Below are 54,877 nucleotides of genomic sequence, written 5' to 3'. Positions count from 1 at the left end.
ATCAAGGGCCGAGGCGCGGCCACGCGGCTCGTGCACCGGTTCTCCAAAGACGAACGCGACGCCTTCGACGACGGCTGGGGCACGCTGGAAGACGGCGAAGCCGAGGCCGCCGGGTTGCTGCCGCTGGCCACCGAGGTGCGCTTCGAGGACGTGAAGTCGGTGCTCAGCAGCAACGAGTCGCCCGACATCCCCTTCGACCGCTCGCTCAACCCGTACCGCGGCTGCGAGCACGGCTGCATCTACTGCTTTGCGCGGCCCACGCACAGCTACCTCAACCTCTCGCCCGGCCTCGACTTCGAGACCAAGCTCATCGCCAAGCGCAACCTCGTCGAGGTGCTGCGCGCCGAGCTCGGACGCAAGGGCTACCGCCCCAGCAACCTCGCCATCGGCACCGCCACCGACTGCTACCAGCCCATCGAGCGCGAGCTGCGGCTCACGCGCGGCGTGATCGAGCTGCTGAGCGAAGTGCGGCATCCGTTCGCGCTGGTCACCAAGTCGAGCGCGGTCGAGCGCGACCTCGACCTGATCGCGCCCATGGCCGCCGACCGGCTCGCGGCCGTGTACGTGACCGTGACCACGCTCGACGGCGAACTGGCGCGCAAGCTCGAGCCGCGCGCCGCCGCGCCGCACCGGCGGCTGCGCACCATCCGCACCCTGGCCGAGGCCGGCGTGCCGGTGGGCGTGAGCGTGGCGCCGCAGATTCCTTTCATCACCGAAGACATGGAGCAGGTGCTCGAAGCTGCCTGGGAGGCCGGCGCGCGCAGTGCCTTCTACACCGTGGTGCGGCTGCCGTGGGAGGTGGCGCCGCTCTTCAAGGAATGGCTCGAGCTGCATTACCCGCAGCGCGCCGAGCGCGTGATGGCGCGCATCCACGAGATGCGCGGCGGCAAGGACTACGACGCCGACTTCGCCACGCGCATGAAGGGCAGCGGCCTGTGGGCCGATCTGATCCACCAGCGCTTCCAGAAAGCGACACACCGGCTGGGCTTCAACCGCGAGCGGATCGCGCTGGACACCGGGGCATTCCGCCCGCCCGGCGCCGTGGGGCAGGGGAGCCTGTTCTGAACACCGCGCCGACGCGGTAGATTCGTGGCCGTGCCGGCTTCGGCACGCATTCGGCATCGGCTGCTTCAAACAAGGTCAAAGGCGCGCATGAACAGGGTCTGGCTCGTGGTGATGGGGGTTTCGGGCTGCGGCAAGTCCAGCATGGGCGCGGCGCTGGCCACGGCGTTCGGGCTGCCGCTGATCGAGGGCGACGACCACCATCCGCCCGCCAACGTCGACAAGATGAGCCGCGGCATCGCGCTCACCGACGCCGACCGCGCCGGCTGGCTGGCCACGCTGGGCCGCGCCCTGGCCGATGCGCCGCAGGGCGCCGTCATGACCTGCTCCGCGCTCAAGCGCAGCTACCGCGACCAGTTGCGCGCCGCCGCGCCGGGCCTGCGCTTCGTGTTCATGCAGATCGACCGCGCCGAAGCCGAGCGCCGCGTGGCCGCGCGCGCGGGTGCTGGCTTGCACATGTTCCCGGCCAGCCTCGTGGCCAACCAGTTCGCCACGCTCGAATCGCCGGTGGGTGAGGCCGGCGTGCTGGCGGTGGATGCGACGGCGCCGCTGGCGCAGTCGGTCGGCGTGGTGCGCGACTGGCTGGCCGACGCCGGCTGAAGGGCGAGCGCCTTCCTTATTCGATGACTTCCGGCCAGTCCGTGTGGAAGAACTGGCCCTCCGGCTTGTCGACACGCTCGTACGTGTGCGCCCCGAAGAAATCGCGCTGCGCCTGCAGCAGGTTCGCGCTCAGACGCGCCGTGCGGTAGCTGTCGTAGTAGGCCAGCGACGCGCTGAAGGCCGGCACCGGGATGCCGTTACTGACCGCCAGCGCCACCACCTCGCGCCAGTTCTGCTGCGTGCGGTTCAGCAGGTCTTGAAAGAACGGGTCGAGCATCAGGTTGCCCAGCGCCGGGTCGCGGCGGAAGGCGTCGGTGATGCGGTTCAGGAAGCGCGCGCGGATGATGCAGCCGCCGCGCCAGATCGAGGCGATGCCGCCCAGGTCGAGCTGCCAGCCCTTCTTCTCGCCCATGGTCTGGATCAGGTCGAAGCCCTGCGTGTAGCTGATGACCTTCGAGGCATAGAGCGCGTCGTGCACCTTGGCCACCAGCGCCTTTTTCTCCAGCGACAGTGCGATCTTCGGCCCCTGCAGCAGCTGGCTGGCCGCCACGCGCTGCTTCTTCTGCGACGACAGCACGCGCGCCTCGACCGCGGCATTGATGGTGCTGATGACCACCGCGTTCTCGGCAGCGTTCAGCAGCGTCCACTGGCCCGTGCCTTTCTGGCCGGCCTTGTCCAGGATGAGGTCGACCACCGGCTGGCCGGTTTCCGGGTCTTTCTGCTCGAGCGCCTTGGCGGTGATCTGGATCAGGTAGCTCTGCAGCTCGCCCTCGTTCCATTCGTTGAAGATCGCGGCCATCTCGTCGGTCGTGAAGCCGGCCGCCTTGAACAGGCTGTAGGCCTCGCAGATCAGCTGCATGTCGCCGTACTCGATGCCGTTGTGCACCATCTTCACGTAGTGGCCCGCGCCGCCCGGGCCGATGTGAATGACGCAGGGCTCGCCGTCCACCTTGGCCGCGATGCTCTCGAAGATCGGCTTCATCACCTCCCAGGTCGACGCCGGGCCGCCCGGCATGATCGACGGCCCCTTGCGCGCGCCTTCCTCGCCGCCCGACACGCCCGCGCCGATGAAGCGCAGGCCCTTGGCTGCAAGGTAGGCGTCGCGCCGTTCCGTGTCGGTGTACAGGCTGTTGCCGCCGTCGATGACGATGTCGTCCTTGTCGAGCAGGGGAATGAGCTGCTCGATCACCTGGTCGACCGGCGCGCCGGCCTTGACCATGATCTGGATCTTGCGGGGCTTGGCCAGGCTCTGGACGAACTCTTCGAGCGTCTTCGCGCCCACCAGCTGCTTGCCGGGGTGGGCGGCAATGAAGGCCTCGGTGGTGGCCTCGGTGCGGTTGTAGACGCTGACCTGGAAGCCGCGGCTTTCCACGTTCAGCACCAGGTTCTGCCCCATCACGGCCAGGCCGATCAATCCGAAATCGCTTTGCTTGCTCATGTGTGCCGGGCCCTTCGTGCGTGTGCGGTGGATGAAGCGGGCCATTGTGCCGGGCACCCGCGCGCCGCGGCGTCGGAGGGCGTCTATACCCGCTTGGCAAACGGGCCCGGGCTGGCTATGTTGGCGGGATGACTTCCGCCGCCATGCCCGCAGCCCCTGCTGCGATCCACACCTGGTCGACCGACACCGTGCCGCCGCCGCAGCGGCTGGACTACTGGATCGGCGCGGTCTGCGAAGGCTTTCTCGAGATGGACGTGACCAGCCCGCTGGCCGGCCGCTTCGGTGCCTCGCTCGAATCCGCGCCGCTCGGGCCGCTGCACGTGAACCGGGTGCGCGGCAGCGCGCAGGACGTGTACCGCACGCGCCGCGCCATCGCCCACAGCCGCCACAACTTCTACTACCTGCTGTGCAAGGCCGACTCGCCCTGGGTCGCGGTGCAGGAAGAGCGCTCGGCGCGCCTGCTGCCCGGCGACGCGGTGCTGGTCGATTCACGGCGCTGCTACGCCTTCCACCTGCAGCAGTCGGCCGACACGGTGTCGATCGAGCTGCCGACCGCGTGGGTCGAGTCGTGGCTGCCCGACGCCGGCGACCACGTGGCGCGCCGCATCGATGGCCACAGCGGCTGGGGCGCGGCACTCAGCGGCTTCGCGCAGGCGCTGTCGCCCGAGGTGGCCCTGCGGCCGCCGCTGCCGGCGGCGCTGCTGGCCGACCAGCTCGGCGGCCTGCTGGCCCTGGCGCTTGGCCCGGGAGGCGGTGGGGCGATGCCCGACCCGTGCGGCCGCGCCGCCTTGCGCCAGCGCGTGCTCGACGCCACCCGCGAGCGCCATGCCGAGCCGGGCCTCACGGCCGCGGCCGTGGCGCAGGGGCTCGGCATCTCGGAGCGCAGCCTGCACCGCTGCCTGGCCGAAGGCGGTGGGGCAGGGCACAGCGCCACCACCTTCGCCAATGCACTGGCCGCCTGCCGCATGCAGGTGGCGCAGCGCATGCTGGCCGATGCGCGCTTCGACCGCCTGAGCGTGGCGCAGATCGGCCTGCGCGTCGGGCTGGCCGACGCCTCGCACTTCGTGCGCCTGTGCCGCCGGCACCTGGGCGGCACGCCGGGCGCGCTGCGGCAGTCGCGCGACTGAGCGGCGGCTAGGCCCCGAACCAGTCGCGCGCCGAGCGACCCTGGTCCGGCCCCAGCATCGAGAAGCCGCCGTCGACCGGGATGTCCGCACCGGTGACGAAGCGCGCCGCGTCCGAGCACAGGAACAGCACCACCTGCGCCACGTCGTCGCCGTCGCCCACGCGGCCCAGCGGGTGCATCGGCGCGCCGACGCGGTCGGCGCGTGCGCGGTCGCCGTTCGTCATGCGCGACAGCGCGTCCGACCAGGTCCAGCCCGGCGATACCGAGTTCACCCGCACGCCCCGGGGCGCCAGCGTGGCGGCCTGGTTGCGCGTGAGCTGCAGGATGGCGGCCTTGGCCGCGGGGTACAGCGCGCGGCCCGCCGCGCCGAACTTGCCGCCGACGCTGCCCATGTTCACGATGGCGCCGCCGTGCGCGGCCAGCGCGTCGGCGGTCTTCTGCACCAGCATCGCGCCGGAGACGAGGTTGACGTTCAGCGCGCCCAGCCAGTCGGCGCGCGCGGCATCCAGGCCAGCGTCGCCGTAGACCACGGCGTTGTTGATGAGAAAGTCGATGCGGCCTTCGGTGCGAAGCGTGCCGGCCACGAGCGCATCGAGCGCGTCGTCCGAGGCGATGTCGCAGGCGACGAAGCGGCAGCCCGCGCCCACATCGGCCGCCAAGGCGGCGCCACGCGCCGTGTCGATGTCGACCGCCACCACGCGCGCGCCGGCCTGCACGAAGGCACGCACGATGGCGCTCCCCAGCAACGCGGCGGCGCCGGTCACGATCGCGACCTTGCCTTGCAGCGTCGTCATGGCCGGCCTCCCATCTGCGCGACGGCGTCGTCCACGCGCACCACGTCCGCGAGCATCGCCAGGGTTTCCAGGCTTGCCGCCTGCAGGTGCGCCTGCGCAGTGCTGCAGGCGTCGGCCACCACGGCCACGTCGTAGCCCAGGTCGCTCGCGTGGCGCGCGCCGTGTTCGACGACGTGGTTGGTCGCGATGCCGGCCACGTACAGGCGACTGGCACCGGTGGCACGCACGGCGTCTTCGAGCCCGCTGGCCCAGAAGGGGTTGTTGCGCTTGTGGGTGACGACGGCCTCGCCTGGCCGCGGCGCGAGCTCGTCGTAGAAGCCCGCGCCCCAGCTGCCTTCCTGCACCGCGCCGCTCTCGGCCACGCGGCGGAACAGCGTGCAGTTGCGCAGGCAGTCCGCGTAGTCGGGCGCGAAGGCGATGCGCACGAAGATCACCGGCACGCCGTTCGCGCGCGCCCCGGCGATGAGCCGCGCGGCCGAGGCGATGAGGCGCGGGCGCGCCGGGTCGTCGGCGGCCACGCCCACGCGCACCTTGCCGTCGATGTGCAGCACGTCGTTCTGGTAGTGCATCGCCAGCAACGCGGCCTTCACAGGAACACCTGCAGGGCTTCGTGCGGCGCGTCGCAGTTGACGAGGTCGACGCGCTTGGTCTGGATGCGCCAGCCGTCGTCGGCGCGGCGCAGCGTGTGCAGCACGCTGCCGCCGAAGGTGCGCTGCTCGGTCTTGCGCCACTCCAGCAGCAGGAAGGTCGAGCGCACGGTGCAGCCCGCGTCGTCGCGTGATTCGAGCGCGATGTTGCCCAGCACGTGCACGGTGCGCGTGGGCGGCTGCTGCGAATAGGCGCGGGCCTGCTCGAGCCGCCGCGCGCGCATCGAGCGCAGCAGGGCGTCCTCGCAGAACAGCGAGGCGTGGTTCAGGTGGTCGGCCTGGCCGTGCACCAGCGGCACCCAGTACAGGCCGTCGGGCGTGAAGAGCTTCTGCCATTCGTCCCAGCGGTGCTCGTCGAGCAGGCGCGCCTCGTGGTGCAGGAACTGCGTGAGGTCCTGCTGTTCGTTCCAGTCGCGGAAGTTCATTCGGCGCTCCCGGTCTGTTCGTTCGTCTTGACACCCGTGTCGACGCCCATGTAGCCGGCCCACGCCGCGAACATGTTGCGCGAGGGCATCTCGCTGTTGCCGTTGGACGCGCGTCCGCCCGGCAGCGGCTGGTCGCGCCCGGCGGCGCGGTGCATGCTCACCCAGTCGCCGCCGTCGGAGCCCAGGCCTTCCTGCACGCGGTTGTAGGCCTCCAGGTCGTCGGGCATCACGTTCGACGAGGGCGAGTTGACGATGTTGGTGTACTTGAGCGTGCGCTGGAAGGTGGCTTCGGGTGCGCCCTTGAGCCGGAAGCTGAAGATCTCGACCAGCGTGCGGTCCACCGACAGCGGGCGGATCACGCGGATCTGCTGGAACGAGGTGTGCGGCGAGCAGCTCGGGTAGACGATGGTGTTGTGCCGGTTCACGCGCAGGATCGCGTCGGCCTCTTCGGCGCCCTTCGCGGCTTCAAGCGAGGCCACGTAGGCCAGGCTCACCGGGTCGGTCGGCGGCACGAAGATGCCTTCCATGAAGCCGTGGCCGTGGTCGTAGCCCTTGAGCTCCAGCTTCTCCCAGAACTCCAGCGGCTCGCCGTTGCCGTCGACGATCACCACTTCGAAGGGCTTGGGCGTGCCGGCCGGCATGGCCTCGTGCTCTTCCTTGGCCGCGCGCCACGACGACTCGTGCGTGGCCACGGCGTGGATGGTGTCGTGCAGGTTCTCGAAGAAGATCTTCCAGTTGTTGCGCTGGATCACGCGCTGAACGCCGCCGGCCACTTCCACTTCGCCCTCCGGGGCGCGGTCGCAGAAGTTGTCGAGCGACGTGGCCACGCCGCCCAGGAACTCCTTCAGCTCGGGTCCGTCTTCCGACAGGCTGGCGAACACGAAGCCGCGGTGCGAAGCTACGCGCGCCACCTTGCGCACGCCGTACTGCGGGTCCTTCAGGTCGAGCGCAGTGCATTCGTAGCCGCTGCGCAGCGGCACCGACAGCAGGCTGCCGTCGCACTTGAAGGTCCAGCCGTGGTACAGGCAGCGCAGGAACTTGCCGGCGCTGCCGCTGCCGTCGGGCACGAGCTTGGCGCCCTTGTGCGGGCAGCGGTTGAACATCACGTGCACCTGGCCGTCGGTGTGCCGCACCATCACCACGGGCTCGCGGCCCAGGCGGGTGGTGAAGTAGTCGCCGGGCTTGGGCACCTGGCTTTCGTGGCCGATGTAGATCCAGGCTTGGCCGAACACGCGGTCCATCTCCAGCTCGAAGATGGCGGGGTCGGTGTAGACGCGCTTGTGCACGCGGTCGGGCTGCACGAGCGACTGGATGTCGATCGGGCTTGTCGCCGCGATGGGGATGATGGGGATCACGGAATTCATCGGGTGGGTCTCCTGAAACGTCATCAGATGTCGAGCACCAGGTGCGGCGTCTTGGCGCGCGACACGCAGGTGCACAGGGTCTTGCCGTCCGCCTTCTCGCGCGGACTGAGGTTGTGGTCGCGGTGGTCGGGCACGCCCTCGACCACGTCCACCACGCACACGCCGCAGTCGCCCTGGCGGCAGTCGTACAGCGGGTCCAGGCCGGCGGCGATGAGCACGTCGAGCAGGCTCTGGTCGGGCGCCACGGTCAGCGTCTTGCCCGAGCGCAGCGTGCGCACCTCGAAGGGCGCGTCGCCCGCCTGCTCGATGGCGCCGGCGAAGAGTTCGAAGTGCACGTGGTCGTCGGGCCAGCCGAGCGCGCGGGCGGTGTCGACCACGGCCTGCACCATGCCGCGCGGGCCGCACACATGCAGGTGGCGACCGGGCACGGGCGCGGCCAGCAGCGCGCGCAGGTCGAGGCCGCGTGCGGGGACACCGCCGTCGTGCACCACCGTGCCGCCGAGCGCGCGCACCTCGTGCAGGTAGGCCGTGGCTTCTTCGCTGCGCGTGGCATAGACGAAGTCGAAGGGGCGCGCTTCGGCCGCGAGCGATCGCGCCATGCACAGCAGCGGCGTGATGCCGATGCCGCCCGCGATGAGCAGCGGCGACGCGCTGCCCGCGTGCAGGGCGAAGTCGTTGCGCGGTGCGTGCGCGGCCAGCGCGGTGCCGGGTTGCAACGCGTGCATCCAGGTCGAGCCGCCCGCGCCCTGCGGCTCGCACAGCACGGCGATCTCGCAGCGGTCCGAGCCGTCGTGCGGCTTGGCGAGCGAGTAGGCGCGCTGACCCGGGTGGCCGTTGGCCTGCACCACCTGCACGCCCAGGTGCGCGCCGGGTGCGAACGGCGGCAGCGGCTCGCCATTCGCCGAGCGCAGCACGAAGGCCTTGATGGCCGGCGTGAGCGGCGTGACCGAATCCACGACCAGCGCCAGCATGTCGGCGGCGTGGCTCATCCCAGGGGCAGCGCCGGGTCGGCGATGGTGAGGCCGGTCGATTTTTCCCAGCGCGGCATCAGCGTGTTCGACGGTTGCGTCTCGTCGACCAGCTTGCGCGCCGTCTCCGCGCCGGCCACGGGCAGGCCCTTCGGATCGAGCAGGCCGATCTGCACCAGCACGCTGGCCTGGTCCCAGTAGATGTGCTCGTGGTACAGCTTGTCGCCGCGGAACTTCACGATGGCCACGAGCGGAATCTCCACCGGCTTGCCGGTGGGCGCGATGCCCGGGAGCAGCCAGTCGATCTCGACCGTGTGGGTGAAGCTGAACAGCATCTCGTCCACGATCTGCGTGGCGCCCACGGTGCGCGAGATGGGCGTGAGCCGCGTGTCGGGCGGTGTGCTCGGAATGAAGTGGTGCTTGTAGAAGCGCGACAGCTCCTTGGCGCCCACGCCGCCGGTCATGGTCGGGATGTGGTTCACGTAGGGCTCGCTCACCATCGTGGCCATGGTGGCGACCACGTCGCGCGTGGCGAACTCGTACTCGCAGTGCTTGTCCCACAGCGCCGAGAGGTCGTACACCGGGCCGATCGCGTCCTTGAACAGCGCCATCGAACGCTGGTGCGCCATGAGCGTGGAGGGCTTGTCGAAATGGTCGCCGCCGGTGCGTGCAAAGGCGTGGTCGACGCCGGGGTAGACGTACATCTGCGCATCGGGCTGGCCGGCGAAGGCTTCGAGCACCTGGGCGCGGGCCTCGGGCGGGCAGAACTGATCGAGCTCGGCGAAGTGCAGGGCGATCGGGCATTTGATTTGCGGCACGAGGTCGAGCGCGCCTTCGATGCCCACGCCGTAATAGCCCACGGCCGCGTCCACGCCCGAGTGCGCGGCGGCCAGGTAGGCCAGCTTGCCGCCGAGGCAGAAGCCCAGTGCGCCGACCTTGCCGGTGCAGGCCGGGTGCGCGCGCAGCGCCTTCACGCTCGCCGTGACGTCGGCCACGCCGGCCTCGATGTCGAACTTCTGGAAGAAGCCGAAGGCGCGCTGCCAGTCTTCGGGCGAGTAGCCCAGATCGACACCGGGCTCCATGCGCCAGAACAGGTCGGGCGCGAGCACCACGTAGCCTTCCTGCGCATAGAGGTCGGCCACCTCGCGCACGTAGGCATTGACGCCGAAGATCTCCTGGCACAGCACGATGCCGGGGCCGCGCCCCGAGGCCGGCAGGGCCAGGTAGCCGCGAAAGGTCTGGGTGCCGTCGCCGGCCGGGATGTCGATGGTGTCGCTCATCGGTTCGTCTCTCGAAGTGGTGGGGTCGGCGGCGATTCTGGGGAGCGCGCCGGCCTGTTGTCTGTCCATTTCGTGCAGCGGTTTCGGTCGCACGAAACGGATAGCGGGGCGCCGCCGCCGCACAGAGACTGCGCCCTGCATTTGCTGCCCCCACGTTCAACGAACTCACCCCGAGGAGACCTTTCATGTCGCAGGCCACGCCCCGATCCGTCTTGTGCGCGCTCACCGTCCTGGTGGGCGCGCTGGCTTTACCCGCGCAGGCACAGACCGCGCAGACCGTGAAAGTCGGTCTGGCGATGGACCTGTCCGGCCCGTTCGCCGTCGGCGGCGCCGAGGCCAAGGCCGGCTTCGCCGTGGCGATGAAGCAGCTGGGCGGCAAGCTCGGCGGCGTGCCGGTGGAGTTCGTCGAGGCCGACACGGCAGGCAACCCCGAGATGGCGCGCCAGGTGGTCGAGCGCATGCTGCTGCGCGACAAGATCGATTTGTTCACCGGGCCCGTCGGCTCGTCGGTCGCGCTGGCTGTCGGCCCGCCGCTCTTCGCCGCCAAGGTGCCCTACCTGTCGAGCAACACCGGCCCGAGCGACTATTCGGGCGCGCGCTGCAACCCGTACTTCTTCGGCGCCTCGTACCCGAACGACGCGTACTACGAATCGGCCGGCAAGTTCGCGAGCGACAAGGGCTTCAAGAAGGTCGCGATGATTGCGCCCAGCTACCCCGGCGGCAAGGACGCCATCAACGGCTTCAAGCACACCTTCAAGGGCGCCGTGGGCGACGAGCTGTACACCAAGCTCGGGCAGCTCGACTACTCGGCGGAGCTGGCGCAGATCCGTGCCTCGAAGCCCGATGCGCTGTACTTCTTTTTACCCGGCGCGATGGGCGTGAGCTTCATCAAGCAGTTCGTCGGCGCGGGGCTGTCGAAGGACGTGGCGCTGATCTCCACCGCCTTCTCGGCCGACGAGGACATGATCCCCGCCGTCGGCGAGCCGATGCTGGGCCTGTTCAACACCGCGCACTGGTCGTTCGACCTCGACAACCCGGCCAACCAGCGCTTCGTGACGGCGTTCCGCCAGCAGAACAACGGGCGCAACCCGTCGTTCTATGCCGGCCAGGCCTACGACGTGCTCATGGCGATGGATGCGGCCGTGCGCGACGTCGGCGGCAAGGTGGCCGACAAGCCCGCGCTGCTCAAGGCGATCAAGGCGGCCAACTACAAGTCGGTGCGCGGCGATTTCCGCTACGGCCCCAACAACTTCCCGATCCAGAACTACTACCTGCGCGTGGTCGCCAAGGACGGCAGCGGGCGCATCGCCAACAAGGTGATCGGCACCGTGCTGGAGCGCTACCAGGACCGCACCGCCGCGCAGTGCGCGATGAAGTCCTGAGGAGGTGTGTTCAGTGCCGCGCGGCAGGCAGCCGCGCGGGGTCGCGCGAGGTGTCGCGCGGCAGCTGCCCGAAGCGCTCGCGGTAGCAGGCGGCAAAGCGGCTCAGGTGCGAGAAGCCGCAGTTCAGCGCCACCTCGGTGACGCTGGCGCCGTCGTGTCGCGCCAGCAGTGCGTGCGCGGCATCGAGCCGCATGTTGCGCAGGACCTCGCCGGGCGACAGGTCGCGGTGGCGCCTGAAGAGCAGGGCGAGGCCGCGGCGCGTGACGCCCGCGGCCTGCGCCACCTCTTCGAGCGACAGCAGCGAGTCGAGCCGCTCGCGCATGAATTCTTCGGCCCGCCGCAGCTGCCGCAGGCTGGTTTCTTCGGTGCCGCGCTGTGCGTCGGCGTGCCGCTGCAGCACCGAGTTCGGCCGGTGGCACAGCAGGTAGAGCATGAGGTTGTCTTCGCAGTGCGCGAGCCAGCGCGGGTCGTGACGCTCGAACTCCGTGGGCGGCAGCAGCGAAGCCAGGCTCGCCACCATGCGGCACCACTGCGTGCCCGCCGCGTCGTCCAGGCGCAGGGGCATGTCGAAATCGATCTCGCCGACGGTGTCGCCGCCGCGCAGCGCGAAGGCATGGCGCGCGACCTCCTGCAGGCGGCTGAGCTCGATCTTCAGCATCAGCTGTTCGCAGTCGGCATGCCAGCGCAGGCGCACCGGCTTGTGGGCCGAAATGATGGCGCCCTGGCCGGGGTGGATCTGCAGCGTCTGTCCGCCGGTGTGGATGTCGGCGCGGCCGCGCAGCGGCATCTGCACCAGAACGAAGTTGCCGAGCGCGTCGGGCTCGATGTCGACGTCGCAGCCGTAGCGCAGGATGCACAGCGACAGTGCGCTCATCTCGGCGCGGCAGAAGATCGCGTCGACATCGCCCGAGCGCCACACGCTGCGGTGCGGCTTCAGCTCATGGGCCACGCGCGCGTGCGTCTCTTCGGCCTCGCGCGAGCGGAAGACCTCGCGCCTGTACAGCGGGGACAGTTGCTGACTCGACCATGCGTCCATGGACACTCCTGCGGGGCCAAAGTGGGGAAAGCGACGGAAACGGACGCTTTTTTCTACGCTGGAATCTACGTGGGTGCGCCGCGCGCCGCCATGGGAGTTGCCCGGGCAACGGGCGTCCCCGTTGCAAGAAGCCTGCCTGGCTTGTGTCTAGATGCTGCGGAGATTCACTCGCTTCGACAGCGCTTCGGCACTCTCGCGCCGCTCGCTGTAGCGATCGACCAGGTGGTCCGCGCAGTCGCGCGTGAGCAGCGTGAACTTCACCAGCTCTTCCATCACGTCGACCACGCGTTCGTAGTAGGGCGAGGGCTTCATGCGGCCTGCATCGTCGAATTCGAGGAAGGCCTTGGCCACCGACGACTGGTTGGGGATGGTGATCATGCGCATCCAGCGGCCCAGCACCCGCAGCTGGTTCACCGCGTTGAACGACTGCGAGCCGCCCGACACTTCCATCACCGCGAGCGTCTTGCCCTGCGTGGGCCGCACCGAGCCGACGGCCAGCGGAATCCAGTCGATCTGCGCCTTCATGATCCCGGTCATCGCACCGTGGCGTTCCGGCGAGGTCCACACCATGCCCTCGGCCCATTGCGCGAGATCGCGCAGCTCTTGCACCTTCGGATGGTCTTCGGGCTCGCCGTCGGGCAGCGGCAGGCCGCGCGGGTCGTAGATGCGGGGATCGGCGCCCATCGCGCGCAGCAGGCGCGCGGCCTCTTCGGTCAGCAGGCGGCTGTAGGAGCGCTCGCGCAGCGAGCCGTACAGCAGCAGGATGCGCGGGGCGTGCGTGGCGCGTGCGGTGGGAAGCAGCGCCTGCAGGCGGGGGACACGGAACGCATCGGCGTCGAGCTGCGGGAGATCAGGGCTTGGCGACACGCTGGCCTTTCGTGTCGATCACCGCTTCGCCGTCTTCCTTGGCGAACGCGCCTTGCTGCGGCTTGGGCAGGATGTCGAGCACGGCCTCCGAAGGCCGGCACAGGCGCGTGCCCAGCGGCGTGACGACGATGGGGCGGTTGATGAGGATCGGGTGCTGCAGCATGAAGTCGATGAGCTGTTCGTCGCACCACTTCGGATCGTCCAGGCCCAGTTCGTCGTACGGCGTGCCCTTCTGGCGCAGCACCTCGCGCACGGGCACGCCCATCGCCGCGATCAGCTGCGTGAGCGTGGCGCGGTCGGGCGGGGTCTTCAGGTACTCGATGACGGTGGGCTCGTCGCCCGTGTTGCGGATCAGCGCGAGCACGTTGCGCGAGGTGCCGCAGGCGGGGTTGTGATAGATCGTGATGTCGCTCATGACAGGCTCGTTGAGAGAAGAAAAAATGGATCAGCCCAGGTTGAGGCGCAGCGCCAGCGCGGCGAGCGTCGCGGCCAGCACGGGCAGGGTCAGCACGATGCCGATGCGGAAGTAGTGGCCCCAGGTGATGGTCATGCCCTTCTTCGCGAGCACGTGCAGCCACAGAAGCGTGGCGAGGCTGCCGATGGGCGTGATCTTCGGGCCGAGGTCGCAGCCGATCACGTTGGCATAGACCATCGCCTCCTTCACGAGGCCGACCGCGCCCGAGGCCTCGATCGACAGCGCGCCGACCAGCACGGTCGGCATGTTGTTCATGACCGAGGAGAGCACCGCCGCGAGAAAGCCGGTGCCCATGGCCGCGCCCCAGACCCCGCCTTGCGCGAACAGGTTCAGCAGCGTGGCGATCTGGCCGGTGAGCCCGGCGTTGCGCAGCCCGTAGACCACGAGGTACATGCCCAGCGAGAAGACGACGATCTGCCAGGGCGCGCCGCGCAACACCTGGCGCGTGCCGATCACCGGGCCGCGTGCCGCCACCGCGAGCAGGATCACCGCGCCAAAGGCGGCCACGGCGCTCACCGGCACGCCCAGCGGCTCCAGGCCGAAGAAGCCCACGAGCAGCAGTGCGAGCACGACCCAGCCGGCGCGGAAGGTGTCGCGGTCGCGGATCGCATCGGCGGGTTGCTTGAGGCGGGCCATGTCGTAGTGCGCGGGAATGTCGCGCCGGAAGCACCACAGCAGCACGCCCAGGCTCGCGAGCACGGCTGCGACGTTGACCGGCACCATCACCGAGGCGTACGCGTTGAAGCCGATGCCGAAGAAGTCGGCCGACACGATGTTCACGAGGTTCGACACGATGAGCGGCAGGCTGGCCGTGTCGGCAATGAAGCCCGCGGCCATGACGAACGCCAGGGTGGTGGCCGGCGTGAAGCCGAGTGCCACGAGCATCGCCATCACGATGGGCGTGAGGATCAGTGCTGCGCCGTCGTTGGCAAAGAGGGCCGAGACCGCGGCGCCCAGCAGCACGATGAAGGCGAACAGCCGCCGGCCGTTGCCGCGCCCCCAGCGGGCCACGTGCAGGGCGGCCCACTCGAAGAAGCCGGCCTCGTCGAGCAGCAGGCTGATGAGGATGACGGCGATGAAGGTCGCGGTGGCGTTCCAGACGATGGCCCAGACGACGGGGATGTCGGTGAGCTGCACCACGCCGAAGAGCAGGGCGATGACGGCGCCCAGCGAGGCGCTCCAGCCTATGCCCAAACCGCGTGGTTGCCAGATGACGAGCACGAGCGTGAAGATGAAGATGAGGAGGGCGGGGATCATGTTCTTCTGTTCAGGGCGTGTGCACAGGCCACCGGGTACTTCCCTCCGCGAATGTCCCCCGGCCTGCGGCCTCCTCCTTGATTTCGCTGCGGGAAGCACCCAGTGCCCTGTGCACGGGGGCACGCTGCTGGTAGTGCTCGCCGATCAACGACTGCACTGCCCAACGCTCACGTCGATGGGGCGCCTTGCGCAGCGAAATCAAGGAGGAGCCCGAAGGGCGGGGGACATTCGCGGAGCAAGGTGCCCCATCGGCGTGAGCACGCCAGAGCACACGCACTCCGCGTGCAACAGCACAAGCTTTCATGGTCAGCAGTCGCAGGTGCTCGCCGGAAGACAGGCTTCCCCCTGGCAGCAGTTCTCGGTGAGATAGCCGAGCAGGCCGTTCATCCGGTCGAACGACGCGCGGTAGATGAGGTTGCGTCCCTGGCGCTCCTGCGAAACGAGGCTCGCGTTCACCAGCTCCTTGAGGTGAAAGGACAGCCCCGTGGCTGACACCTCTAGCGATTCGGTCAGCGCACCCGGCGTCAGCCCGTCGGGCCCCGCCACCACCAAGGCGCGGAACACCCGCAGGCGCACGGGTTGCGCGAGTGCGCCCAAGGCGCGGACCACATCGTTTTCTTCCATTATTCAATTATCTTTGAATTATTGAATCGAGGCAACCCTCGGCAAAAAGACCGGTGGCACGAATCGGCCATCGCCCTGGCAGGCAACGGCCATCTGCGACGTACCGCTTTTTCTACAGTCGCCTTCGGCTCATCCCCCAACGAAGCATCCAACGAAGGAGACACCCATGTCCGACACCTATGTTCTGGTTCACGGCGCCTGGCACACCGGCGCCGAAATGGAGGCCGTGGCCGACGGCCTGCGCGCGGCCGGCCACACCGTGCATTGCCCCACCGTGGCAGGCAACAACCCTGGCGACGACCGCGCGGGCACCGGCCTGGCCGATGCCATCGCCTCGGTGGTCCGCTTCATCGAGGCCAAGGACCTCACGCAGGTGCGGCTCGTGGGCCACAGCTACGGCGGCATGGTGATCTCGGGCGTGGCCGACCGCATCGCGGCGCGGCTGCGGCGGCTGGTCTACATCAACGCCTTCGTGCCGCTCGATGGCGAAGCGCTCAACGACATGGTGCCGCCGCATTACGTGACCATGTTCGACGCGGTGGCGGCCGCCAACAAGAACGCCGTGATGCTGCCCTTCGAGATCTGGCGCGAGGCCTTCATCAACGACGCCGACCTGGCGCTGGCGCAGTCCGCCTACGACAAGCTCAACCCGCATCCGTACCGCACCTTCACCGACAAGATCCAGCTGAAGCAGCCGCTGGCGGCGCTGGCGCTGGGCAAGTCGTACGTCAATTGCCAGCAGGACACGGCGCTGCCGCACAGCCTGCCGTGGCATCCGCGGCTGTCGGAGCGGCTGGGGTTGTTCCGGCTTGTGGAGTGCCCGGGCAGCCACGAGATGTTCTTCTCGAACCCGCAGCGGCTGGCGCAGGCGATCCTCGAAGCGGGGCGCGACTGACGGAAGGCGCCCAGTCAGCCGTTCGGAAAGAGCGCGTCGAACACGCGCAGCGACGCATAGGCGTCGTTGGCCGCGTAGCGGATCTGCGATTCGGTGAGCTGCTTGTGCGCCCAGTTCGAGGTGGTCGCCTTGCGCGACTTGGCGAAGCGGCGGTTGAACATCAGCGCCACCGCCGTCTTCACGCCCACCGAGCGGCGGTAGCCACGCCGGCGGAATTCGTCGTCGATGTCGAACACGGCCTGCGGTGCAATCGCCAGCCGCAGGCGGATCAGCGACAGGTCGCTCGAAAGGCCGAAGCCGACCTTGTGCAGTTCGGTGGAGGCGAGCAGGCCCGCGACCACGGGGTTGCATTCGTCGCGGTGCAGCTGGAACAGCCAGGCCGTGTCGCGCGTGGCGAACTGCACCACGTGCGGGCCGGTCGACACTTCGTTCTTCGCGAAGGTGGGGCGCGACTCGGTGTCGAAGCCCGCCACGCCGGCGTCGAGCAATTCATCGGCGGCGCGCTCGGCCTCGGCCAGCGAGCTGACGACCACGATGTCTTTCAGGTCGAGGCTGTCGAAGGGGTCGAGCAGCGCGATCTGTTCACGTTCGGGAAGGGGCGGAAGCCGGTGGCTGTTGGTGTGAGGAGCGTTCACCGGGTCTTCGCTTTCGCGGCCTTGGGGGTTGTCTTGGGTTTAGGTTTGGGCTTCTTCTGCTTCGGCGGCTGGCCCGAACGCAGCGCGGCTTCGTAGGCGAGGCGGCCCCAGCGCGCCGCTTCCTCGCGGTCTTCGAACAGGTCGGCCGGCGCCAGCCGGTACGACATCGGCATCTCCTTGCCTTCGCGCACGTAGGTGAAGGGCGGCAGGTTCAGCGCGTCGAAGTGCGCGGCGTTGCCGGCATCGGCCTTGAGGTACAGCGTGTCCTTGGCGACGAGCGCGATCATGCGGCCTTCGTGCCACACGCCGTGGCCGCCGAACATGCGGCGGGTCTCGATGCGGCCGAGGCGTTCGAAGGTCTCGTGCAGGCTTTGAACAAAGACGCTCATGACGTGATCTCGATGCGGTTGCCGTCCGGGTCGAGCACCACGCTCTCGTAGTAGCCGTCGCCGGTGCGGCGCGGGCCGTCGAGCAGCGGATAGCCGTCGGCCTTCAGCCGCTGCGTGAGCGCATCGACTTCGGCGTCGGAGCCGACCGAGATCGCCAGGTGCGTCCAGCCCATGCGCTGCGCGCCGGCCTCGGCGACCACGGGCGACAGGGTGCTCGTGGTCATGGCCTCGATGCGCGCGCCGTCGCCCAGGCTCAGGAAGCACGAGGCGAAGCCCTTGGCCGGGTTGACGTAGCCGGCACCGGCGGTGGCGCCGAAGTAGTCGACGTAGAAGCGCTTGCAGCGTTCGAGGTCGGTGGTCCAGAGGGCGATGTGGTCGATGCGGATGCGCATGGGGCAGGAAGGAAGTGCGGAGGGTGTCAGCCCGTGCGCCAGGGCGCGCGGGTGGGCGACCAATGGTAGGCGATGCGTTCGCGTCCGCTGCCGGGGTGGCGGTCGACCACGCCGCGCACGAGGCCGTAGCGTTCGTAGAAGCGCTGCGCCTCGGTGTTGGTGACGGCCACATGCAGCCGCCAGCCGTGCGGCATGCGCACGCAGGCCTCGTCGAGCAGCGCCTTGCCCAGGCCCTGGCTGCGCAGGTGCGGTTCGACGAACAGCTGGGCCACGTACTCGCGCGCCGTGAGCAGCACCATGAAGGCCAGCACCTGGCCGTCGCGCTCGGCCAGCACCACGTCGGCGGGCGGGATGAATTCGGTCTGCACGCGCCGCAGCCAGTGGCCGATGGGCTCGACGTGGACGGCGCTGCGGTTGGCCGACACCCAGGCGCGGCGCCAGATGCCCGCGAGCACCATGTTCTCTTCGGCGCCGCCATCGCGCGAGCGCAGCTGGAAGGCAGGAATCTGGGCAGCGGACATGCGGACCATGATAGCCACGCCGGGTGCGGACCGCACCCCTTTGTGCTCAGCCGTTCAGCGTCTGCGCATGGTGCGCGATGTGGTCCGCCATGAAGCTCTGGATGAAGTAGTAGCCGTGGTCGTAGCCCGCGTGGCGGCGCAGCGTGAGCGGCTGGCCGGCGGCGAAGCAGGCGGCCTCGAAGGCCTCGGGGTGCAGCTGCTCGGCGAGGAATTTGTCGGCCAGGCCCTGGTCGATGAGGATGCCCTGCGGATAGGGCGCCACGGTCTGCGATTGCATCAGCGCGCTGGCGTCGTGCGCGAGCCACTGCGCGCGATCGTCGCCGGGCTCGCCCAGGTAGCCGGCGAAGGCCTTCTGGCCCCACGGGCACTGGGTGGGCGCGCAGATCGGCGCGAAGGCCGAGAGCGACTTGAAGCGCCCCGGGTGCCGCAGCGCCAGCGTGAGCGCGCCGTGGCCGCCCATCGAGTGGCCGAAGATGCCGATGCGCTCGCCGTCGATGGGAAAGTGGCGGGCCACCAGCGGCAGCAGCTCGTGCACGATCCAGCTTTCCATGCGCCAGTGCGTGGCCCAGGGCTCGGCGGTGGCGTCGAGGTAGAAGCCGGCGCCGATGCCGAAGTCCCAGCTGTCTTTTGCGCCCGGCAGGCTCTCGGGTTCGGCGCCGCGCGGGCTGGTGTCGGGCGCGATGAGCGCAACGCCCAGGCTGGCGGCCATGCGCTGCGCGCCGGCCTTCACCGCGAAGGTCTCTTCGTTGCAGGTCAGGCCCGCAAGGTAGAGCAGGGCAGGCACGCGCGTGTGTGCGGCCTGCGGCGGCAGGTAGACCGAGAAGCGCATCGGCAGGCCGATCTCGTGCGAGCGGTGCTCGACGAAGCGCTGCACGCCGCCGAAGGCGTGGTGTTCGGAAAGAAGTGTCGGGGTGGTGTCGGTCATGAAGAAGAGGTCGTCTGGCTGCGCAGCGCGGGCACGAGTTCAAGCACGGCGTCGGCGAAGGTGCGCGGTGCTTCCTGCGGCAGGTTGTGGCCTGCGCCGGGCACGAGGCGGTGCGAACGCGGTCCGCTGAAGCGGTGCGCGTGGGCCGAGGCATCGGCGGGCGGTCGCACGCCGTCGTCGATGCCGTCGAAGGTGATGGCGGGCACGGTGATCGTCGGCTGCGCGGCAAGGCGGCGTTCGATGTCGGCATAGGCCGGGTCGCCGGGCACGAGGCCGAAGCGGTGGCGGTACGAATGGATCACCACGTCCACGAAGTCGGGGTGCTCGAAGGCGGCGGCGCTGCGTTCGAAGGTGGCGTCGTCGAAGCGCCACGTCGGCGACCACAGCTGCCACAGCAGCTTCGTGAGGGCCTGGCGATCCTTCGCGAGGCCGGCGCGGCCGCGTTCACTGTGGAAGTAGTACTGGTACCAGAGGCTGTGCTCGTTCTCTGCGGTGTCCGGCTCCATCGCCTTGGCGATGTTCTGGATGTTGTAGCTGTTGAGCGAGACCAGCCCCGCGCAGCGTTCGGGCCACAGCGCCGCCACCACGCAGGCGGCGCGGCCGCCCCAGTCGTAGCCGGCGAGCACGGCGCGCTCGATCTTCAGGGCGTCGAGCAGCGCGAGCAGGTCGGCGCCGAAGGCCGCCTGTTCGCCCGAGCGCGGCGTGGCGTCGGCGAGGAAGCGCGTGGCGCCGTAGCCGCGCATGTACGGCACGATCACGCGGCAGCCTTGCGCGGCCAGCATCGGCGCGACTTCGGCGTAAGTGTGAATGTCGTATGGAAAGCCGTGCATCAGCAGCACGGGCGGGCCGTCGGCGGGGCCGGCTTCGTAGTAGGCGACTTCGAGGACGCCCGCTTCGATTCTGCGCAGGGGTTCCATGCGGTTCATGGCGGGCGCCTCCTCGGGCTCAGTACAGGACCACGCCGCGGATCGATTCGCCGCGCTTCATGAGGTCGAAGCCCTTGTTGATGTCTTCCAGCGGCATGGTGTGCGTGATCAGGTCGTCGATGTTGATCTTGCCTTCCATGTACCAGTCGACGATCTTCGGCACGTCGGTGCGCCCGCGCGCGCCGCCGAAGGCCGAGCCTTCCCACTTGCGGCCGGTGACCAGCTGGAACGGGCGCGTGCTGATCTCGGCACCGGCCTCGGCCACGCCGATGATGATGCTGCGGCCCCAGCCCTTGTGCGTGCACTCGAGCGCCTGGCGCATCACCTGCGTGTTGCCGATGCACTCGAAGCTGTAGTCGGCGCCGCCGTCGGTCAGCTGCACGATGGCGTCGACCACGTTCTCGGTGGTCTTGGGGTTGATGAAGTGCGTCATGCCGAACTGGCGGGCCATGGCTTCGCGCTCGGGGTTCAGGTCGACGCCGATGATCTTGTCGGCGCCCACCATCTTGGCGCCCTGGATCACGTTCAGGCCGATGCCGCCCAGGCCGAACACCACGACGTTGGCGCCGGCTTCGACCTTGGCCGTGAAGATCACCGCGCCGATGCCGGTGGTGACGCCGCAGCCGATGTAGCAGACCTTGTCGAAGGGCGCGTCTTCGCGGATCTTGGCCAGCGAAATCTCGGGCGCGACCGTGTAGTTGCTGAAGGTGCTCGTGCCCATGTAGTGGAAGATGGGCTTGCCGTCGAGGCTGAAGCGGCTGGTGGCGTCGGGCATGAGGCCCTTGCCCTGCGTGCCGCGGATCAGCTGGCACAGGTTGGTCTTGCGGCTCAGGCAGAACTTGCACTGGCGGCATTCGGGCGTGTACAGCGGAATGACGTGGTCGCCCTTTTTCAGGGTGGTGACGCCGGGGCCGACGTCGACCACGATGCCCGCGCCTTCATGGCCCAGGATCGCGGGGAAGATGCCTTCGGGGTCGGCGCCCGAGAGCGTGTAGTAGTCGGTGTGGCAGATGCCGGTGGCCTTGATCTCGACCAGCACTTCACCGAACTTGGGGCCTTGGAGGTCCACGGTTTCGATGGTCAGGGGTTGGCCTGCTTGCCAGGCGACGGCGGCTTTGGTTTTCATGGGATTCGGTTCTTCAGAGAGCGGAAGGGGACAAGGATACTCAGGCGAGCCTTCAGGCGGGGCCAGCCGGGAAGATACCCGACATGCCCACAAAGCCCGGCAGGTGACGAAAGTCCCAGACCCAGCGGCGCAGTGCGGGAAACTCGTCGAGCGAGACGCCGCCTTCGCCCGCCAGCGCCACATACGGGAAGCAGGCGAGGTCGGCAATGGTCGGCTCGGTCGCGGCCACGAGCCAGCGCAGGCCGGTGGCGGCGTGTTGCTCGGCCAGGTGGTCGTCGAGCACGCGGAAGGCCGCGCGCGCACCGCGCCGGCAGGCGTCGATGTCCAGGTGCGTGTAGCCCAGCGCGTCGTGCAGCCGGGCAGCCGAGGCGGTGCGCGTGATCTCGTCGGCCATGGCGAGCCACATCGCGACCTGGCCGCGCAGCTTCGGGTCGGCGGGGTACCAGTGCTGCCGTGCGTCGTCGTAGCGGCTCGCGAGGTAGACCAGGATGGCCTGCGCGTCGCGCAGCACGAAGCCTTCGTCGTCGATCACCGGGAGCTGGCCGAGCGGGTTGACTTGTTCGAGGAATCTTGCGGACTTGTGTTCGCGGCCCGGGTGGAAATCGACCGGCACGCTCGCATGGTCCACGCCGAGCCACAGCAGCATCTGCCGCACCTTGAAGCAGTTGCCCGAGAGCGGGTAGTCGTAGAGCTGGACGGTCATGCGGTGGCCCTCGCGGTGCCGAAACGCATGCCGCGCTCGCGCAGCCAGCGGCGGTAGGTGACGGAGGTGGTGTCGCCGCGCGTGGGCGTCTCGGCGCGGCCTTCGAGCGGCATGCGCTTGAAGGCGTGGTTCTCCAGGATCGGCTTGTCCTGTCCGAAGATCGTGTGCTGGAAGGCGATGAGCTCGGCGTCGCTCGACACGTCGTCGAAGTAGGCCAGCAGCGTGTGGGCGATGACGTGCTCGTCGTCCACCGGCTGCAGGAACAGGCCGATGGCGTCGAGCTTGTCGGGCCGGTGGCTCGATTTGTAGAGCATGGCCGAGAAGGGCTGCATCACGCGGTACTTGTAGAACACCTCGCTGCCCGTGTCGTGGGCGGCCGAGGCGCGCGGCTGCCAGAAGCGGCAGTCGGTGGCCCAGATCTCGTCGGTGGCGGCGTCGACCTCGACGTTGTACTTGGCCACTTCGGTGTGCGGCACCTTGCCGAGGTAGTCGGGGTGCACGAAGGGGAAGTGCGCCATGTCCAGGAAGTTCTCGATCACGCGCAGGCCCGACACGGCCACGCCGAGCCCGCCGCAATCGACGATGCGGCGGCCAGGCTCTTCGTGCTCGGGGAAGGCGAACAGCGGGCGCGCGGGGCGGCCGCTGGGGCAGACCCAGAGGAAGCCGTAGCGCGACTGCACGGTCAGCGCGTCGGTGCCGAGCAGGGCGTGCGGCGTGCCGTCGGCGTCGGTGTGCAGCTGCAGGGTTTCGCCGAGCAGCCGCGCCGTGCGCGGCAAGCCGCTGGCGGGGCCGACGACGAGCCAGTCGTCGAGCATGTTGGGATCGTCGGTGACGAAGGGCATGTTTTTTCTTTCTTCTTTTAGTGCGATGCAGCGGCTTCGATGTCGCTGCGCAGCTGGCGCGCCGCGCGGTGCACCCGGGCCATCGCGTCGGAGCCGGGGGCTGCGTCGGTCCACAGGTGCAGGAAGCTCAGCTGCGGTTGGGCATCTAGCAGCAGGGCGGCGACGGGCGAATCGTCCAGCGTGCCTTGCCATGCATCGGGCGTTCCTGTCGGTGCGAAGCCATGCGGTGCGAGCGCCGCACGCACCTCGGAGGCGGCCACACGCAGCGTCAGCGTGCGGGCGAGGTGCCAGCCGGCGGGCACTGTGTCGCCCAGTTCGGACGGCGCATCTGCGCCGTCGGCCGCGAGGCGCACCCACAGCATGCCCGCGGCATCCGCCGTGGCGAACACCTTGGCGCAGACATTGCGCGGCGCCGGCATGGCCGGGTGCGCCGGGATGCGCACGCACGCGCCGCTGCCGGCCTCGTACTGCCAGCCGTGGTACGCGCAGGCCAGGCGGTCGCCGCCGGTCACCTGGCCGAGCGTGAAGCGCACGCTGCGGTGCGGGCAGCGGTTCTCCCAGGCCTGCGGGGAGCCATCGGCCGCGCGCCACAGCGCGAGCTCCTGGCCTTGCGCAAAGCCGGCGACGATGTTGGCGCCGGCGCGCACCTCGGCAGAGGGCGTGACGGGATGCCAGGTGACGGAGGAATTCATGGGTCTTGATCGTGGGGGCAGCGGGAAAGGGCGCCACAAATCGGCATAGCATCGGCCATGCCCTTGTCGGCGGTGCCGCCTACCGTAGCGTGTCCGCCGCACCGATGAAAGCCCCATGCCAAGACGCTCCTTTTCATTCCTGCAACGACGACTTCCACAGCGGGGGCATTCATGAGCGCAGGGCGCATCGATCTCGCGCTGGTCGAGGCCTTCGTGCTCGTGATGAAGAGCGGCAGCCTCACCAAGGCCGAGAGCCTGTCGGGCGTGTCGAAGGCCACGCTGAGCCGGCAGCTCACCCGGCTGGAGGAACTGCTGGGCGCCCAGCTGCTGCTGCGCAGCTCGCGCCGCATCGCGCCCACGGAGGCCGGGCGTGCGTTCTTCGCGCGCTGCGAGGGGCTGCTCGGCGAGGTGAGCGGCCGGCTGGAAACGGCGCGCACCGAGGTGCAGGAGCTCACGGGCGGGGTGTCGGGGCGGCTCACGCTGCTGTCGGACACGCAGTTCAGCACCTCTTTCGTCTGCCATGTGGTGCGGATCTTTCTCGAATCGCACCCGAACGTGCGCTGTCAGCTCGACGTGGCGAACGGCGCGCAGGCCCCGCAGATCGGCGAGGTCGATTGCTATGTGGGCTCGGCGCCGCCCGACCTGCCGGACCTGGTCGCCAAGCTGCTGGGCCGGCTGGCCTACGGCCTGTACGCCAGCCCGCAGTACCTGGCGCGGCACGGCACGCCGCACACGCCCGAGGCGCTGGCGCAGCACCGGATGATCGCGATGCGCGAGCCCTCGGGCCCGCCGTCGCCGCTGCGGCTGGTGTCGCAGCAGGCCTCGGGGCGCCATGTGGTGCGCTCGGAGCCGGCCTTCGAAACCAACGACCACTGGGTGATGAAGACCTTCTGCATCGACGGCCTGGGCATTGCGCCGCTGCCGGTGTTCTTCGCCGGGCCCGAGGTGGCGCAGGGCGTGCTGGTGCCGGTGCTGCCGCAGTGGCCGCCGGAGGCGCGGCGGCTTTACTGCGCCTACCAGCGGCAGCGTTACATGGGGCAGAAGCTGCGGGCCTTCGTCGACCTGATGGCGCGCTGCGTGGCGGACATCGGCTCGTACAACCACTACGTGGGGTCGACCGCGGCGGTGTCACCTGCACGGCGGGTGCGGTCGGCGGCGCGACCATAATCGGCTTTCTTCTTCCTGCATCCGCCAGCTTCCTTCACCGATCCATCATGAAGAAAATCCTCGTCCTCAACGGCCCCAACCTCAACCTGCTCGGCACGCGCGAGCCCGAACAGTACGGCCGCGACACGCTCGCCGACGTCGAACGCCTGTGCAAGGAGACGGGCGCGAAACTCGGTGTGGAGATCGAGTGCCGCCAGTCGAACCACGAAGGCGTGCTGATCGACTGGGTCCAGGAGGCGGGCCGCGAAGTGGCGGCCGGCAACATGCTGGGCGTGGTGATGAACCCGGGCGCCTACACCCACACGTCGATCGCGCTGCACGACGCCATCAAGGGCGCGAGCGTGCCGCTGATCGAGCTGCACATCTCGAACGTGCATGCGCGGGAAGAGTTTCGCCACCACTCGTACATCTCGCCTGCGGCGCGCGGGATCATCGTGGGGCTGGGGGTGAAGGGGTACACGCTGGCGATTGCGGCGCTGGTTCCCTGAGCTTGTCTTCGGGGGGCGTGCGCAGGACACCGGGTACTTCCCTCCGCGAATGTCCCCCGGCCTGCGGCCTCCTCCTTAATTTCGCTGCGGGAAGCACCCAGTGCCCTGCGCACGAGGGCACGCTCTGCTGGGGTGAACGGCTGATAGACAGCCGCTCTCTTTGTATCGCAGCGTCTCAGTAGGTCTGCTTGGGTGCGGCAGCTTTCCAGCTGCGGCTGACCCGGCCTGCGCTGTCGACGCTCTCCAGGTGCACGTCGAAGCCCCAGAGCCTTGCGACGTGCTTCAGCACTTCTTCGGCGTTGTCGTTCAGCGGCAGGTTGTTGCGCTGCGTGTGGCGCAGCGTGAGCGAGCGGTCGCCGCGCGTGGCCACGCTCCAGACCTGGATGTCGGGCTCGCGGTTGCCGATGTCGTACTGGCGTGACAGCGATTCGCGCAACGCCTGGTAGCCGCTGTCGTCGTGGATGGCCGACACCTCGAGCTCCGATTCGCTCTGGTAGTCGCGGATCGAGAACAGGCGGAAATCGCGCATCGTCTTGGGGCTCAGGAACTGGCCGACGAAGCTCTCGTCCTTGAAGTTGCGCATCGCGTAGTCGAGCGTCTTGACCCAGTCGGTGCCCGCGAAGTCGGGGAACCAGCGGCGGTCTTCGTCGGTCGGCTTTTCGCAGACGCGGCGCAGGTCGGTGAACATCTTGAAGCCCAGCGCATACGGGTTGATGCCGCTGTAGGCGCGGTGGCCCACGGGCGGCTGGAACACCACGCTGGTGTGCGAGCTGAGCCATTCCATCATGAAGCCGTCGTCCAGCTGGCCGCGGTCGTACATGGTGTTGAGCAGCGTGTAGTGCCAGAAGGTGGCCCAGCCTTCGTTCATGACCTGGGTCTGGCGCTGCGGGTAGAAGTACTGCGCGATCTTGCGCACGATGCGCACCACCTCGCGCTGCCACGGTTCGAGCAGGGCGGCGTTCTTCTCGATGAAGTAGAGCAGGTTCTCCTGCGGCTCGGGCGGAAAGCGGCGCGCGGCTTCCGACTCGGCCGCTTGTTCGCTCTTGCGCGGCAGCGTGCGCCACAGGTCGTTCACCTGCTGCTGCATGTGGCGCTCGCGGTCGGTGCGCTGCGCGCTCTCTTGCGCCAGCGAACGCTTCTGCGGACGGCGGTAGCGGTCGACGCCGTAGTTCATGAGCGCATGGCAGGAGTCGAGCAGGTCTTCCACCGCATCGAGGCCGTGGCGTTCCTCGCACTCGGCGATGTAGTGCCGCGCGTAGACGAGGTAGTCGATGATCGACGACGCGTCGGTCCACATGCGGAACAGGTAGTTGCCCTTGAAGAAGCTGTTGTGGCCGTAGGCCGCGTGCGCGATCACCAGGGCCTGCATGGCCATGGTGTTTTCTTCCATGAGGTAGGCAATGCACGGATCGGAGTTGATGACGATCTCGTAGGCCAGCCCCATGTGGCCGCGCTTGTAGTTCTTCTCGGTGGAAATGAACTGCTTGCCGTACGACCAGTGCCTGTAGATCATGGGCATGCCCACGCTGGCGTAGGCGTCCATCATCTGCTCGGCCGTGATCACCTCGAGCTGGTTCGGGTAGGTGTCCAGGCCGAAGCTCCTCGCCGTCTTGGCGATCTCGGTGTGGTACGTCTCGATGAGCTCGAAGGTCCAGTCGGACGGGCTGGGCAGGCGCTCGAGGCGGGAGGTGGGCAGGTCGGTGCTGCGCGGCAGGACAGGGGCCCCGGGAGGGCGTTCGGTGGTGATCATGCGGGCACCCCTTCCTTCTTGAACAGGTCGCGGAACACCGGGTAGATGTCCTGCGCGTCCGACACCTTGCGCATGGCGAAGTTGGGCGCCACGCCTTCGAGCTGCTGGTACTCCTGCCACAGGTTCTGCTCGGTCTCGGCCACCTGCACGTAGGCGTAGTAGCGCACCACGGGCAGGATGTTGTCGACCAGCAGTTCGCGGCAGCGGCCGCTGTCCTGGTGCCAGTTGTCGCCGTCGCTGGCCTGGGCGCCGTACACGTTCCATTCGCCGCTGGCGTAGCGGGCCTTGATGATCTCGTCCATGAGCACCAGTGCGCTCGACACCACGGTGCCGCCGGTTTCTGTGGCGTGGAAGAACTCTTCTTCGGTCACTTCCTGCGCCTGCGTGTGGTGGCGCAGGAACACGAGGTCGATGCGCTCGTAGTGCCGCGTGAGGAACAGGTACAGCAGCATGAAGAAGCGCTTGGCCATGTCCTTGCGCGCCTCGTCCATCGAGCCCGACACGTCCATCAGGCAGAACATCACGGCCTTGGCGCTGGGCACGGGCGTCTTCACGCGGTTGCGGTAGCGCAGGTCGATCGGGTCGATGTAGGGCACGTGCCGCATGGTGCGGCGCAGCTCGGCGATGAGATCCTCGGTCTCGCGGATTTCCTTCTGGATCAATGCGGTCTCGACCTGTGGATGCGCTTTCAGGACCAGGAGGTGCGCCTCCAGGCGCCTGAGCTCCTTGCGCGGTTCGCCGCCCAGCGCAATGCGCCGCGCCAGCGCGCCGCGCATGGAGCGCACCACGTGCAGGTTGTTGGGCGAGCCGTCGCTGGTGAAGCCGGCGCGGTGGCTCTTCCATTCGGGCACTTCGGCGATCTGGGTGCGCACGAGGTGGGGCAGCGCAAGGTCGTCGAAGAAGACGCGCATGAACTCCTCGCGCGTGAGGCGAAAGACGAAGTCGTCCTCGCCTTCGCCGCTGTCGCTGGCCTCTCCGCTGCCCGAGCCACCGCCGCCCTGGCCCTCGGGGCGCGCGATGCGGTCGCCCTTGAGGTATTCCTGGTTGCCGGGGTGCACGTACTCGCGGTCGCCGCCGCGCGCATGGCCGAACACCGGCTCGGAGACATCGTGGCGCGGCAGGGTCACGTCTTCGCCTTGCTCCAGCTCGCGGATGTTGCGCCCGCTGACCGCGCGCCGCACCGCCTCCTGGATCTGCCCCTTGTAGCGCCGAAGGAAGCGCTCGCGGTTGCCGATGGACTTGTTCTTGCCCGAGAGCCGGCGATCGATGATCTGCTGCAGGATGGCCACGATGTTTTCAAAGCTCCTTGCAAAACGGTGGACGGTGCGCTGGTTAGGTCCTTCGCACGCGTCCGTTGTTCCCGCTGTCCGCTATGAACTCTTGCGCACCCGCAGGTACCACTCGCACAGAAGCCGGACCTGCTTGGCGGTGTAGCCCTTCTCGACCATGCGGGTCACGAAGTCCTCGTGCTTCTTCTGCTCGTCGGCGCTGCTCTTGGTGTTGAAACTGATCACCGGCAGCAGTTCTTCGGTGTTGGAGAACATCTTCTTCTCGATGACTGCGCGCAGCTTCTCGTAGCTGGTCCACGCCGGGTTGCGCCCCGCGTTGCCAGCCCGCGCACGCAGCACGAAGTTGACGATCTCGTTGCGGAAGTCCTTCGGGTTGCCGATGCCGGCGGGTCGCTCGATCTTCTCGAGTTCGCCGTTGAGCGAGGCCCGGTCGAACACTTCGCCGGTGTCCACGTCACGGAACTCCTGGTCTTGAATCCAGTAGTCGGCGTAGGTCACGTAGCGGTCAAAGATGTTCTGGCCGTACTCGCTGTAGCTTTCCAGGTAGGCGGTCTGGATTTCCTTGCCGATGAACTCGGCATAGCGCGGTGCCAGCAGCTCCTTGATGTAGCTGATGTACTTCTGCTCGGTTTCCGGCGGAAACTGCTCGCGCTCGATCTGCTGTTCGAGCACATACATCAGGTGCACCGGGTTGGCGGCCACCTCGGTGCTGTCGAAGTTGAAGACCTTGGAGATGATCTTGAAGGCGAAGCGCGTGGAGACGCCGCTCATGCCCTCGTCGACGCCCGCGTAGTCGCGGTACTCCTGGATCGACTTGGCCTTGGGGTCGGTGTCTTTCAGGTTCTCGCCGTCGTACACCTGCATCTTGCTGAAGGTGCTGGAGTTCTCGGGCTCCTTCAGGCGCGTGAGCACCGACAGCTGCGCCATCATGCGCAAGGTGCCGGGCGCGCACGGGGCCTTGGCCAGCGAAGAGTTGCGCACCAGCTTCTCGTAGATCTTGATCTCTTCGGAGGCGCGCAGGCAGTACGGCACCTTGACGATGTAGATCCGGTCGAGGAAAGCCTCGTTGTTCTTGTTGTTGCGGAACGCCTTCCACTCGCTCTCGTTGCTGTGGGCCAGCACGATGCCGTCGAAGGGAATGGCGCCGAAGCCTTCGGTGCCCTTGAAGTTGCTTTCCTGCGTGGCCGTGAGCAGCGGGTGCAGCACCTTGATGGGCGCCTTGAACATTTCCACGAACTCGAGCAGGCCTTGGTTGGCCAGGCACAGGCCGCCGGAGTAGGCGTACGCGTCGGGGTCGTCTTGGGCGTAGGTCTCGAGCTTGCGGATGTCGACCTTGCCGACCAGGGAAGAGATGTCCTGGTTGTTCTCGTCGCCCGGCTCGGTCTTGGCGACCGCGATCTGGCGCAGCACCGAGGGGTAGCGCTTGACCACCTTGAACTGGCGGATGTCGCCGCCGTACTCCTCGAGCCGCTTGACGGCCCAGGGCGACAGGATGCGGTTCAGGTAGCGCACGGGAATGCCGTACTCTTTTTCGAGGATCTCGCCGTCTTCGAGGGTGTCGAAGAGCCCGAGGGGCGATTCGTTCACCGGGGAGCCGTGGATCGCATAGAAGGGCACGTGCTCCATGAGCTGCTTCAGGCGCTCCGCGATCGAGCTCTTGCCGCCGCCGACGGGCCCCAGCAGGTAAAGGATTTGCTTCTTTTCTTCCAGTCCCTGCGCGGCGTGGCGGAAATAGGACACCACCTGCTCGATGGCATCTTCCATGCCATAGAACTCCTTGAACGCCGGATAGATCTTGATGACCTTGTTCGCGAAGATCCGCGAAAGACGGGGGTCATTGCGGGTATCTACCAGTTCCGGCTCGCCAATGGCCTGGAGCATTCGTTCGGAGGCCGTTGCATATGCCGTCGGATCGCGTTTGCAGATATCCAGATATTCCTGCAGCGAGAGAACTTCCTCGCGGGTGCGTTCGTAGCGGGCTGCAAAGTTGCTGATCACGTCCATGGTCGCGCCTCCTTCAGGTCGGCGGGGCTTTTGACCCCGATGCCTACAGCCAGAGACTGCGTCGCTCCTCTTGGAAGAGGGGCCCCGCCCATGGCCGTATGCCGTGGAAAACTCCCTTACACACTATCTACACAATCGGTTCAATCAGCATAAAGCAAAGAATGAACCGGGCAAATGTTTTATTTATTCTGAACCCCTCTGCCGAGTAAAGTTCCTCGGAAAACAAGGAACTTCTATTCGTGTTTCTGTTAAATTGAAAAGCTCGCGCTCGCGTAATTGTCCCCGGATGAAATGACTATGCCGAATGGCTATCGTCCTCATTGAAATTCTGTGGCGAACACCTTTCCTAATTGAACCCGGGTTCAATAAAGCCGATGCCTTTCAGCAATAACGCGCGACCTGTCGTTTGGTTTATTGCATATCCAAAAAAACATTAAAGCAATCCCCGCGCCACTCCTGTGGCGAGTGGCTGGCGCATGGCAACGTGGGAAGACAACGCGGGCGCCGGTCGGCGGCGTTCCGCAACGGTGCGGGGAGCACCGTTCGCGTGCCTCACGCGCCGCCACAGGGCGGCAGCGGCCGAAAGAGGGCACGCTTCGGGCCGACAGGGCGTCGGCCCGGCGCTGACGAAAGCCGTCAGCGCGTCAGCATCATCATCAGCTGAAGAATTCCTTGGCCTTGTCGAACCAGCCCTTGTCGGTGGGGCTGTGCTTCTCGCCACCCTTCTTGAGCGATTCGTCGAGCTCCTTGAGCAGCTTGCGCTGGTGCTCGGTGAGCTTCACGGGCGTTTCCACGCGCACGTGGCAGTACAGGTCGCCCGGATAGCTCGAACGCACGCCCTTGATGCCCTTGCCGCGCAGGCGGAACTGCTTGCCGCTCTGGGTGCCGTCGGGAATGTCGATGGCGGCCGCGCCCTTGAGCGTGGGCACGTTGATCTCGCCGCCGAGCGCCGCGGTGGTGACGCTCACGGGCACCACGCAGTGCAGGTCGTCGCCGTCGCGCTCGAACAGGTCGTGCTTCTTGAGGCGGATCTCGATGTACAGGTCGCCGGGCGGCCCGCCGTTGGTGCCGGGCTCGCCGTTGCCGGTGCTGCGGATGCGCATGCCGTCGTCGATGCCGGCCGGAATCTTCACTTCGAGCGTCTTGTTGTTCTTGATCTTGCCCTGGCCGTGGCACACGGTGCACGGGTCGGGAACGATCTTGCCGCTGCCGTGGCAGGTCGGGCAGGTCTGCTGCACGCTGAAGAAGCCCTGGCGCATCTGCACCGCGCCCGCACCGTGGCAGGTGGTGCAGGTGATGGGCTTGGTGCCGGGCTTGGCGCCGGAGCCGTGGCAGGTGCCGCAGTCGTCCCAGCTCGGGATGCGGATCTGGGCGTCCTTGCCTTCGGCGGCTTCCTCGAGCGTGACTTCCATCGCGTAGCTCAGGTCGCTGCCGCGGAACACCTGGCGTCCGCTGCTGGTGCGGCCACGGCCGCCACCGCCGAACACGTCGCCGAAGATGTCGCCGAAGGCTTCCGCGAAACCGCCGAAGCCTTCCGCGCCCGGGCCGCCGCGCATGTTGGGGTCGACGCCGGCATGGCCGTACTGGTCATAGGCGGCGCGCTTCTGGCCGTCCGACAGCATCTCGTAGGCTTCCTTCACCTCCTTGAACTTGGCCTCGGCGTCCTTGCTGGTGTCGCCGTGGTTGCGGTCGGGGTGGTGCTTCATCGCAAGCTTGCGATAAGCCTTCTTGATTTCGTCCTCGTTCGCGTTCTTGGGAACGCCGAGGGTTTCGTAGTAGTCGCGTTTGGTGGCCATGGCAGCAGATTCGGTCGGGCGGCGGGAACTCGGGGAACTGGAAGCGAGAAAGGCTGGAGCACCTGTTCAGGTGTTCCAGCCTTGCATGAAGGGCAGGGGATCAGCCCTTCTTCACTTCCTTGACTTCGGCGTCGACCACGTTGTCGTCAGCCTGGGCATGGGCCGCAGCTTCCGCGCCTGCCGGGCCGGTGGCTGCCGAGGCGCTGGCCGCGGCGGCCTGCGATTCGGCATACATCTTCTCGCCGAGCTTCTGGCTCGCGGTCATCAGCGTGTTGGTCTTTTCCTCGATCGCGGTCTTGTCTTCACCCTTGAGGGCTTCCTCGACGTCCTTGATCGCGGCTTCGATCGCGTCCTTCTCGGCGGCTTCGAGGCTGGCCCCGTGCTCGCCGAGCGACTTCTTCACGCTGTGCACCATGGCTTCGCCCTGGTTGCGCGCCTGCACGAGTTCGAGCTTCTTCTTGTCGTCTTCGGCGTTGAGCTCGGCGTCCTTCACCATCTTCTGGATCTCGTCTTCGCTCAAGCCCGAGTTCGCCTTGATGGTGATCTTGTTTTCCTTGCCGGTGCCCTTGTCCTTGGCGCCGACGTGCAGGATGCCGTTGGCGTCGATATCGAAGCTCACCTCGATCTGCGGCGTGCCGCGCGATGCCGGCGGAATGCCCTCGAGGTTGAACTCGCCCAGGGCCTTGTTGCCCGAAGCGATTTCACGCTCGCCCTGGAACACCTTGATCGTCACGGCCGGCTGGTTGTCCTCGGCGGTCGAGAAGGTCTGTGCGAACTTCGTCGGGATCGTGGTGTTCTTCGTGATCATCTTGGTCATCACGCCACCCATGGTCTCGATGCCCAGCGACAGCGGGGTCACGTCGAGCAGCAGCACGTCCTTGCGGTCACCCGAGAGCACTTGCCCTTGAATGGCGGCGCCGACAGCCACGGCTTCGTCGGGGTTCACGTCCTTGCGCGGCTCCTTGCCGAAGAAGGCCTTCACCTTTTCCTGCACCTTGGGCATGCGGGTCATGCCGCCGACCAGGATCACGTCGTTGATGTCGTTCACGCTGATGCCGGCGTCCTTGATGGCCAGGCGGCAGGGCGCGATGGTGCGCTCGACCAGCTCGTCGACCAGGCTTTCCAGCTTGGCGCGGGTGAGCTTGATGTTCAGGTGCTTCGGACCCGACGCATCGGCCGTGATGTACGGCAGGTTGATGTCGGTCTGCGCGCTGTTCGACAGCTCGATCTTGGCCTTTTCAGCGGCTTCCTTCAGGCGTTGCAGGGCGAGCACGTCCTTGCCCAGGTCGACGCCTTGTTCCTTTTTGAACTCGCCGATGATGTAGTCGATGATGCGCTGGTCGAAGTCTTCGCCGCCCAGGAAGGTGTCGCCGTTGGTCGACAGCACTTCGAACTGCTTCTCGCCGTCGACGTCTGCGATTTCGATGATCGACACGTCGAAGGTGCCGCCGCCCAGGTCATACACGGCGATCTTGCGGTCGGCCTTGTCCTGCTTGTCCAGGCCGAAGGCCAGGGCTGCAGCGGTGGGTTCGTTGATGATGCGCTTGACGTCCAGGCCCGCGATGCGGCCGGCGTCTTTCGTGGCTTGGCGCTGTGCGTCGTTGAAGTACGCCGGCACCGTGATCACGGCTTCGGTGATGGTTTCGCCGAGGTAGTCTTCGGCGGTCTTCTTCATCTTGCGCAGGATGTCGGCGCTGACCTGTTGCGGGGCCATCTTCTTGCCGCGCACTTCCACCCATGCGTCGCCGTTGTCGGCCTTGGCGATGGTGTAGGGCATCAGGTCGATGTCCTTCTGGACTTCCTTTTCCTCGAACTTGCGGCCGATCAGTCGCTTGATCGCGTACAGCGTGTTCTTGGGGTTGGTGACGGCCTGGCGCTTGGCCGAGGCACCGACCAAGACTTCACCGTCTTCCTGGTACGCGACGATCGACGGCGTGGTGCGCGCACCTTCCGAGTTCTCGATCACACGCGTGGTGTTGCCTTCCATGATCGACACGCACGAGTTGGTGGTGCCGAGGTCGATGCCGATGATCTTTGCCATGTTCTTACTCCTGAAATTCGGAAAAATATGTTGTTATGAACTTGTGGATAACCCGGCGTGATTCAAGGGATGACGCGGGGATTTCCTGTGGGAATCTTGTGGGTCGATGCCGCTTTACTTGGGCGCGGCCACGGTGACCAGCGCCGGGCGCAGCACGCGCTCGTTGATGGTGTAGCCCTTTTGCAGGAGGCCCACCACGGTGTTGGCGTCCTGGTCGGCGGGCACCATCGAGATGGCCTGGTGCAGGTGCGGGTCGAACTTGTCGCCGGCGGCGGGGGCCACTTCGATCACCTTGTTGCGTTCGAGCGCGCTCTTGAGCTGGCGCAGCGTGGCTTCGGCGCCTTCGCGGATCTGTTCGGGCGTGGCGTCCTTGATGGCCAGGCCGGCTTCGAGGCTGTCGGTCACCGGCAGCAGGCTCTCGGCAAAGGCTTCGACCGCGAACTTGCGGGCCTTGGTGATCTCGTCGTCGGCGCGGCGGCGGGCGTTCTGCACGTCGGCTTGGGCGCGCAGGTACTGGTCGGCCAGTTCGGCATTCTTGGTCTGAAGGGCAGCCAGTTCGCCTTGCGCCACGGCCAGGGCGTCGAGCGCCTCGGCTTCGTTGGCGGCTTGCGCGGCCTCCAGTTCTTCGGGACTGGGCTCGCCTTGCAGCATTTGAGAATTCTGTGCGGATTGTTGCGGGTCAGACATTTTTCAAAGAACCGGCGTGCGCCGGAAAACAAACACAGCCAGCCACTTGGGGCTGGCCTAGGGCTTTTCAAGCGTAAAAATGCGGCCAAAAGGGCCGCAACAGGGGGCGCGAACTGAATTTCACGTGGGACACCGCGGAACCGGCTTCGCCGGGCCGCAGGTGTCGCCCCCGGTAGGGGGTTGGCGAAGCGGACACGAAGTGCCGCGCAGCCTGGGGGCGAGCCTCAGTGCGCGTCGAGGAGCTCGACGTCGAACTTCAGGGTGGCGTTCGGGGGAATCACGCCGCCGGCGCCGCGGGCACCGTAGCCCAGCGCGGCGGGGATGATCAGCGTGCGCTTGCCACCGATCTTCATGCCAGCGACGCCTTCGTCCCAGCCCTTGATGACCTGGCCGGCGCCCAGCGAGAACGCGAAGGGGTCGTTGCGGTCGCGGCTGGAGTCGAACTTGGCGCCTTGCACGCCGTCGTTGAAGAGCCAGCCCGTGTAGTGCACGTGCACGTGGTGGCCGGCCTTGGCTTCGGCGCCGGTGCCGACTTCGGTGTCTTCGTATTGCAGGCCGGAGGGGGTGGTGGGCATGGGAAACGCTCCTTGCGTCGATGAAATGGGAGAGGAATCGGAGGCGCGGAGTTTACCGAGGCCCGGCGGGCCTCCGCTTCAGCCCTGGCTGTCGGAGCCGGGCGGCGTGGTTGCGGGGGGGGCTGCGTCGGGGGCGGAAGGCGCCGGCGCAGCAGGTGCCGCGGGCGCGGAGGCCTCGACCGATGCGGGCTGCGCGGCGGCCGGCCCCGCGGCCTTCTTGCTCTGTCCGAGCTGCCACTTGGCGGCGAAGGCCTGCAGGTCGGACAGGCGCTTGAGCAGGTCCTGCCCGCTGAGCGTGAGGCAGTAGCCGTCGCTGCCGTGGCTCACGACGCCGGCTTCGCGCAATTCCTTGATGCGGGTGTTGAGGGTGTTGGGAGTGATGCCGCCGACGCTGTCCTGCAGCAGCCGGAAGGTCTGGGCGTGGCCGTCGCGCAGGGCCCACAGCACACGCAGCGCATAGCGGGCTTCGAGCAGGGCGAGCAACTGGCTGATGGCTGCGTTTTCCTTGGTACTCATCGACATCATCTCCTCGAAGCTGGGCGGACCGTCGGCCGGGGGCGGGCCGAGGCGGCGCACTCTTGTTTGTGATTGGTCGTCATGGACCGTCTGGCTGGCCGACGACTATAGCGCGAAGGATCAGGATGCTACTGGTTTTATAGCTGTACAGGCATGCAGCATGCGGGTTTCGAGACAAAGCTTCACAAATCAGGCGTAGTTGGCCATGGCTTCGCCCAGGCGGATCGCGCGGGTGGGCGACCAGTCCGGGTTGAAGGCCAGCGCGGGCGCCGGGAACAGCATGACGACGGTGGAGCCCAGCAAGAACCGGCCCATCTCGTCGCCCTTCTTGATGTCGATCTGCTGGTCGTTGTAGTGCCACTCGCGCAACTCGCCCACGCGCGGCGGGTTGACCACGCCGTGCCACACGGTGGCCATGCTGCCGACGATGGTGGCGCCCACCAGCACGAGCACGAAGGGGCCGTTGGCCGATTCGAAGACGCACACCACGCGCTCGTTGCGCGCGAACAGGCCGGGCACGCCGCGCGCGGTGGTCGGGTTGACCGAGAACAGGTCGCCGGGCACGTGGATCATGCGCACCAGCCGCCCGTCGCACGGCATGTGGATGCGGTGGTAGTCCTTGGGGCTCAGGTACAGCGTGGCAAAGCTGCCGTGCGCGAACTTGGCGGCCAGCGCGGCGTCGCCGCCGACCAGCGCTGTGGTCGTGTAGTTGTGGCCCTTGGCCTGGAAGATCTGGTCGCCCTCGATGGCACCGAACTGGCTGATGGCGCCGTCCACGGGGCAGACGAGGTCGGCCTGCGCGAGCGGGCGCATGCCGGGCTTGAGGGCGCGCGTGAAGAACTGGTTGAAGCTCTTGTAGTGATGGATGTCGGACTCGAGCGCTTCGCCCATGTCGACGTTGTACTTGGCAACGAAGCGGCGAATGATCCAGGTGGTGACCGCGCCTCGTTCCTTGCCTGCGACCCAGCCGGCGAAATTGGTCAGGGCCTGCTTGGGGAACAGGTATTGGGGCAGAACTGCGGAGCGATCGGACACGTTGTGGAAGGCCTGGAATGCGGAATCGGACGGGCATTCTATAAAGCGCTTCTCTGGGGGGCCGTAGGAAGCTTCCCTTGGTTCGCGCGGGTGGGCGCTCTTTGCGGGGCACGCGCCCGGCGGGCGGTGCGGCGCGGGCGGCCCCTCTGTGCCGGCCGCTTCGCGGCTGCCCTGCGGTGCTCGCGTTTCGCGGGGTCTCGCAGAACTCGCTGCGCTCAAACAGCTGCGAGCCCTGATCCGCGAAACGCTGCGCGCCTCGGCGGCACAGAGGGGCCGCCCGCGCCGCACCGCCCACCAGGCGCTTGTGGGGGTGTGGTGGCTGCCGGATTCGGGGAGGTCAGTCGGCCTTGATGCCTGCGGCCTTGATCACCTGCGCCCACTTCTCCACTTCCGTCTTCTGGAAAGAAGCGATCTGCGCGGTCGTGAGGTCGGCGGGCTCCATGCCGAAGCCCTTGAGCTTGTCCTGCATCTCGGGCGTCGCGAGGATCTTGCGGATCTCGGTGTGCAGGCGATCGACGACGGGCGCCGGCGTGCCCGCGGGCACGAAGATCGCCTGCCACGACACCACCTCGAAGTCCTGCAGGCCGGGCACGCCCGACTCGGCCACCGTGGGCACGTCGGGCATCGAGGCCAGGCGCTTGGCCGAGGTGACGGCGATGGCGCGCAGCTTGCCGCTCTGGATGTGCGGGCCGGCCACCACGGTGGTGTCGAACATCATGTCGACCTGGCCGCCGATCACGTCCTGGATCGCCGGGCCGCTGCCCTTGTAGGGAATGTGCGTGAACTTCACGCCCGACTTGTAGCCCAGCAGTTCCAGCGCCAGGTGCTGCGAGGTGCCGGTGCCCGCCGAGGCCGACGAGAGGCCGCCGGCCTTGGCCTTGCTCGCGGCGATCACGTCCTTCAGCGTCTTGTAGGGGCTGGCCTGGTTCACCACCAGCACGACCGGGTTGGTGCCGATGAGCGTCACGGGCGCGAACGACTTCTGCGGGTCGTAGCCCAGCTTGGGGTACAGGCTCACGTTGATCGCGTGCGAGCTGATCGTGCCGCCCACCAGCGTGAAGCCGTCGGGCGCGGCGCGTGCACCGATCTCGGAGCCCACGCTGCCGCCGGCGCCGCCCTTGTTGTCGATGATCACGCTCGTGCCCAGCACGGTGCCGAGCTTCTGCCCGATGAGCCGGCCCAGCACGTCGGTGGTGCCGCCCGCGGGAAAGGGCACGAGGTAGGTGATGGCCTTGCCCGTGGGCCAGGTGTTGCCGCCCTGCGCGAAGGCGGGCAGGGCCGCCGCCAGCGAGGCGGCGAGGGCGGACTGGATCAGTGTGCGACGTTGCATGGCGGTGTCTCCTTGTCGTGCCGCGTTCACGGCTTGATGTTGAGCTTGGTGATCAGCGCCTTGAAGTAGGCGTTGTCCTTGGCCAGCGTTTCCTTGAACACGGCGCCGTCGGTGTAGACGTAGCCCAGGTTCTGCTTGTCCATCACCTCGTGCATGAGCGGCTCGGCGGCGGTCTTGGCGGTGATCTCGCGCAGCTTGGCCATCACTTCGGGCGGCGTGTTCTTCGGCGCGCCCAGGCCGCGCCAGGTGCCGATCGACAGGTCGATGCCGCGCTCCTTGGCGGTCGGGATCTTCTCGAAGCCCTTCACGCGCTTGTCGGCCATCACCATCAGCACCTTGAGCTTGCCGCCCTGCACGTGCGTCGTGACTTCGGCGGGGCTCACGGCCACCGCTTCGATGTGGCCGCCCAGCAGCGCCAGCACGGCGGGCGCGGCGCCCTGGAACGGGATGTGGCCGAACTTGGTGCCGGTCTTGTCTTCGAGCGCGGCGGCGGCCAGGTGCCAGATGGAGCCGTTGCCCGAGTTGCCCACGCGGATGCTCTCGGGCGACTTCTTCGCGGCGGCGAGGAATTCTTCGATCGTGTTCCACGGCGCATCGGCCTTCACGGTGATCGCGGCCGGGTCGGCGTTGAGCTGCGCAATGGGCTGGAAGTCGTCGTAGTTGAACTTGGCCAGGCCCAGGTGCGGCAGCGTGAGCAGCTCCACCGTGAGCACCGCGAGCTTGTAGCCGTCGGGCTTGGCGTTGATCACCTCGGTCCAACCGATGGCGCCGCCCGCGCCGGGGCGGTTGACGATCACGATGCTCTGCGAGATGTGCTTGCGGCTGGCTTCCGAGAATGCGCGCGCCAGCCCGTCGGTGCCGCCGCCGGGCTGGTAGGGCACGAGCAGCTCGATGGTGCGGTTCGGGAAGTCGTTGGCTTGTGCCGCGGCGGGCGCGGCCAGGCCGAGCGAGAGGGCGGCGGTGGCCGAGAGGGCGGCAATGCCGCGGACGAACTGGCTTCTTTGCATGGTGTCTCTGTCTCCGTTGTTGATCTGTTGTGCCGAGAAGGCGGGGCGTCAGGGCATGTACTGCCCGCCGTTCACTTCGAGCACCTGCCCGGTCACGTAGCCCGAGAGCTGCTCGGAAGCCAGGTACAGGAAGGCGCCCACGCATTCGTCGGCTGTGCCCAGGCGTCCCATCGGGATGCCGGTCCTGAAGGTCTCGAGCATCGCGGGCGTCGAGAAGCGGTCCTGGAACGGCGTCTGGATCACGCCCGGCGCGACCGCGTTCACGCGGATGCTGTCGCCCACGAGTTCCCGGGCCAGGCCGTGCGTCGCGGTGCTCACGAAGCCCTTGGCGCCCGCGTACAGGTAGGCGCCGGGGCCGCCGCCGGTGCGCGCGGCCACCGAGGTCACGTTGATGATGGCGCCGCTGCCTTGCTTGCGCATCTGCGGCACCGTCTCGCGGCAGAAGGCCAGCACCGAGCGCGCGTTGATGTGCATCACTTCGTCGAACAGCGCATCGTCGAACTCGGCGATGGGCATGCGCTTGACCAGGCTGCCGGCGTTGTTCACCAGCACGTCGATGCGGCCGAACTGCGCTGTCGTTTCCTGCACGCAGGCGCGGATCGCGGCGGTGTCGCGCACGTCGGCCTGCAGCGCGAAGGCCGTGCCGCCGGCGGCGCGGATGGTGTCGACCACGCGGGTCGCCGCCTCGGCCGAGCTGTTGTAGTGCACGGCCACGCGCATGCCGCGCGCGGCGAACGCGATGGCCACCGCGGCGCCGATGCCGGTGCTGGCACCGGTGACGAGGGCGGTCTTGTCCTTGAGGTCTTCCATGGCTGTGCTCCGTGTGGGTGAGTCGATCAGGTGACCGGTGCCGGGTTGAACAGCACCAGCGCGTTGTGCAGCTTCCAGTGCTCGGCCCAGGTCTTCTTGCGGCCGCTGGCCACCTCGAGCATCAGGCGGAACATCTCCCAGCCGATGTCCTCGATGCTGGCCTCGCCGTCGGCGATGCGGCCCGCGTTCACGTCCATCAGGTCGTGCCAGCGGCGCGCGAGGTCGCTGCGCGTGGCGACCTTGATCACCGGCACCTCGGCCAGCCCGTAGGGCGTGCCGCGGCCGGTGGTGAACACATGCAGGTTCATGCCGGCCGCCAGTTGCAGCGTGCCGCAGATGAAGTCGCTGGCCGGCGTGGCGGCGTAGATCAGGCCCTTCTGCTTCGCCTTCTCGCCGGGCGCGAGCACGCCGGTGATCGGCGCCGAACCCGACTTGACGATCGAGCCCATCGCCTTCTCGACGATGTTCGACAGCCCGCCCTTCTTGTTGCCCGGCGTGGTGTTGGCGCTGCGGTCGACGCGGCCCTTGTCGAGGTAGGCGTCGTACCAGGCCATCTCGCGGATCATGGCGTCGGCCACCTCGGGCGTGGATGCGCGCGAGGTGAGCTGGTCGATGCCGTCGCGCACCTCGGTGACTTCCGAGAACATCACGGTGGCGCCCGCGCGCACCAGCAGGTCGGTGCAAAAGCCCACGGCCGGGTTGGCGGTGACGCCCGAGAAGGCATCGCTGCCGCCGCACTGCACGCCCACGACGAGTTCGCTCGCGGGCACGGTCTCGCGCCGGCGCTGGTTCAGCCGCGCGAGGTGCGCCTCGGCCTGGCGCATCACCGAATCGATCATCGACATGAAGCCGACGTGCGCGTCGTCCTGCAGGCAGACCACGTCGAGATCTTCGGCGGTCGCACCGCGCTGGTCGGTGATGGGGATGGTGCCGGGCGGCAGCAGGCGCTCGGGCTGCAGCTTCTCGCAGCCCAGGCTCACGACCATCACCTCGCCGCCGAAGTTGGGGTTGAGGCTGATGTTGCGCAGGGTGCGGATCGGCACGATGGCGTCGGGCGCGTCGATGGCCACGCCGCAGCCGTAGCTGTGCTCGAGTGCCACCACGTCGTCCACATGCGGGTACTTCGGCAGCAGCTCGGCCTTGATGCGCTGCACGGCGAACTCGGTCACGCCCGCCACGCATTGCACCGTCTGCGTGATCGCGAGGATGTTGCGCGTGCCCACCGAGCCGTCGGCGTTGCGGTAGCCCTCGAAGGTGTAGCCCTCGAGCGGCGGCAGGGCAGGGGGCTTGACCGTGGCAATGGGCAGGCCGTCGAGCTCCGGGGCGACCGGCATGCGCATCACGCGCTCGTGCACCCAGCTGCCGCGCGGCAGCGCCTTGAGCGCGTAGCCGATCACCACGTTGTAGCGGCGGATGGCGTCGCCTTCGGCCAGGTCGACGAGCGCCACCTTGTGGCCCTGGGGCACGGTGTCGACCAGCACCAGGCCGTCGTCGAAGGCCGTGCCGGCCTTCAGGCCGCCGTCGTTCGCGACGATGGCGACGTTGTCGGCCGCGTGGATGCGGATGTACAGCGGCGGTCGGGTGTTCGCATCGGCCATCGGGAGGCCCTTTCTCTTTTCTTTACTTCACCACCATGAAGAGGCTCGGCAGCCAGGTGGAAAACGCCGGCACGAAGGTGACCACCCCGAGCGCGAAGATCAGCGCGCCGTAGAAGGGCCAGATCGTGCGCATCACCGTGCCCACCGACACCCCGCCGATGGCACAGCCGACGAACTGCGTGGTGCCCACGGGCGGCGTGTTCAGGCCGAGCGCGCAGTTGATGAGCATCACCACGCCGAACTGCACCGAGGTCATGCCGTACTGCTGTGCAATGGGCAGGAAGATCGGCGTGCACAGCAGGATGGTCGCGGCCATGTCCAGGAAGGTGCCCAGCACGAACAGGATGATGTTGATGAGCAGGAAGATCATCCACGGCGTGGTCGTCACCTGCGACAGCATCTGGCCCGTGAGCTCGGCCACGCCGTACAGGCTGATGAGGTAGCCGAAGGTGCTCGAGATGCCGATGAGCAGCAGGATCACGCCCGTGGTGCGCACGGCCTTCGAGGCGGCCTTGATGAAGTGCTCCCACTTCAGCGTGCGGTACACGAAGATCGTGAGCGCCAGCGCATAGAGCACCGCCACCGCCGCAGATTCGGTCGCCGTGAAGATGCCCGACAGGATGCCGCCGAGGATCAGCACCACGATGAACAGGCCCGGCAGCGCCGCCGCGAACGAGCGCGCCACGATGGCCCAGCCGGGGAAGCTGCCGGCCGGGTAGCCGCGCTTCACGGCCACGAGGTAGGCCGCCGCGAGGTTGCTCAGCGTGAGCACGGCCGCTGGCAGCAGCGCCGCCAGGATCAGCGCCGCGATCGACACCTTGCCGCCTGCTGCAAGCGAATAGATGATCAGGTTGTGGCTGGTCGGCATCAGCGCGCCCACCAGTGCCGCATGGGTCGTCACGTTGACTGCGTAGTCGGCGTGGTAGCCCTCCTTCTTCATCATCGGGATCATCACGGCGCCCATGGCCGAGACGTCCGCCACGGGCGAGCCCGAGACGCCGCCGAACAGGGTGCAGGCCACCACGTTCGACATGCCCAGGCCGCCGCGCACGTGGCCCACGAGGTTGCGCGCGAAGTTGACGATGCGGTCCGCGATGCCGCCGTAGAGCATCAGCTCGCCGGCGAAGATGAAGAAGGGAATGGCCAGGAACGAGAAGATGCCCATGCCCGAGGTCATCTGCTGGAAGCCCACCGCGAGCGGCAGGCCTTCGTACAGCAGCGTGGCCAGGGCCGACAGCCCGATCGAGAACGCCACCGGCACGCCGAGCAGCAGGAACAGCGTGAACGAGAGGCAAAGAATGAGAAGAGGGGTCGTCATGATGAGGTTCAGCCCCAGGCGGGTTCGACTTCGCGGCCTTGGGCCAAGGCGATGATGTGTTCGATCGAGAACATCACAATGAGGACGCCGGACACGGCGGCGGGCACGTACTTCCAGCCTTCGGAAATCCACAGCGTGGGCAGGCGGTAGTCCCACACCGATTCGGCGAGCGAGGCGCAGTTCCAGGCCATGGCCAGGCCGAACAGCAGGATCAGCGCGTGGATGAGGTATTCCATCTTCAGGCGCAGCCAGTCGGGCGCGAGCACGAGGAACGATTCGAGTCCGATGTGGCCCGCGTCGCGCACGCCCACGGCCACGCCCAGCATGGTCACGTAGAGCACCAGCAGCAGCGCGAGGCTCTCGGCCCAGGTGGGGGTGTTGTTGAGCACGTAGCGGCCGAACACCTGCCAGCTCACGGCGCAGATCACCGCGACGAGACCGAGGATGCCCAACCACATGCAGGCACGGGCGAGCGTGCGGCAAAGTTTGGTGTACATATTTCCAGCGCGAAAAATGGAGAGGCTCCGCCTCTTCGTGCCCCCCGGCAGGGGCGCAGGGTCACGAAGTGCGCGAAGCCTGGGGGCGAGCCCTGTTTACTTCGTGTCCTGGACGCGCTTGACCAGGTCCTTGAGCTTCGCGTCCGTGATGAACTTGTCGTACACCGGCTTCATCGCGGCCTGGAACGGGGCCTTGTCGACGTCGATGATCTCGGCGCCGCCGGCCTTCACCGTGGCCAGCGACTTCACTTCACGCTCCTGCCACTGCTTGCGCATGTAGGGCACCGATTCCTTGGCGGCCTGGCGCAGCCAGCCTTGCTCTTCGGCGGAGAGCTTGTCCCACGCGCGCTTGGAGAACAGCAGCATCTCGGGCGCCATCGAGTGCTCGGTCTTGCTGTAGTACTTGGCGACCTCGAAGGCGCGCGCGCTTTCGTAGGTGGGGTAGTTGTTTTCGGCGGCGTCGATGAGGCCGGTCTTCAGGCCCGTGTAGACCTCGCCCATCGGCATCGGCGTGGCGTTGGCGCCCATGGCCTCGAGCATCGACACCCACAGGTCGGACTGCTGCACGCGCACCTTCAGGCCCTTCATGTCGGCGAAGTTGCGCACGGGCTTCTTGGCCGTGAACATCGAGCGTGCGCCGCTGTCGTAGTAGGCCAGGCCCACGAAGCCCTGCTTCTCGCACGACTTCAGGATTTCTTCGCCGACCGGGCCGTCGAGCACCTTGTGCAGGTGCTCCACCGAACGGAACAGGAAGGGCATGGTCGGCACCTGCGTCTCGGGGCAGATGTTGTTCATGGGCGCGATGTTCACGCGCACCATCTGCAGCGCGCCGATCTTGGTCTGTTCGATCGTGTCCTTCTCGTTGCCGAGTGCGCTGTTGTTGAAGACCTTGATGCTGTGCTTGCCCCCGGACAGCGCCTTGAGCCGTTCGCTCATGAACTTCACGGCGGTCACGGTGGGGTAGTCGTCGGGGTGGATGTCGGCCGAGCGGAACTCGGTGGCGCCGGCAGCCAGCGTGGTCAACGCGGCCGCCGCGCCGGCAGCAAGTGCGATGAGTGTCTTGTAGAGCTTCATTTGTCTCGTCCTCTTGGTGGTTGTCGTCAATGAAAAAGAAAAGGGGTCAGCCGCCGAAGGCCGGCTCGGGCACGCCCGCCACGCCGGGGCGCAGCGCGAACACGCCGCCGGCCAGCGGCTGGTCCGACAGGTCGATGCCGCCGGGGCGGATCGAGGTGACGAACAGCGTGTCGAGGTTTGGGTCGCCGAAGGCGCACATGGCGGGCTTCTTCACCGGCACGGCGACCGAGCGGTCGAGCCGGCCGTCGGGCGTGAAGCGGTGCACCAGGCCGGCGTCGTTGCCGCAGATCCAGTAGCAGCCGTCGACGTCCATCGCCGCGCCGTCGGGGCGGCCGGGCAGGGGATTCATGTCGACGAACAGGCGGCGGTTGCTCGGCGTACCGGTGTCGGTGTCGTAGTCGAAGGCCCAGACGGTCTGCACGCTCGGGTGCGAGTCCGACAGGTACATCGTGTGGCCGTCGGGGCTGAAGGCCAGGCCGTTGGGCACGATCAGGTCGTCCAGCTTCAGGGCTGCGCTGTCGTCGCCGGCGCCGTAGCGGTACAGGCGGCCGACGCGTGCGCCGGCGGCCATGTCGAGCAGCATCGTGCCGGCCCAGAAGCGGCCCTGCCGGTCGCAGCGGCCGTCGTTGAAGCGCATGCCCGGCGCGGCGTGCGCCACCGGCGCGAGCGGTGTGGCCGCGAGCGTGCCGTTGGCGCGCGGGCGCAGCGAGAACAGGCCGCTTTCCATGCCGGCGATCCACTCGCCGGGCTGGCCGGCGCGCGGTGCGACGCAGGCGATCATTTCATCGGCCTGCCACTTCGCATGGCCTTCACTCGCGTGCCAGCGGTTGAGCGTGCGCGCGGGAATGTCGACCCAGTAGAGCGCCTGCTCCGCGGCCAGCCACACGGGGCTTTCGCCCGTGCCGTTGCGCGCGTCGAGAACGAGTTCGGCTTGCATGCGGTGCGGCGCGTTCAGTCGCCGAATGGGCCTTGAGCGGTGAACGCGCCGCCCTGGTAGATGGCGTTCGGGTCGGTGGGCGCCACCTTCGGCTGCGCCTCGACCTTGTCGCGGAACACCTCGGAGCTGTCCTGCGGCACGAAGCCCAGGTGCGCGGCGGCGGCGTTGTCCCACCACAGGTCGCGGTTGGCCGACATGCCGTAGACCACCGTGTGCTTCACGTCGGGCGTGAAGAGCGACTTTTCGATCAGCGTCGTCAGGTCGCGGTAGCTGAGCCAGGTGCTCATCATGCGGCGGTTGAGCGGCTCGGGGAACGACGAGCCGATGCGGATGCTCACCGTCTCGATGCCCCAGCGGTCGAAGTAGAACTGCGCCATGTCCTCGCCGAAGGACTTCGACAGGCCGTAGTAGCCGTCGGGCCGGCGCGCGGCGTGCGCGTCGATGTGTTCGTCCTGCTTGTAGAAGCCGATCACATGGTTCGAGCTGGCGAACACCACGCGCTTCACGCCGTGGCGGCGCGCGGCTTCGTACAAATTGAACACGCCCTTGATGTTGGCTTCGAGCACCTCCTCGAACGGGCGCTCGACCGACACGCCGCCGAAATGGGCGATGGCATCGCAGCCGGCCACCAGCGCATCGACCGCGGCCTTGTCGGACAGGTCGCAGGGCACGACTTCTTCATGCGCGCCTGTGGCCGGTGCGATGTCGGCGATGTCGGAGAGGCGGATCACGTTCGCAAAAGGCGCGAGCCGTTCGCGCAGCACGCGGCCCAGGCCGCCGGCGGCGCCGGTCAGCAGCAGGCGGCCGAGCTGGGGGGAGGGGGCTTCAGGCGTCGACATGTCTTCGGGATGTGTGAGGGGAAGCGGAGGAGGTGGACAACGTCGTCACCGTTTTTTAGGTGATAAGTTATCTGTTGTCGTACAACTGTGAGGGGATTATGATCGTCGTCATGGCCTCACCGACTGCGGGTAATCCCGAAGTTCAGACAACGACCGCCGACAACCCGGCGGGCAACGCCGCTTTCGTGGGGCGGCCGCGCCAGCGCGCGCGCGGCCTGGCGAACGGGCTGGTGGAAGACCTGGGCGAGAAGATCCGCAGCCAGTCGCTGCGCCCCGGCGACAAGCTGCCCACCGAGTCGGCCATCATGCAGGCCTACGGCGTGAGCCGCACCGTGGTGCGCGAGGCGCTGTCCAAGCTGCAGGCAGGCGGGCTGGTCGAGACGCTGCACGGCGTGGGCACCTTCGTGCTGCAGCCGCGCCCGGGTGGCATGGGCGGGGTGTTCCGCCTCGATCCCGGCGAGATCGCGACCTCGGTCGACGTGCTCGCCGTGCTCGAGCTGCGCATCAGCCTGGAGACCGAATCCGCCGGGCTGGCCGCGAGCCGGCGCACCGACGAGCAGCTGGTCGCGATGCGCCAGGCGCTCGACGCGTTCGAGCAGAACGTCAAGGTGGGCGGCGACACGGTGGGGCCCGACTTCGCCTTCCACCTGGAGATCGCGCAGTCGACCGGCAACCCCTACTTCGCCGACATCATGCGGCACCTGGGCACGACGATCATCCCGCGCACGCGCATCAGCGCGATCCGCGTGCAGGACGGCAGCTACCTGAGCCGCGTGAACCGCGAGCACGAGGAAATCTACGCGGCCATCGCGCGCCGCGACCCCGAGTCGGCACGCGCCGCGATGCGCATCCACCTGACCAACAGCCGCGAGCGGCTGCGCATGGCGCAGGAAGCCGCGCAACAACAGAAAGCCAGGGCGGAGGCGGCCGGCCACGGCGCCGCCTCGTCCGACAACACCCCTTCGCGCTGAGTTCTCCCCGGGTTTTCGGGGCTCAAGTCTGGACAAGCTGATTTTCTAGTTGTACGATGACTGATAACATGCGGCGCCATCGCGGCCCCGCATGCCTGCATCGAACTTCAGGAGACAGCCCCCATGACCGTCAACCGACGCGGCGCGCTCGGCGCCGCCCTCGCCACCACACTGGCCGCCAGCCTGCCCTTGCACGCGTTTGCGCAAGGGGCGGGCGGCACCTGGCCTTCCAAGCCCATCCGTCTCATCGTGCCGTACCCGCCGGGCGGCTCGTCGGACATCATCGCGCGCGCCATCGGCCAGCCGCTGTCCGAGGCGCTGGGCCAGCCCGTGGTCATCGAGAACCGTGCGGGCGCCAACGGCAACCTCGGCGCCGACATGCTGGCCAAGGCGCCGGCCGACGGCCACACGCTCATGCTGTGCGACCTCGGCGCGCTGGCCATCAGCCCGTCGCTGTACCCCAAGCTGCCGTTCGATCCGTCGAAGGACCTGCGCAGCGTGGCCATGCTGGCCTACTCGCCGCACCTGCTGGTGGTGCACCCGTCGGTGCAGGCCAACACGCTGGAGGAGCTGGTCGAGCTGTCGAAGAAGAGCGACCTCAACTTCGCCGTCACCGCCAGCGGCAGCACCGCGCACCTGGCCGGCGTCGAGTTGCAGCGCAAGAGCGGCGCCAAGTGGGAGTACGTGCCCTACAAGGGCGGCGTGCAGGCCGTGCTCGACACCGTCGCGGGCCAGACGCAGGTGCTCATGAACGGCATGTTGGCCACGTACCCGCATGTACAGAGCGGCAAGCTCAAGCTCATCGCGGTGTCGAAGTCGACGCGCATGCCGCTGATCGGCAGCGTGCCGACCATCGCGGAGCAGGGCGTTCCCGGCTACGAGTCGGGCACATGGCAGGGCGTGGTCGCGGCGCGCGGCACCCCTGACGCGGTGATCGCCCGGCTCAACAAGGAACTGGTCCGCATCATCCGCACGCCCGACATCCGGGCGCGGCTTGCGGGGCAGGGCGCCGAGGTCGTGACCATGACCGCGCCCGAGCAGGACCAGTTCTTCGCCAAGGAACGCGCGCGCTGGGCGCAAGTGATCCAGCAGGCCAATCTCAAGCTCGACTGAGCGGCCCCTTCTTCTTTCTTCTTTTCCTCATTTCTCTTTTTTCACTGGACGACTTCCGATGAATCCGCAAGAACTCAAGACCATCATGGGCTCCGGCCTGCTCTCGTTCCCGCTGACCGACTTCGACAGCAATGGCGACTTCAACAAGAAGGGCTACATCGAGCGCCTCGAATGGCTGGCACCCTACGGCGCGAGCGCGCTGTTCGCCGCGGGCGGCACGGGCGAGTTCTTCTCGCTGACGGGTGACGAGTACCCCGGCATCATCCAGACCGCGGTCGACACCTGCCGCGGCGTGGTGCCGATCATTGCCGGCGCCGGCGGCCCGACGCGCTTCGCCATCCAATGCGCGCAAGCGGCAGAGAAGGCCGGCGCGCACGGCATCCTGCTGCTGCCGCACTACCTCACCGAAGCCGGCCAGGAAGGCCTGGCCGCGCACGTCGAGGCCGTGTGCAAGAGCGTGAAGTTCGGCGTGATCGTCTACAACCGCGCTTCGAGCCGCCTGAAGCCCGACACGCTGGCCCGCCTGGCCGAGCGCAACCCGAACCTCGTCGGCTTCAAGGACGGCGTGGGCGACATCGAGGCGATGGTCGCGATCTTCCAGAAGATGGGCGACCGCTTCGCCTACCTGGGCGGCCTGCCCACGGCCGAGGTCTATGCCGCGGCCTACAAGGCGATGGGCACGCCCGTGTACTCGTCGGCGGTCTTCAACTTCATCCCGAAGACGGCGATGGACTTCTATCACGCGGTCGCCAACGACGACATGGCCACGCAGCACCGCCTGCTGAAGAACTTCTTCATGCCTTACCTGGAGCTGCGCAACCGCGTGCCCGGCTATGCCGTGAGCATCGTGAAGGCGGGCGCCAAGCTCGTCGGCCACGACGCCGGCCCCGTGCGCGCGCCGCTGACCGACCTGAAGCCCGACGAGATGGACGCGCTGAAGGCGCTCATCGACACGCTCGGCCCGCAGTAAGCCGGCACTGATCGCAGTCGACCGCACCACAAAACAAACAGGAGACAACGACATGCTCATCAGAAAATTCCTGCTCGCCGCCGCAGCGACCGCCGTGTTCGCGGGTTGTGCCGCCAGCGGTGGCAGCAGCAGCGGCGCAGCGGCCGAACCCGCAGTTGCGGCGGCCGCCGAGCGGCTGCGCGTCGCCATGGTCGACCCGACGCCCGCCGCGCTGCGCGCGCTGGTGGCCGACGACCTGAGCTACGGCCATTCGGGCGGCAAGGTCGACACGCAGGCCAGCTTCATCGCCGACCTGCTCGACCGCAAGTCGGACTTCGTGACCATCGCGATCACCGACCAGACCATCAAGGTGGTCGACGGAAACACCGCCATCGTGCGCCACACGCTCACGGCCGACACCAACGATTCGGGCAAGCCCGGCAAGGTCGCGCTGAAGATCCTCGGCGTCTGGCAGAAGCAGGGCGGCGAATGGAAGCTGCTCGCGCGCCAGGCTGTGCGCCTTCCTTCCTGATCGGACCACCGCGCATGAAGAGAACGCAATTCCTGGCGACGGGCTTCGCGCTCGCCGCCACCGCGCTGCTGTCGCCGCTGCACGCCTGGGCGCAGGCCGATGCATGGCCGCAGCAGAAACCCGTGACGATCATCGTGCCGTTCCCGGCCGGCGGCTCCACCGACATGGTGGCGCGCGCGCTGGCGCAGCAGCTGCAGGGCAAGCTCGGCGGCAGCTTCGTGGTCGACAACCGGCCCGGTGCCACCGGCACCATCGGCACCGGCTTCGTGCGGCGCGCATTGCCCGACGGCTACACGCTGCTGGTGTCGTCGCTCGGCGCCTTCGTCGTCACGCCGCACCTGCAAAAGAGCGTGCCCTACGACGCGACCAAAGACTTCGACTACATCAGCGTGCCCGTGCAGGCGCCCAACGTGCTCGTGGCGAACGTCGCGCGGACCGAGCGCAGCGTGGCCGACGTGCTCGCGCTCTTGCGCAAGACGCCGGGCAAGGTCTCGTTCGCGAGCTCGGGCAACGGCTCGTCCGACCACCTGTCGGCCGAACTCTTCTGGCAGCAATCGAAGACCGAAGGCGTGCACGTGCCCTACAAGGGCGGCGCGCCGGCCGTGAACGACCTGCTGGGCAACCAGGTCGACTTCTCGTTCCAGAACGTGAACGCCGTGCTGCCGCACATCCGCGCCGGCAAGCTGCGCGCGCTGGCTGTCACCGGCGACAAGCGCTCGCCCGTGCTGCCCGACGTGCCCACGCTCGCCGAAGCCGGCGTGAAGGGCGCCGAGGTCTATTCGTGGCAGGGCATGGCCGCGCCCAAGGGCCTGCCCGCCGCCACGAAGAAGAAGCTGAGCGACGCGGTCATCGCCGCCATGCAAGACCCCGAGACCAAGAAACGCATGCTCGACCAGGGCCTGGAAATCGTCGCCAGCACGCCCGAGGACTTCACCGCCTTCCAGTTGCGCGAGTGGGCGCGATGGAAGACATTGATCGACACCCGCCACATCACCGCAGACTGAGCCACCGAGCCCGAAGATGACCTCTCCTGAATCTGCTGCCTCCCCCGTCGTGTCGGGCGCGCCCGTCGTCACCGCCATGCGCGTCGTGCCCGTCGCCGGCCACGACAGCATGCTGATGAACCTCAGCGGCGCGCACGGCCCGTTCTTCACGCGCAACCTGCTGCTCCTCACCGACAGCGCCGGCCACACTGGCGTGGGCGAGGTGCCGGGCGGCGAGAAGATCCGCCAGACACTCGAAGACGCGCGCGACCTCATCGTGGGCCAGCCCATCGGCAACCACAACGCCGTGCTCAACCGCATGCGCAGCGCCTTTGCCGCGCGCGACAGCGGCGGGCGCGGCCTGCAGACCTTCGACCTGCGCGTGACCATCCATGCCGTGACGGCCGCCGAAGCCGCGCTGCTCGACCTGCTGGGCCAGCACCTGGGCGTGCCCGTGGCCGCGCTGCTCGGCGAAGGCCAGCAGCGCGATGCGGTGCAGATGCTCGGCTACCTGTTCTACGTGGGCGACCGCACGAAGACCGACCTGCCGTACGAGACCGACCCCGACGCCGACAACGACTGGTTCCGCCTGCGCCACGAAGAGGCCATGACGCCCGAGGCCATCGTGCGTCTGGCCGAGGCCACGCATGCACGCTACGGTTTCACCGACTTCAAGCTCAAGGGCGGCGTGCTGCGCGGCGAGGAAGAGGTCGAGGCGATCCGCGCGCTGCACGCACGCTTTCCGCAGGCGCGCGTCACGCTCGACCCCAACGGCGGCTGGCTGCTGGCCGACGCCATCCGCCTGTGCCGCGACCTGCACGGCGTGATGGCCTATGCCGAAGACCCGTGCGGTGCCGAGGGCGTGTTCTCGGGTCGCGAGGTGATGGCCGAGTTCCGCCGCGCCACCGGCCTGCCCACCGCCACCAACATGGTCGCCACCGATTGGCGCGAGATGGTGCACAGCCTCTCGCTGCAGTCGGTCGACATTCCGCTGGCCGACCCGCACTTCTGGACCATGCAGGGCTCGGTGCGCGTGGCGCAGCTGTGCCAGGCCTGGGGCCTGACCTGGGGCTCGCATTCCAACAACCACTTCGATGTGTCGCTCGCGATGTTCACGCACGTGGCTGCGGCGGCACCCGGCAAGGTCACGGCCATCGACACGCACTGGATCTGGCAGGACGGCCAGCGCCTCACGAAGGCACCGCTGCAGATCGAGGGCGGCCTCGTGCAGGTGCCCACGCGCGGCGGCCTGGGCATCGAGCTCGATATGGCCGAGGTCGAGAAGGCGCACCAGCTGTACCTGAAGCATGGTCTCGGCGCGCGCAACGATGCGCAGGCAATGCAGTTCCTCATTCCGAACTGGACCTTCGACAACAAGCGTCCCTGCATGGTCCGCTGAGCGCCCGGTGCCTTCGTGCGCTGACGGCTGAAACATCCAAGGAGACTGAATGAACAAGCACATGGATCGCCGTCGCCTGCTGCAAGCGGCTGCCGGCTCGGCACTCGGCGCCGTGGCCGCCGCCGCGGGCGCCCAGTCGTTTCCCCACAAGCCGCAGCAGCGGTATCCCGATCCGTCGGTGCTGATCCTCGACCCCAGCTTTGCGAAGTACCGCATCTACAGCAGCACGCTCGAGCAGGTCGGCACCGGCATGCGCTGGGCCGAGGGCCCGGTGTACCTGCCGCGCGAGGGCTACCTCGTGTGCAGCGACATCCCGAACAACAGGCTGATGCGCTACGAGGAGAAGACCGGCGAGTTCAAGGTCCACAAGGCGAACGCCGGCTACTGCAACGGCAACACGCGTGACCGGCAGGGCCGCCTCATCAGCTGCGAGCACTCGGTGACGCGGCGCGTGGTGCGCACCGAGGCCGACGGGCGCATGACCGTGCTGGCCGACCGCTACCAGGGCAAGCGGCTGAATTCGCCGAACGACGTGGTTGTGAAGTCGGACGACACCGTGTGGTTCACCGACCCGCTCTTCGGCATCTCGGGCACGTGGGAAGGCGAGAAGGCCGCGTCCGAGCAGGCGACGACCAACGTGTACCGCCTCACGCCCGACGGCCAGCTCTCGGCGGTGATCACCGACCTGGTGAACCCGAACGGCCTGGCCTTCTCGCCGGACGAGAAAAAGCTCTACGTTGTCGAGTGGAAGGGCACGCCCAACCGCAGCCTCTGGAGCTACGACGTGGCGGCCGACGGCAGCGTGTCGAACAAGCTGAAGCTCATCGACGGCACGGGCGCCGCGGCGCTCGATGGCTTTCGCGTCGACCGCGACGGCAACCTCTGGATGGGCTGGGGCTGGAACGGCGCCGTCGCTCCCGAACCCGTCGATGCCGGCAACGGCATGAAGGTCTATCAGCCGCAGGCGAAGTCCGAAGACCTCGATGGCGTCAAGATCTTCAACGCGCAAGGCAAGCCCATCGGTTTCATCCGCCTGCCCGAACGCTGTGCCAACCTCACCTTCGGCGGCCCCAAGAACAATCGCCTCTACATGGCGGCCAGCCATTCGCTGTACGCCCTCTACGTGGAGTCCGAAGGCGCCACCTAGCCGTCGGACTTTTCCAACCTCCTCACCGCAACACGCACACAAGGACATCGACGATGACTGAGTTCAACAACCTCATCAATGGCGAATGGCTGGCTGGCCAAAGCTACAGCCCCAACATCAACCCCAGCAACCTGGCCGACGTGCTGGGCCAGTACACGCAGGGCGACAAGGGCCAGGTCGACGCGGCCGCGGCCGCCGCCACCGCCGCCTTCCCCGCCTGGGCGACGGGCAGCATCCAGGCGCGCTCCGACGCGCTCGACAAGATCGGCACCGAGATCCTCGCGCGCAAGGAAGAGCTCGGCACGCTGCTGGCGCGTGAAGAAGGCAAGACCAAGGCCGAAGGCATCGGCGAGGCCACGCGCGCGGGGCAGATCTTCAAGTTCTTCGCGGGCGAGTGCCTGCGCCTGTCGGGCGAGGTGCTGCCCTCGGTGCGCCCGAACATCGGCGTGGAGATCACGCGCGAGCCGGTGGGCGTGGTCGGGCTCATCACGCCGTGGAACTTCCCCATCGCGATTCCTGCCTGGAAGATCGCGCCCGCGCTGGCCTTCGGCAACTGCGTGGTGCTCAAGCCCGCCGACCTCGTGCCGGGCTGCGCCTGGGCGCTGGCCGAGATCATCAGCCGCTCGGGCATTCCGGCCGGCGTGTTCAACCTCGTGATGGGCCGCGGCAGCGTGATCGGCGATGCGCTGGTCAACCACCCCGGCATCCACGCGATCAGCTTCACGGGCTCGGTGGGCGTGGGCCGCAACATCGCGATCCAGTGCGTCACCAACCACAAGAAGGTGCAGCTCGAAATGGGCGGCAAGAACCCGCAGGTGGTGCTCGACGACGCCGACCTCGCGCAGGCCGTGGAGCTCAGCGTGCAGAGCGCGTTCTACTCGACGGGCCAGCGCTGCACGGCGTCGAGCCGCCTCATCGTGACCGAAGGCATCTACCCGAAGTTCATCGAGGCGATGAAGGCGCGCATGGCGAAGATCAAGGTCGGCGATGCGCTGGCGCAGGGCACCGACGTGGGGCCGGTGTCGTCGAAGTCGCAGCTCGACCAGGACATGGAGTACGTCGCCATCGGCAAGGGCGAGGGCGCCACGCTGGCGGCCGGCGGCGAGCTGCTGAAGCTGGAGACGGACGGCTACTACATGTCGCCGGCGCTGTTCAGCGAGTCCGCGGCGAACATGCGCATCAATCGCGAGGAGGTGTTCGGGCCGGTGGCGAGCGTGATCCGCGTGAAGAACTACGAAGAGGCACTGGCGACGGCGAACGACACGGAGTTCGGTTTGTCGGCCGGCATTGCGACGACCTCGCTGAAGTACGCGACGCACTTCAAGCGGCACAGCCAGGCGGGCATGGTGATGGTGAACTTGCCGACGGCGGGGGTGGACTATCACGTGCCCTTCGGTGGTCGCAAAGGATCGAGCTATGGACCGAGGGAGCAGGGCAAGTACGCGCAGGAGTTCTTCACGACGGTGAAGACGGCTTACACGTTGGCCTAACGCCTCTTTCTGAATTGTTGGAAGCCCCCAGTCGGGGGCTTTTTTACGCCTGTTTTTTTCGGGGCGCGTGCACAGGCCACCGGGTACTTCCCTCCGCGAATGTCCCCCGGCCTACGGCCTCCTCCTTGATTTCGCTGCGGGAAG

Annotated in this window: 54 protein-coding genes and 1 pseudogene (1 of these 55 cut by a window edge); 15 read left to right on the top strand and 40 right to left on the bottom strand. The window is 67.7% G+C overall.

Annotated elements, in window-relative coordinates; translation table 11 throughout:
• Together AC07XP_RS18600 and AC07XP_RS18595 are read left to right on the top strand one after the other, a co-directional pair.
• Nucleotides 1-1,065: the 3' portion of a PA0069 family radical SAM protein gene (locus AC07XP_RS18600; RefSeq protein ID WP_495265514.1), read on the top strand. It extends 30 nt beyond the left edge of the window; 1,065 of the gene's 1,095 nt are visible here — the last part of the coding sequence; its start codon lies off the left edge, out of view; its stop codon occupies nt 1,063-1,065.
• An 87-nt stretch (nt 1,066-1,152) separates the two neighbouring features.
• On the top strand, nt 1,153-1,662 hold the full coding sequence (locus tag AC07XP_RS18595; RefSeq protein WP_240531376.1) for a gluconokinase: 510 nt from the start codon (nt 1,153-1,155) through the stop codon (nt 1,660-1,662).
• A gap of 16 nt (nt 1,663-1,678) precedes the next feature.
• On the opposite strand, the gene gnd is transcribed toward AC07XP_RS18595, so the two are convergent.
• Complete coding sequence (gnd, locus tag AC07XP_RS18590) at nt 1,679-3,100, bottom strand: decarboxylating NADP(+)-dependent phosphogluconate dehydrogenase (RefSeq protein ID WP_495265513.1); 1,422 nt, start codon at nt 3,098-3,100, stop codon at nt 1,679-1,681.
• Between the two features lie 128 nt (nt 3,101-3,228).
• On the opposite strand from gnd, the gene AC07XP_RS18585 reads away from it, so the two are divergent.
• The gene (locus tag AC07XP_RS18585) at nt 3,229-4,227 is read left to right on the top strand and encodes an AraC-like ligand-binding domain-containing protein (RefSeq protein WP_495265512.1); all 999 of its coding nucleotides are present in this window, start codon (nt 3,229-3,231) and stop codon (nt 4,225-4,227) included.
• 7 nt (nt 4,228-4,234) lie between these two features.
• Here AC07XP_RS18585 and AC07XP_RS18580 read toward each other — a convergent pair whose 3' ends face one another.
• From AC07XP_RS18580 to AC07XP_RS18555, 6 genes are read right to left on the bottom strand one after another with little or no spacing between them, the layout of a single operon-like run.
• Nucleotides 4,235-5,020, bottom strand: coding sequence for an SDR family oxidoreductase (locus tag AC07XP_RS18580; RefSeq protein ID WP_492695068.1), 786 nt, complete (start codon nt 5,018-5,020; stop codon nt 4,235-4,237).
• A complete protein-coding gene (locus AC07XP_RS18575; protein WP_495265511.1) occupies nt 5,017-5,610 on the bottom strand; it encodes a cysteine hydrolase family protein in 594 nt (197 codons plus the stop codon). The genes AC07XP_RS18580 and AC07XP_RS18575 overlap by 4 nt, the downstream gene beginning before the upstream one ends.
• On the bottom strand, nt 5,607-6,092 hold the full coding sequence (locus AC07XP_RS18570; RefSeq protein WP_354347311.1) for an aromatic-ring-hydroxylating dioxygenase subunit beta: 486 nt from the start codon (nt 6,090-6,092) through the stop codon (nt 5,607-5,609). The genes AC07XP_RS18575 and AC07XP_RS18570 overlap by 4 nt, the downstream gene beginning before the upstream one ends.
• On the bottom strand, nt 6,089-7,456 hold the full coding sequence (locus AC07XP_RS18565) for an aromatic ring-hydroxylating dioxygenase subunit alpha (protein ID WP_495265510.1): 1,368 nt from the start codon (nt 7,454-7,456) through the stop codon (nt 6,089-6,091). Before AC07XP_RS18565 ends, AC07XP_RS18570 begins: the two co-directional genes overlap by 4 nt.
• A gap of 23 nt (nt 7,457-7,479) precedes the next feature.
• Complete coding sequence (locus AC07XP_RS18560; RefSeq protein WP_495265509.1) at nt 7,480-8,445, bottom strand: PDR/VanB family oxidoreductase; 966 nt, start codon at nt 8,443-8,445, stop codon at nt 7,480-7,482.
• Nucleotides 8,442-9,704 (bottom strand): dienelactone hydrolase family protein, encoded by a 1,263-nt coding sequence (locus AC07XP_RS18555; RefSeq protein ID WP_495265508.1) that lies wholly within the window; start codon nt 9,702-9,704, stop codon nt 8,442-8,444. The genes AC07XP_RS18560 and AC07XP_RS18555 overlap by 4 nt, the downstream gene beginning before the upstream one ends.
• A 185-nt stretch (nt 9,705-9,889) precedes the next feature.
• On the opposite strand from AC07XP_RS18555, the gene AC07XP_RS18550 reads away from it, so the two are divergent.
• Nucleotides 9,890-11,086 carry an ABC transporter substrate-binding protein gene (locus tag AC07XP_RS18550; RefSeq protein ID WP_495265507.1) on the top strand — a complete coding sequence of 399 codons (1,197 nt, stop codon included), beginning with the start codon at nt 9,890-9,892 and terminating at the stop codon, nt 11,084-11,086.
• 10 nt (nt 11,087-11,096) lie between these two features.
• On the opposite strand, the gene AC07XP_RS18545 is transcribed toward AC07XP_RS18550, so the two are convergent.
• From AC07XP_RS18545 to AC07XP_RS18525, 5 genes are all read right to left on the bottom strand, one after another.
• A complete protein-coding gene (locus AC07XP_RS18545) occupies nt 11,097-12,122 on the bottom strand; it encodes an AraC family transcriptional regulator (protein WP_495265506.1) in 1,026 nt (341 codons plus the stop codon).
• Between the two features lie 147 nt (nt 12,123-12,269).
• On the bottom strand, nt 12,270-12,989 hold the full coding sequence (gene arsH / locus AC07XP_RS18540; protein ID WP_495265505.1) for an arsenical resistance protein ArsH: 720 nt from the start codon (nt 12,987-12,989) through the stop codon (nt 12,270-12,272).
• Nucleotides 12,973-13,404, bottom strand: a complete 432-nt coding sequence (arsC, locus tag AC07XP_RS18535) for an arsenate reductase (glutaredoxin) (protein ID WP_495265504.1) — start codon at nt 13,402-13,404, stop codon at nt 12,973-12,975. The genes arsH and arsC overlap by 17 nt, the downstream gene beginning before the upstream one ends.
• Nucleotides 13,405-13,434: 30 nt before the next feature.
• A complete protein-coding gene (locus AC07XP_RS18530) occupies nt 13,435-14,721 on the bottom strand; it encodes an arsenic transporter (RefSeq protein WP_495265503.1) in 1,287 nt (428 codons plus the stop codon).
• A gap of 306 nt (nt 14,722-15,027) precedes the next feature.
• Entirely contained in the window at nt 15,028-15,345 is a 318-nt protein-coding gene (locus AC07XP_RS18525) for an ArsR/SmtB family transcription factor (protein ID WP_495265502.1), read from the bottom strand.
• A 166-nt stretch (nt 15,346-15,511) separates the two neighbouring features.
• Between AC07XP_RS18525 and AC07XP_RS18520 the strand changes: the two genes are divergently transcribed.
• Complete coding sequence (locus AC07XP_RS18520; RefSeq protein WP_487849299.1) at nt 15,512-16,240, top strand: alpha/beta fold hydrolase; 729 nt, start codon at nt 15,512-15,514, stop codon at nt 16,238-16,240.
• A 14-nt stretch (nt 16,241-16,254) separates the two neighbouring features.
• Here AC07XP_RS18520 and AC07XP_RS18515 read toward each other — a convergent pair whose 3' ends face one another.
• The 10 genes from AC07XP_RS18515 to AC07XP_RS18470 are packed head-to-tail and all read right to left on the bottom strand — an operon-like array spanning nt 16,255 to nt 23,391.
• Entirely contained in the window at nt 16,255-16,875 is a 621-nt protein-coding gene (locus AC07XP_RS18515; protein WP_495265501.1) for a 3'-5' exonuclease, read from the bottom strand.
• Nucleotides 16,872-17,264 carry a TfoX/Sxy family protein gene (locus tag AC07XP_RS18510; protein WP_495265500.1) on the bottom strand — a complete coding sequence of 131 codons (393 nt, stop codon included), beginning with the start codon at nt 17,262-17,264 and terminating at the stop codon, nt 16,872-16,874. Before AC07XP_RS18510 ends, AC07XP_RS18515 begins: the two co-directional genes overlap by 4 nt.
• Nucleotides 17,261-17,656, bottom strand: coding sequence for a VOC family protein (locus AC07XP_RS18505; RefSeq protein ID WP_235926677.1), 396 nt, complete (start codon nt 17,654-17,656; stop codon nt 17,261-17,263). The genes AC07XP_RS18510 and AC07XP_RS18505 overlap by 4 nt, the downstream gene beginning before the upstream one ends.
• A 26-nt stretch (nt 17,657-17,682) precedes the next feature.
• The gene (locus tag AC07XP_RS18500; protein ID WP_223301265.1) at nt 17,683-18,177 is read right to left on the bottom strand and encodes a GNAT family N-acetyltransferase; all 495 of its coding nucleotides are present in this window, start codon (nt 18,175-18,177) and stop codon (nt 17,683-17,685) included.
• Nucleotides 18,178-18,223: 46 nt separating this feature from the next.
• A complete protein-coding gene (gene fghA / locus AC07XP_RS18495) occupies nt 18,224-19,102 on the bottom strand; it encodes an S-formylglutathione hydrolase (RefSeq protein WP_369644061.1) in 879 nt (292 codons plus the stop codon).
• On the bottom strand, nt 19,099-20,028 hold the full coding sequence (locus AC07XP_RS18490) for an alpha/beta fold hydrolase (RefSeq protein WP_495265499.1): 930 nt from the start codon (nt 20,026-20,028) through the stop codon (nt 19,099-19,101). The genes fghA and AC07XP_RS18490 overlap by 4 nt, the downstream gene beginning before the upstream one ends.
• 19 nt (nt 20,029-20,047) lie before the next feature.
• Nucleotides 20,048-21,154, bottom strand: a complete 1,107-nt coding sequence (locus tag AC07XP_RS18485; RefSeq protein WP_070059685.1) for an S-(hydroxymethyl)glutathione dehydrogenase/class III alcohol dehydrogenase — start codon at nt 21,152-21,154, stop codon at nt 20,048-20,050.
• Nucleotides 21,155-21,206: 52 nt separating this feature from the next.
• Nucleotides 21,207-21,857 carry a glutathione S-transferase family protein gene (locus AC07XP_RS18480; RefSeq protein ID WP_495265498.1) on the bottom strand — a complete coding sequence of 217 codons (651 nt, stop codon included), beginning with the start codon at nt 21,855-21,857 and terminating at the stop codon, nt 21,207-21,209.
• Nucleotides 21,854-22,699 (bottom strand): aromatic ring-hydroxylating dioxygenase subunit alpha, encoded by an 846-nt coding sequence (locus AC07XP_RS18475; RefSeq protein WP_495265497.1) that lies wholly within the window; start codon nt 22,697-22,699, stop codon nt 21,854-21,856. The genes AC07XP_RS18480 and AC07XP_RS18475 overlap by 4 nt, the downstream gene beginning before the upstream one ends.
• A 17-nt stretch (nt 22,700-22,716) precedes the next feature.
• Nucleotides 22,717-23,391, bottom strand: a complete 675-nt coding sequence (locus tag AC07XP_RS18470) for a Rieske 2Fe-2S domain-containing protein (protein WP_495265496.1) — start codon at nt 23,389-23,391, stop codon at nt 22,717-22,719.
• Nucleotides 23,392-23,562: 171 nt separating this feature from the next.
• On the opposite strand from AC07XP_RS18470, the gene AC07XP_RS18465 reads away from it, so the two are divergent.
• On the top strand, nt 23,563-24,558 hold the full coding sequence (locus AC07XP_RS18465; protein ID WP_495265495.1) for a LysR family transcriptional regulator: 996 nt from the start codon (nt 23,563-23,565) through the stop codon (nt 24,556-24,558).
• A 47-nt stretch (nt 24,559-24,605) separates the two neighbouring features.
• Nucleotides 24,606-25,046 (top strand): type II 3-dehydroquinate dehydratase, encoded by a 441-nt coding sequence (gene aroQ, locus AC07XP_RS18460; RefSeq protein ID WP_062470706.1) that lies wholly within the window; start codon nt 24,606-24,608, stop codon nt 25,044-25,046.
• A gap of 175 nt (nt 25,047-25,221) precedes the next feature.
• Here aroQ and AC07XP_RS18455 read toward each other — a convergent pair whose 3' ends face one another.
• From AC07XP_RS18455 to AC07XP_RS18370, 18 genes and pseudogenes are all read right to left on the bottom strand, one after another.
• Nucleotides 25,222-26,796, bottom strand: coding sequence for a SpoVR family protein (locus AC07XP_RS18455; RefSeq protein WP_223301264.1), 1,575 nt, complete (start codon nt 26,794-26,796; stop codon nt 25,222-25,224).
• A complete protein-coding gene (locus AC07XP_RS18450) occupies nt 26,793-28,085 on the bottom strand; it encodes a YeaH/YhbH family protein (RefSeq protein ID WP_495265494.1) in 1,293 nt (430 codons plus the stop codon). Before AC07XP_RS18450 ends, AC07XP_RS18455 begins: the two co-directional genes overlap by 4 nt.
• A gap of 81 nt (nt 28,086-28,166) precedes the next feature.
• The gene (locus tag AC07XP_RS18445) at nt 28,167-30,089 is read right to left on the bottom strand and encodes a PrkA family serine protein kinase (protein WP_062470701.1); all 1,923 of its coding nucleotides are present in this window, start codon (nt 30,087-30,089) and stop codon (nt 28,167-28,169) included.
• Between the two features lie 656 nt (nt 30,090-30,745).
• Entirely contained in the window at nt 30,746-31,885 is a 1,140-nt protein-coding gene (dnaJ, locus tag AC07XP_RS18440) for a molecular chaperone DnaJ (RefSeq protein ID WP_095744576.1), read from the bottom strand.
• Nucleotides 31,886-31,985: 100 nt separating this feature from the next.
• A complete protein-coding gene (gene dnaK, locus AC07XP_RS18435) occupies nt 31,986-33,926 on the bottom strand; it encodes a molecular chaperone DnaK (protein WP_487849290.1) in 1,941 nt (646 codons plus the stop codon).
• Nucleotides 33,927-34,040: 114 nt separating this feature from the next.
• Complete coding sequence (gene grpE, locus AC07XP_RS18430) at nt 34,041-34,613, bottom strand: nucleotide exchange factor GrpE (RefSeq protein WP_159272622.1); 573 nt, start codon at nt 34,611-34,613, stop codon at nt 34,041-34,043.
• A gap of 224 nt (nt 34,614-34,837) precedes the next feature.
• Complete coding sequence (locus tag AC07XP_RS18425) at nt 34,838-35,188, bottom strand: FKBP-type peptidyl-prolyl cis-trans isomerase (RefSeq protein ID WP_101492111.1); 351 nt, start codon at nt 35,186-35,188, stop codon at nt 34,838-34,840.
• A gap of 213 nt (nt 35,189-35,401) precedes the next feature.
• Nucleotides 35,402-35,704 (bottom strand): annotated as a pseudogene (locus AC07XP_RS18420) (winged helix-turn-helix transcriptional regulator); the annotation flags it as partial.
• 189 nt (nt 35,705-35,893) lie between these two features.
• Nucleotides 35,894-36,739 carry an archaetidylserine decarboxylase gene (asd, locus tag AC07XP_RS18415; RefSeq protein ID WP_070059678.1) on the bottom strand — a complete coding sequence of 282 codons (846 nt, stop codon included), beginning with the start codon at nt 36,737-36,739 and terminating at the stop codon, nt 35,894-35,896.
• 337 nt (nt 36,740-37,076) lie between these two features.
• Complete coding sequence (locus tag AC07XP_RS18410) at nt 37,077-38,069, bottom strand: Bug family tripartite tricarboxylate transporter substrate binding protein (protein WP_495265493.1); 993 nt, start codon at nt 38,067-38,069, stop codon at nt 37,077-37,079.
• A 26-nt stretch (nt 38,070-38,095) separates the two neighbouring features.
• Nucleotides 38,096-39,076, bottom strand: coding sequence for a tripartite tricarboxylate transporter substrate binding protein (locus AC07XP_RS18405; protein ID WP_495265492.1), 981 nt, complete (start codon nt 39,074-39,076; stop codon nt 38,096-38,098).
• A 48-nt stretch (nt 39,077-39,124) separates the two neighbouring features.
• Entirely contained in the window at nt 39,125-39,886 is a 762-nt protein-coding gene (locus tag AC07XP_RS18400; RefSeq protein WP_495265491.1) for an SDR family NAD(P)-dependent oxidoreductase, read from the bottom strand.
• A gap of 26 nt (nt 39,887-39,912) precedes the next feature.
• On the bottom strand, nt 39,913-41,484 hold the full coding sequence (garD, locus tag AC07XP_RS18395; RefSeq protein WP_495265490.1) for a galactarate dehydratase: 1,572 nt from the start codon (nt 41,482-41,484) through the stop codon (nt 39,913-39,915).
• 22 nt (nt 41,485-41,506) lie between these two features.
• The gene (locus AC07XP_RS18390) at nt 41,507-42,802 is read right to left on the bottom strand and encodes a TRAP transporter large permease (protein WP_070059673.1); all 1,296 of its coding nucleotides are present in this window, start codon (nt 42,800-42,802) and stop codon (nt 41,507-41,509) included.
• Between the two features lie 8 nt (nt 42,803-42,810).
• Nucleotides 42,811-43,299, bottom strand: coding sequence for a TRAP transporter small permease (locus tag AC07XP_RS18385; RefSeq protein ID WP_062470671.1), 489 nt, complete (start codon nt 43,297-43,299; stop codon nt 42,811-42,813).
• A gap of 96 nt (nt 43,300-43,395) precedes the next feature.
• Nucleotides 43,396-44,373, bottom strand: coding sequence for a TRAP transporter substrate-binding protein (locus tag AC07XP_RS18380; RefSeq protein WP_070059672.1), 978 nt, complete (start codon nt 44,371-44,373; stop codon nt 43,396-43,398).
• 46 nt (nt 44,374-44,419) lie between these two features.
• A complete protein-coding gene (locus AC07XP_RS18375) occupies nt 44,420-45,310 on the bottom strand; it encodes an SMP-30/gluconolactonase/LRE family protein (RefSeq protein ID WP_495265489.1) in 891 nt (296 codons plus the stop codon).
• Nucleotides 45,311-45,324: 14 nt separating this feature from the next.
• Nucleotides 45,325-46,149, bottom strand: coding sequence for an NAD-dependent epimerase/dehydratase family protein (locus AC07XP_RS18370; protein ID WP_495265488.1), 825 nt, complete (start codon nt 46,147-46,149; stop codon nt 45,325-45,327).
• A 110-nt stretch (nt 46,150-46,259) separates the two neighbouring features.
• Here AC07XP_RS18370 and AC07XP_RS18365 point away from each other — a divergent pair, with 110 nt between their 5' ends.
• The 8 genes from AC07XP_RS18365 (at nt 46,260) to AC07XP_RS18330 (ending at nt 54,733) form a co-directional block, all read left to right on the top strand.
• A complete protein-coding gene (locus AC07XP_RS18365) occupies nt 46,260-47,120 on the top strand; it encodes a FadR/GntR family transcriptional regulator (protein ID WP_495265487.1) in 861 nt (286 codons plus the stop codon).
• 123 nt (nt 47,121-47,243) lie between these two features.
• Nucleotides 47,244-48,233: a Bug family tripartite tricarboxylate transporter substrate binding protein gene (locus AC07XP_RS18360; RefSeq protein WP_495265486.1), complete on the top strand. Its 990-nt coding sequence runs from the start codon at nt 47,244-47,246 to the stop codon at nt 48,231-48,233.
• Nucleotides 48,234-48,291: 58 nt separating this feature from the next.
• Nucleotides 48,292-49,203, top strand: a complete 912-nt coding sequence (gene kdgD / locus AC07XP_RS18355) for a 5-dehydro-4-deoxyglucarate dehydratase (protein ID WP_062470656.1) — start codon at nt 48,292-48,294, stop codon at nt 49,201-49,203.
• Between the two features lie 52 nt (nt 49,204-49,255).
• Nucleotides 49,256-49,714, top strand: coding sequence for a nuclear transport factor 2 family protein (locus tag AC07XP_RS18350; RefSeq protein ID WP_139706626.1), 459 nt, complete (start codon nt 49,256-49,258; stop codon nt 49,712-49,714).
• A gap of 14 nt (nt 49,715-49,728) precedes the next feature.
• Nucleotides 49,729-50,718 (top strand): Bug family tripartite tricarboxylate transporter substrate binding protein, encoded by a 990-nt coding sequence (locus tag AC07XP_RS18345; protein ID WP_495265485.1) that lies wholly within the window; start codon nt 49,729-49,731, stop codon nt 50,716-50,718.
• A 16-nt stretch (nt 50,719-50,734) separates the two neighbouring features.
• Nucleotides 50,735-52,096 (top strand): glucarate dehydratase, encoded by a 1,362-nt coding sequence (gene gudD / locus AC07XP_RS18340; protein ID WP_495265484.1) that lies wholly within the window; start codon nt 50,735-50,737, stop codon nt 52,094-52,096.
• A gap of 49 nt (nt 52,097-52,145) precedes the next feature.
• Nucleotides 52,146-53,243, top strand: a complete 1,098-nt coding sequence (locus tag AC07XP_RS18335) for an SMP-30/gluconolactonase/LRE family protein (RefSeq protein ID WP_495265483.1) — start codon at nt 52,146-52,148, stop codon at nt 53,241-53,243.
• 53 nt (nt 53,244-53,296) lie between these two features.
• Complete coding sequence (locus AC07XP_RS18330; RefSeq protein WP_495265482.1) at nt 53,297-54,733, top strand: aldehyde dehydrogenase family protein; 1,437 nt, start codon at nt 53,297-53,299, stop codon at nt 54,731-54,733.
• Nucleotides 54,734-54,877: the final 144 nt, after the last annotated feature.

Source organism: Variovorax sp. GW531-E2 (assembly GCF_059423125.1).
This window is presented reverse-complemented; position numbering and strand designations above follow the sequence as displayed.

Excerpts from the sequence above, each read along its gene's own strand:
- AC07XP_RS18485 (WP_070059685.1), bottom strand. The coding sequence starts at position 21,154 with ATGAAAACCAAAGCCGCCGTCGCCTGGCAAGCAGGCCAACCCCTGACC.
- AC07XP_RS18505 (WP_235926677.1), bottom strand. The coding sequence starts at position 17,656 with ATGCGCATCCGCATCGACCACATCGCCCTCTGGACCACCGACCTCGAA.
- AC07XP_RS18405 (WP_495265492.1), bottom strand. The coding sequence starts at position 39,076 with ATGCAAAGAAGCCAGTTCGTCCGCGGCATTGCCGCCCTCTCGGCCACC.
- AC07XP_RS18555 (WP_495265508.1), bottom strand. The coding sequence starts at position 9,704 with ATGAGCGACACCATCGACATCCCGGCCGGCGACGGCACCCAGACCTTT.
- AC07XP_RS18525 (WP_495265502.1), bottom strand. The coding sequence starts at position 15,345 with ATGGAAGAAAACGATGTGGTCCGCGCCTTGGGCGCACTCGCGCAACCC.
- AC07XP_RS18375 (WP_495265489.1), bottom strand. The coding sequence starts at position 45,310 with ATGCAAGCCGAACTCGTTCTCGACGCGCGCAACGGCACGGGCGAAAGC.
- AC07XP_RS18500 (WP_223301265.1), bottom strand. The coding sequence starts at position 18,177 with ATGTCCGCTGCCCAGATTCCTGCCTTCCAGCTGCGCTCGCGCGATGGC.
- AC07XP_RS18425 (WP_101492111.1), bottom strand. The coding sequence starts at position 35,188 with ATGCCCACCACCCCCTCCGGCCTGCAATACGAAGACACCGAAGTCGGC.
- AC07XP_RS18345 (WP_495265485.1), top strand. The coding sequence starts at position 49,729 with ATGAAGAGAACGCAATTCCTGGCGACGGGCTTCGCGCTCGCCGCCACC.
- AC07XP_RS18475 (WP_495265497.1), bottom strand. The coding sequence starts at position 22,699 with ATGCCCTTCGTCACCGACGATCCCAACATGCTCGACGACTGGCTCGTC.
- gudD (WP_495265484.1), top strand. The coding sequence starts at position 50,735 with ATGACCTCTCCTGAATCTGCTGCCTCCCCCGTCGTGTCGGGCGCGCCC.
- dnaJ (WP_095744576.1), bottom strand. The coding sequence starts at position 31,885 with ATGGCCACCAAACGCGACTACTACGAAACCCTCGGCGTTCCCAAGAAC.
- aroQ (WP_062470706.1), top strand. The coding sequence starts at position 24,606 with ATGAAGAAAATCCTCGTCCTCAACGGCCCCAACCTCAACCTGCTCGGC.
- AC07XP_RS18400 (WP_495265491.1), bottom strand. The coding sequence starts at position 39,886 with ATGGAAGACCTCAAGGACAAGACCGCCCTCGTCACCGGTGCCAGCACC.
- AC07XP_RS18560 (WP_495265509.1), bottom strand. The coding sequence starts at position 8,445 with ATGAGCCACGCCGCCGACATGCTGGCGCTGGTCGTGGATTCGGTCACG.
- AC07XP_RS18595 (WP_240531376.1), top strand. The coding sequence starts at position 1,153 with ATGAACAGGGTCTGGCTCGTGGTGATGGGGGTTTCGGGCTGCGGCAAG.
- garD (WP_495265490.1), bottom strand. The coding sequence starts at position 41,484 with ATGGCCGATGCGAACACCCGACCGCCGCTGTACATCCGCATCCACGCG.
- AC07XP_RS18580 (WP_492695068.1), bottom strand. The coding sequence starts at position 5,020 with ATGACGACGCTGCAAGGCAAGGTCGCGATCGTGACCGGCGCCGCCGCG.
- AC07XP_RS18370 (WP_495265488.1), bottom strand. The coding sequence starts at position 46,149 with ATGTCGACGCCTGAAGCCCCCTCCCCCCAGCTCGGCCGCCTGCTGCTG.
- AC07XP_RS18465 (WP_495265495.1), top strand. The coding sequence starts at position 23,563 with ATGAGCGCAGGGCGCATCGATCTCGCGCTGGTCGAGGCCTTCGTGCTC.
- gnd (WP_495265513.1), bottom strand. The coding sequence starts at position 3,100 with ATGAGCAAGCAAAGCGATTTCGGATTGATCGGCCTGGCCGTGATGGGG.
- AC07XP_RS18330 (WP_495265482.1), top strand. The coding sequence starts at position 53,297 with ATGACTGAGTTCAACAACCTCATCAATGGCGAATGGCTGGCTGGCCAA.
- AC07XP_RS18545 (WP_495265506.1), bottom strand. The coding sequence starts at position 12,122 with ATGGACGCATGGTCGAGTCAGCAACTGTCCCCGCTGTACAGGCGCGAG.
- AC07XP_RS18520 (WP_487849299.1), top strand. The coding sequence starts at position 15,512 with ATGTCCGACACCTATGTTCTGGTTCACGGCGCCTGGCACACCGGCGCC.
- AC07XP_RS18455 (WP_223301264.1), bottom strand. The coding sequence starts at position 26,796 with ATGATCACCACCGAACGCCCTCCCGGGGCCCCTGTCCTGCCGCGCAGC.
- AC07XP_RS18470 (WP_495265496.1), bottom strand. The coding sequence starts at position 23,391 with ATGAATTCCTCCGTCACCTGGCATCCCGTCACGCCCTCTGCCGAGGTG.
- AC07XP_RS18335 (WP_495265483.1), top strand. The coding sequence starts at position 52,146 with ATGAACAAGCACATGGATCGCCGTCGCCTGCTGCAAGCGGCTGCCGGC.
- arsC (WP_495265504.1), bottom strand. The coding sequence starts at position 13,404 with ATGAGCGACATCACGATCTATCACAACCCCGCCTGCGGCACCTCGCGC.
- AC07XP_RS18480 (WP_495265498.1), bottom strand. The coding sequence starts at position 21,857 with ATGACCGTCCAGCTCTACGACTACCCGCTCTCGGGCAACTGCTTCAAG.
- AC07XP_RS18490 (WP_495265499.1), bottom strand. The coding sequence starts at position 20,028 with ATGAACCGCATGGAACCCCTGCGCAGAATCGAAGCGGGCGTCCTCGAA.
- AC07XP_RS18410 (WP_495265493.1), bottom strand. The coding sequence starts at position 38,069 with ATGCAACGTCGCACACTGATCCAGTCCGCCCTCGCCGCCTCGCTGGCG.
- AC07XP_RS18585 (WP_495265512.1), top strand. The coding sequence starts at position 3,229 with ATGACTTCCGCCGCCATGCCCGCAGCCCCTGCTGCGATCCACACCTGG.
- AC07XP_RS18385 (WP_062470671.1), bottom strand. The coding sequence starts at position 43,299 with ATGTACACCAAACTTTGCCGCACGCTCGCCCGTGCCTGCATGTGGTTG.
- grpE (WP_159272622.1), bottom strand. The coding sequence starts at position 34,613 with ATGTCTGACCCGCAACAATCCGCACAGAATTCTCAAATGCTGCAAGGC.
- fghA (WP_369644061.1), bottom strand. The coding sequence starts at position 19,102 with ATGACCGACACCACCCCGACACTTCTTTCCGAACACCACGCCTTCGGC.
- AC07XP_RS18390 (WP_070059673.1), bottom strand. The coding sequence starts at position 42,802 with ATGACGACCCCTCTTCTCATTCTTTGCCTCTCGTTCACGCTGTTCCTG.
- AC07XP_RS18445 (WP_062470701.1), bottom strand. The coding sequence starts at position 30,089 with ATGGACGTGATCAGCAACTTTGCAGCCCGCTACGAACGCACCCGCGAG.
- AC07XP_RS18350 (WP_139706626.1), top strand. The coding sequence starts at position 49,256 with ATGCTCATCAGAAAATTCCTGCTCGCCGCCGCAGCGACCGCCGTGTTC.
- AC07XP_RS18365 (WP_495265487.1), top strand. The coding sequence starts at position 46,260 with ATGGCCTCACCGACTGCGGGTAATCCCGAAGTTCAGACAACGACCGCC.
- AC07XP_RS18550 (WP_495265507.1), top strand. The coding sequence starts at position 9,890 with ATGTCGCAGGCCACGCCCCGATCCGTCTTGTGCGCGCTCACCGTCCTG.
- AC07XP_RS18565 (WP_495265510.1), bottom strand. The coding sequence starts at position 7,456 with ATGAATTCCGTGATCCCCATCATCCCCATCGCGGCGACAAGCCCGATC.
- AC07XP_RS18530 (WP_495265503.1), bottom strand. The coding sequence starts at position 14,721 with ATGATCCCCGCCCTCCTCATCTTCATCTTCACGCTCGTGCTCGTCATC.
- AC07XP_RS18360 (WP_495265486.1), top strand. The coding sequence starts at position 47,244 with ATGACCGTCAACCGACGCGGCGCGCTCGGCGCCGCCCTCGCCACCACA.
- AC07XP_RS18380 (WP_070059672.1), bottom strand. The coding sequence starts at position 44,373 with ATGAAGCTCTACAAGACACTCATCGCACTTGCTGCCGGCGCGGCGGCC.
- kdgD (WP_062470656.1), top strand. The coding sequence starts at position 48,292 with ATGAATCCGCAAGAACTCAAGACCATCATGGGCTCCGGCCTGCTCTCG.
- AC07XP_RS18570 (WP_354347311.1), bottom strand. The coding sequence starts at position 6,092 with ATGAACTTCCGCGACTGGAACGAACAGCAGGACCTCACGCAGTTCCTG.
- AC07XP_RS18510 (WP_495265500.1), bottom strand. The coding sequence starts at position 17,264 with ATGAGCGTCTTTGTTCAAAGCCTGCACGAGACCTTCGAACGCCTCGGC.
- dnaK (WP_487849290.1), bottom strand. The coding sequence starts at position 33,926 with ATGGCAAAGATCATCGGCATCGACCTCGGCACCACCAACTCGTGCGTG.